Here is a 46718-nt window from a genome sequence, read left to right as displayed (position 1 = left end):
TTCTATATCTTTGGTTTGATCAAGAAACTTGTTTGACTTCCTTGATTTCAAAATCCTATCACCCGGTTTAATTAATAATAGTCAATCTGGTAACAAACACAGAAATAAATATTGGAAAAGTAGTGATGAATCAGTTATAAATAGACAGTTCTGTCTAGACTATAAGCAATAAAAGTTCTTAGATCTATAAGATATATAGCACTTTTAATAGACAGACTATTCTAACTATAAATAAACAGATAAATGATTGAGTTTCTGTCCTTATTCCGTCCGGATCATTTGGATAAATCAGCGAGATTTACTCAAATCAAAACAATAGCAAAAACGCAAGTAATTGTTTGTTTTAAGACTCTCTTGCTGATGAGTAATTGTAACCACGAATACTCTTTGTAAATTAATTGGTCAGCGCAAGTAATTTGGCCAGATGTATGATATTCTTGATTTATAGGGAATCTAAATCGCTAAAGCACAAAGGATCTCCAAGCACTTACGCTCTAGTGAAGATGCCAAATCCCATAAGTTAACCAATGATTTGATGAACTGATGGTCTTGCTCCACAAGTCTCTGGAGGATTGTGGAAGTACTTGATCGGTAGCAGTTCCGGAGTTCGGGGGGACTTTGGTCTGCTTGCAGTTCATCAATCACTTTTGGGATAAACTCTTTATTCTTTACAGATAGTTTTTTCTTAAGTCCTTAAAAAGAATCGAAGCTTTGGGGAATGAAAGAATAGAATAAGCAATTGATAAGAGTGTTTACGATCTAAGCAACTGGCTAAAACAAACTTAATTCAACATCTATATGGATGAAACACCCTGGTCTTTAAAATGAATCAAAGAATGGTTAAGGGTGTTTTCCAATTTTCAATTCTTGTTAATTTATCCTGGTGATAGACATTATTGTATAGAGTTGAAAACTAAGTTAAAAATTAAGGGATAACGGTGTAGTTATTTCTGATAATTACACTGTATATAATGGCTATGACATAAAAGCCTAACAGAAGTGTGAAATATTTGAGACGTTTACAGCCTAACTTCAAAAATCTAGTCAAGCTTCAGGTTTAAACAATCCTGAAATTGGAAAAATCTTTGTCAGTATTATTGATGAAGTATTTAAAAATTACACGTTATTCAAGGATGTGATCTAAATGACTAAACCAAAAACACCCCGTAAATCTGTTCACGATCGCATCCTAAATACAGCATCAGGCTTGTTTTATCGAGAGGGGATTCGCAACGTCGGTATTGACAGAATCATTGCGGAATCTGGCGTAGCTAAAATGTCGCTCTACAATCATTTCAAGTCAAAAGATGCATTGATTGAAGCGTGGCTGCAACAACAGGATGTAGAATGGTGCGAATGGCTCAAAACCACGATTGAGGAACAAGCTTCTAACCCATCTCAACAACTACTGGCAATATTTGATGCCCTGCGCGAATGGTTTGAGAGTCCAGATTTCCGAGGTTGTGCATTCATTAATGCTTCAGTGGAACTAGCCAATGCTGACCATCCTGGACATCGAGTAGCATTAGAGCATCAACAATCGATTTACCGCTACATCAAGAGCCTTGCTCAATCTGCAGAAGTTTCATCACCGGAACAGTTAGCTAGGCAACTGCTTCTTTTAGTGCAAGGTGCGATCGTGGTTGCGATGATGGAAGGAAGTTGGTCAACTGCTTCACAGGCGAAAAAAGTGGCGGCAGCACTAATCCAGACTGCATCCAAATCCGGCGCTATATACTGAATATCACCATTTTTCAGACACTTGCAATACTCTGTTCGTTTTAGTTATTTTCAAGGGTTCCTAACGCGAAGCCTGTCCTAAATCATGGGTGAGAGCGCCAGTACATTGAGTTGTAGTGTTGTCAATAGTTTAGGATAAATCGTAGTAAGATTATTAAAATTAATTGCCATTAACTTAACTTGCGATTGAAGACTACGAATACTATGCTACAAGCGGCATGACGGCTTTACTCTTTGCCTACGAGGTTGTACTGGTTTCCCGTCGCTTTCAATAAAGATGCAAATTATTCTTATCTATAGCTGACAATTAGCCGTTTAGATTGACCATTTACCTGACCTACCCCAAGACTCGCCATGACCATCACCGTTTCAAAGCAGGCATACAAAGAACTGTTTCAAGAAGCTAAAGAAACCACCACTTACCTGACTCCAAAGGATCAATCCAATCATTGGGATTCGATCTGTCAATATCCGCCGACTTTGGGGCAGGGATGGATACGGGGAATTCGGTTGCGTGAAGGAATATGGTTGTCGATCTATGACTATCAACTGCACGATGATCTCGTGGTCAGGGGTTCCGATTATTTTCAAGGGCTGGGATTCAGTTTTTTTCTGCAAGGGGAATACACCTATAATGACGTGCCGCATGAAGCTGGGCAGCATCTTGTTTGCGGTAGTGGAAACGAAGCCCCAGCCGTTCGTAAGGAATTTACCAAGCAGCGATTTTTGCAAATTGATCTAGGATTACAACCAGGGGTGCTGCGATCGTTTATGGGCAATGACTCAGGCGAACTTCCTCCTGAATTGCAACATCTGGTTCATTCCCCTGAGCAACCTTCTAACTGGCATCTGAGTACGACAACCCCTGTTATGCAAAGCATTGCACGGCAGATTTTGCAGTGTCCTTACCAGGGCATTTCTAGACGCATTGATCTGGAGAGCAAAGTATTGCAATTACTGGTGTTGCTAGTAGAACAGGAGATAAAACTTCACACTGAGCGCCGTACTATCCTTCCTATCCCTCCACTCAAGCCCGGAACGCTGGGGCGAATTTACTATGCTAGGGAAATTCTACTCCGACATCTGGATTGTCCACCGTCTCTGTCTGGGTTGGCACAACAGGTAAAGTTGAATGAATATACGCTCAAGCAGGGTTTTCGTAAAGTATTTGGCACTACTGTATTTGGTTATTTACATGAATATCGCCTGGAACAGGCACGACAATTGCTCGAAGCCCAGGACATGAAAACATCGGAAGTTGCCCAAGCCGTGGGCTTTGCCAATCGGGGCTATTTTGCAGCCCTATTCAGGCAGAAATTTGGACTCAACCCCAAGGAATACCGGAAACAGGGAACAAACGACTGCTAGTGATCAAAAAAAAACTCCGTCTGGTGATCAAATGCGCTTCAACTTTGCTCCACAAGTCGGTAAGCTTCTTAAAATAACGTGAGTTTGATGAGTCATATATAGCGGTTCTCGTTTACATGAAGTACATTTTCCAACCTCACCCCCAACCCCTCTCCTTACCAAGGAAAGGGGTTGGAGGTGAGGTGACGACTGTATTGCACCGAAGTCAGAACCGCTATAGTGTCCTAAATTAGCCGTAAAAAAGACCTCTAAGAGATTTTACTACGTAAAACCGTCCCTCTTGCCCGTCGGAGAGAGACAAACTTGAACTTGAGTTTAAGGCAAGGAGAGGTTTATCCGAACTCACGTTAAAAGAGAGTCCGGGATTAGCACCCACAAGGAAGGTTCTCCCGCCGCTTTCAATGCAAGGTATGTCTTGGGAGCAAAGTTTTGTGAAATGGTGTGTAGGGAGTTGTTATGAAGTGTTGGCATTTGTTTAGTAGTATTCATCTCTGGTTAGCAATATGTTTATGGGGATGCGGTAGTGCTTTTGCCATTGGGCCGAGAGGAGCACAAAATCGGGAAAATTTAGCGACAAATCTGGCTCAAAGGGTAGCCCCTCCAGCCGATGCCTACGGCGGGCTGCGCCTACGCCAACCTCTTAAAAAAGGAGTAAATCAGAATAAAGATCCCCTTGACAAAGCGCGATCGCTTGAGCAAAACGAAAGCAGGATTCGACAACTCAGCGAGATAGAACTTCCGAACACCAGCGCCCAAATGCTTGTACAGTCGCCAGCACAGCAAACAGTACCCGTGTCAGAAATTGTGCAAGTGACGCAAGTGAAAGCTAATCCTACAAATATTGGTGTAGAAGTAATTTTACAGACCTCGAAAGGTCAACAATTGCAATTAGTAAACCGCAGTGCTGGTAATAACTTTATCACTGATATTCCAAATGCTCAACTGCGCTTACCGTCTGGCGAGGCATTCGCATTCCGCTCCCAAAAACCGATTGCAGGTCTTCGTGAGATAACGGTAACGAATTTTGATGCCAATACTATTCGGGTGACTGTGACAGGGGAAGCAGGAGTACCACAGGTCGAATTATTTGACAGTCCAGATGAAGGTCTAATCTTCAATGTTGCAAGTATTGCACCTTCGGCACCACAGGCGCAACCTCAAACACAACAACCCCAAACACAACAGCCAGAAAGTCAGACACAACCAAGTCAACCATTAGCTAGTGGTGATCAGCCAATTGAGTTGGTGGTGACAGGGGAACAAGATACCTATCGCGTAACAGATGGATCAACTGCGACCAAAACTGATACGCCCCTGCGCGACATTCCCCAATCGATTCAAGTAGTGCCTCGGCAATTGCTAGAAGACCAGCAGGTAGCGACCCTGGCTGAAGCGTTAAGGAACGTACCAGGTGTGGCGCAGGGATCAGATTCAAGCCGCTCAGTCTATGAGGTACCTTTGATCCGAGGCTTTTTCGCTGGCTTTGATATCAAAAGAAACGGGTTGACAAACCAAAGTAATTTAAATCAAAGTTTTGATAGGGCTACTATCGACCAGGTTGAAGTGGTCAAAGGACCTGCCTCTGTTCTCTACGGTCAGGGTTCGTTGGGAGGGGTGATTAACTATATCACCAAACAACCCCTGCACGACCCTTACTACGCAGTGGAAGCCTCTCTTGGCAGCTTCAATTTCTATCGCGGTGCTATAGACCTTTCCGGTCCACTTAATCCCAGCAAAACGGTATTGTATCGTCTCAACCTCGCGGCTCAAACGACCGAAAGTTTTCTGGATTTCTACGATCAACAGAGATACATTGTAGCACCTGTTGTTTCCTGGCAACTGGGCGATCGCACCAAGATTACGTTCACAAGCGAATATCAGGTGCGACCCCAAAAGTTTAGTTCTACGGGTATTCCTATCTGGCGATGCTTTTACTCCGCGTGTCGGTCTTGTCTATCAACCGATTCCCGCGATTTCGCTGTATGCTAACTATAGTCGGTCATTTAATCCAAACACTGGAACCGCCTTTGACGGCAGTCAGTTTCAACCGGAACGCGGCACGTCCTATGAAGTGGGCATAAAAGGAGATATTAGCAATAGACTTTCTACGACCCTTGCCTTCTACGACGTGACACGCTCCAATGTTTTGACGAATGATCCAGTCAATACTGACTTCTCCATTCAAACAGGTGAGCAAGGCAGTAAGAGAGTTGAATTTAGCATTGGTGGTGAAATTTTACCAGGATGGAACATCATTGCAGGCTACGCTTACACAGATGCAGAAATTACCAAAGACAATACCTATACGGTTGGCAACTTGCTGGATAATGTTCCCAAACACAGCTTTAACTTATGGACAAGCTACGAAATTCAATCTAATCGCTTCAAAGGCTTGGGTTTTGGCATGGGGTTACTCTACGTTGGAAAACGCCAAGGAGACTTAGATAATACCTTCACTTTGCCTAGTTATTTCCTGACAGAGGCGGCTATCTTCTATAAGCAAGACAAATTCCGGGCATCACTTAATTTCAAGAATTTGTTTGACATTGACTATTTTGAATCTGCCGATGGCAGGCTAAAGGTTTATTATGGCGATCCGTTCACGGTGCAAGCAACGCTTCGGTGGGAGTTGTAGAGAGGTGAGGGGAATAGAGGGCGATCATCGGCTGAACAACTTGTCCGAATACAGTTTTAATTTGTGGACAACATTTAAAAATTCGTAATTATGATGAAATTCAACCTAGAAGTTTGAAACGATTAGGACAAGGCTAGGGGCTAGAAGATCATCGTGCTTCTAGCCAAGAGAGTAAATTAGCCACACTAGTAAAATCTAACAGTGCCTCACCAAGATTTTCTAATTATTCCAAAGCAGAGTTTGAATCCGCTCTAGCACATCTTGAGGTAATTCTCCCACCTGTCTAGTTAGTTGACGAAGAATAAGCGATCATTCTGTTTGTTATCCCTGTTCTCGTCTATATGATTTAATGTAAAAAATCACACTGCAACTAAGTTCGGAGCAGTCAGGGATGAGAATTCATTATTTGCAACATGTGCCATTTGAAGGACTTGCTAGCATTGAACAGTGGGCGACAACGAAAGATTATATTCTCTCTGTAACTAAGTTTTATAACGGCGACACTTTACCATCTGTTGATGATCTAGATTGGGTGATAGTAATGGGTGGCCCGATGAATATTTACGAGGATGATAAGCATCCTTGGTTGACGTTGGAAAAATATTTTCTTGAAGAAGCAATCAAGAAGAATAAAATAGTTATTGGTATTTGTCTTGGCTCGCAGTTAATCGCTGATGTTTTAGGTTCTAATACCAATTTAATATGAAGCTGCATAGAAAAGAGCTTCTAGGATAAAGTTATAAGAAGAGACAGAAATTACTTGCTCAAATGTAAGTTGGTCGAATATCTCTTGGATGCGTTCGCGTAAAGCTTGTAGAGAAGAGAAAAGTTGATTTTTGAGAGGTTTCTTGAGAGCTTGCCAAAGCCTTTCGATAGGATTGAGTTCAGGAGCCGATGGTGGTTGAAATAAAGGAATAATATTCTCTGGCCAGCTAATCGCTGAACTTGTATGAGCCGGTGCTTGGTCAATCTGTAAAATTGCATAATCCGAGCCTAATTGCACAGATAGCCATCGATTTTCCGCTTTGCTCCTGGTGCCTTTTTGATTTTTAATAAGCCTGATATCCCATCAGTTCTGTACTTCTGCAACCATCTCGTGACCGTTGAAGTATCTTTTGCCAAGCGTTTTCCGATTTCTTGCTGCTCCTTAACCTGCCCGCTTTTTATCCACCACAGCATAATAAGCTTTTCTTTCTGGTTTCCTAAATTCGCTGTTTGTAGACGTTTTTTAAGTTCTTCTTCGCTTTCTGCTATTTCAATCTTAAAAGGGCGGCTCATGGTTATTTTAATTTATCAAGTTTGTTTTCTCCATTATATGCAGCTTCATATAAAATTGGTATTAGGTTTACAAAGGTCAAGAAAAAGAAATAGGTTGGTATCCGATTGAAGTGACAACAGAAGCACAAAATTCTGCTGTTTTTGCTTCATTAACTGCATCTTTCACTGTGTTTCATTGGCATGGTGATACTTTTGACTTACCACCGGGTGCTGTACGACTAGCCTATAGTGAAGTATGCACAAATCAAGCTTTCATTTATGGAGATAGAGTATTAGGTTTACAATTTCATCTAGAATCAACTAAATACAGCGTTAGGCAAATTATTGAAAATTGCGCTTCGGAATTAGTTGTAGGTAAATATATTCAGAAACCTGAAGAAATGCTAGCACGGGATGATGATTTTAATAATATAAATACTACCATGTGTGGAATTTTAAATTATTTTGCTACTTTTACGAAATAAATTATTATTTATCACGCAATACAGATCAGTTAAGGCTCAAAACTAAAATTGATGTAGGTTGGGGAGCCACGCAATAGGGCATTAGATGTAAAAATTCTGTATAACTACGCCAAATCAGATACTTATAGGGAAGAATTCTGGATAGTACACGGATATGGGTATTGTATAGAAAAGTTATGCACAACATGAAAATAAATATCTGTAAGTGTTACATGTGGTTATCCACAAGATATTTAGACGGAGACTTTTGGTCTAATAAATAGTTAGGTGGCTTAAGTTCTAGGTTGGGGCATTAGTCACAGGTTATCTGCAATTGATGAGCCTGTGTAATATTGGCTACAAACAAGGTTGTCGAGACATTGTTGAACGTAGAAGCTAGAATTGCTTTAGGGCCTTGAATCGAAACATTTTCAGAACACTTACATGACTTTTCCGTCTGATATAAAAGGTTGTATGCGTGACTGCATCCTCCCAGTGATCTGGAAAAAAGATGATATCTACTCCTTTTTTAAGGATCACTGCACGCAATCTGACCTTAAGGCACTGGATAACTACAAAGAAGAACTCAACCGCGCTCTGATGGTTGATCGTATCTTTACTCGCCTTTCTAACAGAGATGATGGAGGACTGGGTGCTTTTAGAGCAATGCTTAAGTCTTTGATAGAGTGGTCGCACTTTGATCCCTACTACTTTGACAAACTCAAAAAATTAAATCGTGAAGAAGCAAAAAGGAATCTTGATCATCTCCGCCAATTGCAGGAAATTCGAGATGCCAAATTTCGGGTAGAAAGAGAAAAGCAAGAGGAGTTGAAATGTTCCCAACAGGAACCAAAGCATACTATTGAAGAACTTAAGAAAAATTTTTTAGACCTTCATAATGGTAAAACTTCTACACAGCAACGGGGATATGAGTTAGAAAGAATTTTGCTTGAACTAGGACGGTTATCTCAGTTAGAGGTGACTGAGCCTTTTCGTATTGTTGGCGAACAAATTGATGGTGCTGTCAAGTACGACGGTGAACACTATCTTATAGAAGCGAAATGGCAGGATAAATCTTCTAGTAATGAGCCTGTTTATCAATTTGTTGGTAAAGTTGAAGGCAAAATGTATGGGCGGGGAATTTTTGTTTCAGTTCATGGTTTCAGTGATAATGTTGTGAAAACTATTGTGCAAGGTAAGGCGCTCAAAACAGTTTTCATTGATGGTGAAGACTTGATTCATGTTTTGGAAGAACGTCTCAGCTTTCGTCAGCTAATAGATGCAAAGGTCAAAGCAGCACAAACTAGAGGGGAAATATATATCCATCCGTTGTCAGAAAAATCAAAAGTGCCTTGATCCCAATCCTCCAGTAGTATCGCCACCTAACATATTACGGCAGCGGACGCACGAAAGCCGTTGGTGCTCAATTCGAGGTTGCTTGCTGCCGCTGCGTTTTGCCCTTATGCTGCTTAGTCCTCGGTGAAGACAGTAGTCGGAAAGTTACCTGTCGGAGTTCAGGATTAGTTGCCCAGAGGTATTTGTGATAGCGATACTCCGTAGGAGTCACTTCGCGATCGCAATTTATTTGATATCAGGTAAAGTGTGGCGTAAAGCTATAATTTGAGGCAGCAACTTTAGGCTAGAAGTATGACTACAGTAGCAATTTTACCAACAAGAGACGCTAGCGGTGAGAAATCCTATCGGGCGATGTCTGACGACAAGCCGCTTTGCGTCTACGCACTCCGATAAACATTCTGTTGGCAAAACTGCAGGGCAAGCTTTGTTCATGCCGCTAGAGAATTGATGAATCTATACTATACTGCGATCGCTCAACGAGCCAATCATTGTTGTGAATACTGCCAAGCTCCTGAAGTCGTTTTCAATTTCCGTTTGAGGTGGAGCATATTATTCCAATTTCTCGGCAATGACTATCATCGTCCTACGCTAGTATTAGAGAATTCACTACACATCTGAATTCGTGTGATGTTTGTAACAAGCACGAGCGATCGCTTACAATAGCGATTTTGATATAGTGTGGGATCGCCCAACCCATTAGCGGAATTGACCGAGATATCACCCCAGATCCCCCTGCCTCTTCGTTGAGAATAGCTGATTTTTAAATTTTGTATCTAAATTCAGCAACGCCATTTTTTCTAAACAAAATGTGCATCCGCCGCATTGAATGCCAGCTTGATCATTTGATGGGGATATACATTGCCGGATATATGATTCCGAGGCACTCTGGCGATTAAAGTTTGTTCTCCCACCTTAACCCAAATACTACAAATCCCAATACCATTTAAAACCCGTTCTATTAGCCCTTCAATAATTACTGACCAAGGTTTATGCAATATTGAAGAACTTACATCGTAAAGATTGAAAGTATCGCCAGATAAACAACATGCAGTAATTGGCTTTGTGACTTCCCCAGGATATAAAAACTCTATCCCGTTTGCAAGTTTGATAAAACTTCCACGGCTATTCCGTTCTACCCGACACGGAATAATATTATCTATCCCTACTAATCTTGCAAGCTGCTCGTTAGCTGGTCGGCGAATGATAGTTTCCAATTTATCATCCTGTACAATACAGCCGTCAAATAAAGCGATCGCCCGATCAGCAAAATGCAGTATATCTGTAAAATTATGACTGACTAATATGACTGCTGATCCCCTAGCTTGGGCCCATTGTCTAATTTTTTCGATCATCTCGGCACGTATTCCGACATCTAAAGAGGCAGAAGGCTCATCCAAAAGCAGCAATTCGGAATCAGCAACTAACCCGCAGGCAATACAAACCCGTTTGGCTTCACCACCGGACAGAGAACGAGCTGAGCGATTTGCCAGGTGTTCACAGCCAAAAGTTGCAAGTGCAGTATATACCGTTTGCTTAATCTTATGTGTTGGTGTTCCCCGAAACTTTAATACCTTGGCAACATTATTAAAAACAGTATCATCTAGTAGTAATGTTTCTTGAAATACCAAAGCCGAACGACGACGCAACAATGTTTTATTAGCACTACGGATATCCTGTCCAAATAATTGCATCTCACCACGGTAAGGTTGCAAGAGATTGATCGTTCTTAACAAAGTGCTTTTGCCAGCGCCATTGGGGCCAAGCACAGCGACCAGTTCTCCTGGACAGACTGCAAAATTTTCAATTGACAGGATATTTTTACGTGTTTTGCTATCGACGTTCACCTGTCGCATATTTAGGACATACTCGTTAGTACTCATAGAATTTTCTTGTCATGCTGTAGGATAGTCAATAACACAATAACGGTGTATGTGATGATCAGGAGAATGTATGCGATCGCCATTGCAACATCATAATTTCCTTTCCCTACCTCCGTAACGATCGCTGTTGTCAGAACTCTTGTCTGTCCTTTGATATTGCCGCCCACCATCATAGATGCACCAACTTCCGAGATAACGCGACCAAAACCGGCAATCACAGCAGCCATTAATCCTAAACGTGCTTCCTTGATCAACAACAAGTTTGCTTGCCACTGTGTCGCTCCCATTGACAACAGTTGCCAACGTAGTTTCGGATTAATACTGACAATTGCTGTAAAACTGAAGCCAGCTACAATTGGAAAAGCAATGATTGCTTGGGCGACGATCATAGCTGTGGGTGTATAAATCAAATCAAGATTTCCTAACGGTCCAGACCGCCACAAAGACACACTGACCACCAAGCCGATTACGACGGGTGGCAATCCCATCCCGAAGTTAATCAAACTATTCAGAGTCTGCTTGCCGGCGAAATCCACTAATGCCAGCCACATTCCTAATGGTAGTCCCAGTAAAACACTAATGGCTGTAGCTGTTCCAGATACAAACAATGTCATTGTCATCACCTGGAAAACGTCACTATCGCCATCGGTTAATAGCTCAAGAGCTTTCAAAGCTCCCTCAATGATTGTATTCACAAATCTTTTGAGAAAATGGAAAAGAATACTGAAATATAGCGTTTCCTAAGCAACTGAGGTACACCAAAATCTTTTTTACCAAGGTTAGTCGCTTTGAAAACGTACCTCACCAGGTCGGGAACCGCTATATGCAGTAAAGCAACCCTTGATGATCTGATGCTCTTTCTCTAAAAGCCGTAATCTTTCTCTGTTTTACCGCTATCTGAATAAAATAGCTGTTGTCCGAACTGTTTTTCCCCGTGGGCTGCAATCACTGTCTGTCCTTCAGGAGATAAGAGATAATTAATAAACGCTATAGCTCCTGCACTATTCACTTTAGGGAATTTCTGAGGATTCACCTGCATGACATGGTACAAATTCAATAGTTTCTTGTCTCCTTGTACCAGTATTGGCAAAGACAGATTTTTCTGCTGAAATATATATGTCGCCCGATCTGCTAAGGTATATCCTCGTTTCTGATTAGCAACTTGCAAAGTTTCCGCCATTCCTAAACCTGTTTGCTGATACCAAGCACCAGATGGTTTAATCTTAGCCTGTTGCCATAAATCTTTTTCTAGTTTGTTAGTACCTGAGTCATCACCCCGCGATATAAACAACGTTTTGTTTTTAGCAATCAAGGAGAATGCTTCTACAGCATTCTTTTTCCCTCGGATATTTGCCTTATCCGTCTCTGGGCCGACAATCACAAAGTCATTGTGCATTACCAAGTGGCGATTACTCACTGCACCATCTGCCAAAACTTTGCGTTCGGCTTTCGGTGAGTTGACGAATAGGGCGTCAACTTCACCTTTTTCAGCCAGAGCCAAAGCCTGTCCGGTGCCGACAGAAATGCTTTTGAGCTTATATCCTGTTTTCTTTTCAATCGCCGGAACTAAATCATCTAGCAGCCCACTGTCCTGAATGCTGGTTGTCATCCCCACAATCAAATTTTTACTCGTTGGGGACTGTGCAATAGCTGGCTTTTGCTTGACCAGTAAATCACTAGCTTCAGCACTCAGAATCGCCAAGCAAAACGCTAAACATGCAATGAAAATTCTCCGAATCATAGAACCTCTAAAAATATATGATTTACGCATTAACAGAGTAATAAGCTGTTACACAAAAGCACATTGAAACAGCACCGGAGCAATCGCAATTTTTTCCTCAACGTTGAAAGCTATACCTGCGGCTTGTTCGCTATCTTGTAAGGTCGTGTGGTTAAATTTAATGACATTGTTGTTCATAATGATCTGACGATTCATGACTCTAAATATTTGCTACAACTTCCCCAGTCTTGCTGATGTCATAACCGCCGAAAATTTGTAATTGCGATCGCACTAGCTGATGTCCCAAGATATTGATAAACTGCTGTACTGGTTCTTCTTGCAAGTATTCCTTGAGAATCACCAAGTCGTATCGCGCACTATGAAGGGGAATAAATCCCAAACCAAAGGTAGCAGCTATAGATGCCGTACTGATCCCTGCATTAGCAACTCCTGAAACTATAGATAAAGCAACATCTTGATGGTTGTGAACGATATGGTCAAATCTATTCATAGCCTCCAATGGCACTCCTTCTTCTTGGAGTTTCCGTTCTAAAAGCATCCGATTGGCAGAACCCACTTCATGGGTGACAACAGTTGCTCCAAATTCTACTAAGTCGGAAACTGTTTTAACTCCCATTGGGTTTCCTGGTGGAACTAACAATCCCTCTTCCCAAACCCCAAGAGTAATCAAAACAGCATCTTTATCTGTTAAGGCTTCTCGGACAAAGGGAATGTTATGTTCCCCAGTTTGGGGATCATATAAGTGCATCCCTGCAATGTGAACTTCACCCCGGCATAGACTACGCAATGCAGCCTTGCTATGGGCGAAACGATAATGAACTCGCAGTTGCGGATGCCAGCGTTGAGTTGCTTTTGCCAACAGGGAAAGCACAGGTGTACAACCAGCAATCACAACTGTGTTGTGCAATTTGTCCATATCATCCAGAAGCCGAACCAGGACTTTATTTGTACCTGTCTGGCTCTGTGCTTCACCCTCCGGGTGACGCTCGTTCCTTGCTGACGCTAATGGCAGTGTACTTATACTGGGGAATCCCTCCACCCTTACAGGTGACGCTCTTCTGTTGGAAAGTTCTGATGCCTTCGGCAACCCCTTCGGGGAACGGAGGCTTCCTTTGCTCAGACTTTCCGCTACGTCGCTACCGCTTGCGCTAATGCCACTTTTTACAATGGGGTGGCTGACTGCAACTACCTCACCATCAGATGGAATCATTTCGATGCGAAAAGCATCTCTGCCTAATAGGGGATAAGCTATCCATCGATCCCCAATCCGCGCTAGAATAACTTGTGATTGCTCTAGGTTAGGGGCCGAATCGGCAAGAATCGCCTCAATTTTGGGTAAATCCTCCTCTGTTAGCCAGAATAAGTCCTCTACTTGGCAACCAAGTACTTTAGCTAAACGCAAGGAAATAGTAACAGAAGGCGCACATTGTCCCGTTTCAACAGCACCAATAGTCTGACGGGTTATGCCAGCTATATTAGCTAATTCTTGCTGACTTATGCCCAGACGATTCCTAATTGCCTTGAGGTTATTGCAAATATTCATATCCTGCTTTATGAGGCTGTATCTCTTTGTTACAAAAAGCGGTAGAGGACACATTTAATCTGACTTGAAAAAGGCTGTAGGGGAGCCAGTGCGCCCTTGCGGTTCCCCGACTTGTAGCAACTGGCGTGTGTAGGGGAAAGCCAAATTTTCATGATTGACTGCCTAAGTAATAGCAAGGTCTTCTATAGGACTCCTATTTAATTTTGAAAAAATTCACTACAGCTTTATTCTTTCTTGCTCGTTCCCTATCTCTATATAGTGATTCAGGAATCAAATCGGATTCCTATAGTGTGTGCCTTTTCTGCTGAGAGTTTTGTTAATATTTTGGTAATTTTTCATCCATATTGTCAAAATACTTGCATATTGTCAAAATACTTGCCAGATTTTTGTTTTTGCGGGAAGTGAAGTAATTTCAGACTTTTTGTTAGTTTATTACTGTTTTTTATCTCCTTGTAGCAAGCATACCATACACATGTCCAAAATAATTGCTAAAAATTAAAAAGTTTTTTCTGGAATTTTCTTATGAAAAGTGTATTTATAGCTACAGAATTTTTCCTGACTTTGTAGTGATGATGAGCGATTTTAAGCCTAAATATTTTCGTGCAACGTACCTGTGTCCACATGTTAACCATCAGATTTTTATTAGCGATGGCTCCGCCCACCGCAGGCATCCCATTAGAAAAATTGATTGCTGATGTGTTCCATCAGAATAAGAATTTGTAGTTATTATCTTAAATATGGTTATGTGCGGATGTCGGCGCACAACGCTTGCAACCTTGAGGCGATGTCTACGACATGCTACACCTACGCGTAATTCATACTTGGATTCAGCAACGCCCTGACAAAATTCTTATAGGAATGGTGAATTTAAGATGTCCTTATTTATGGTTTTCGGATAAACTAATTGGTACATGGTACAGACTAGCTACCTGGTTGTAGGGAGAGGACACATTGGTTTAGCGACATCTGTCTATTTGAGTAATCAAGGATATACTGTTTACCTTTATTCTCGTCGTTCTTCCATTGTTGCCCAGACAAGAACCATTCACTCAATTGGATCAGTTTCTCCCGGAAGTTATCCAGTTGCAGCTTGTTCCAATAACATTTATGAGTTGGCGGCCCTAAATGGTGGTAAACTACCACTCAATGTGGTGATCTGTTGTCGCGGTCAAGACATCGAATCCTATGCCAGGATTCTAGCTGAATATATCAATCCTCAAATGAACATTCTGGTTTTCTGTGCTAGTCGCTTTGCAGGTCGGGTTTTTTGTAAGGTGCTCCAAAGACTTGGAATAGCTAAGGAACAGTTGCCTGCTGTGGCTGATGTCAACAATACTCCGTTCGTCAGTCGCGGTAATATGGAGGATCAAATCAGGATTAGTACGCTTACCAACAAGTTCTTTGTGGCAGCTCAGAACCGAACCATGACAAATCGGATTGTGAGCGCTTACCAAGCTGTGTTTAGTAATTTATGGGCTGCTGCTTCGGTTTTAGAAATTAATCTCAATAAAGTTAATGACATTATCCACCTTCCTCTGCTTCTGGTTTCATTAGCTAGATGGGAATCTGGTGAGGATTACAACCCCTATCAGAACCTTGGTTCCCGTACTGTTGGACTCATTGACCACCTGGATGGCGATCGCATAGCAGTGGGTGAAGCACTGGGAGTCCTCAACTTAATTGATATCAAAAGCCACTATCAAATCGCATATGGAACCACCGGATCATCCCTTTATGAACATATGCAGCAGGTTAGAGCCTACTCCAATACGACGCTGTGTAACCCTCATCACCGCTATTTGGTTGAGGATCTGCCCTATGGCTGTTTTCCCCTACAAGTTTTAGCTCGCCTAGCTGGAGTAGAAACACCATTTCTGGATAGTTGCATCACAATAGCAAATAAGTTCCTTGACATACCTCTGGAGTGGAATGCTGAGTTTCTGGAATTGGATCGGCATCAGCTCAGTCAAGAACTTTAGTGGTAGTACCATCTTTGTCTTCTATTCCCCAAAGTTGAATTTGATTAAGATTTTATGGCGGTTTATTAAGTATGAATGGATTGATATAGATGCTTACTCTAGTTGGGAAACTTTTATCGCATCTATTGAAAAATTTCTCCGAAAATTTGAAAAAAATTCTGTAGTTAATTTTGTCTAACTACTTAACTAACCTGTGTCTGAACAATTCTCAAATAGCTCTCAGTCAGTGATTAGGGCAGGGAGAATATTGAGGAGATACAGCGACAAACTTATCAAATATTGCGCTTAGAAAACAAAATTTTTCTTTGCCACTCGCTATTTTGTCCAGTCCCTATTAACTTAATTTATTAATAAAATATTATCTTAATTAGATATACGCTAAGAAGTAGTTTATATTTATTATTAAAATGCTGTAATTTATTCATTAGAGAGTTAGCTCGTGACACAAACAACTCAACACGCACACTATATGCTGGCTGACAAACGTCCTAGTATCAAGGAGCCGATAGAAGTCTCACCTTTAGTGGGTAACTGGGTCAATACTAAATCGGATACTAATTATTTAGTGCGGGTGGTTCTGACTGAACAAGATGATCACCTTGTGTTTCAGGGTTATGGAGCCAACGAACCCTCACCAATTGACTGGGGTAAGGTTGAGGCGGTGCCTTACGCTGTAGGAACTTCACTTACAGCAGGAGGATTCCACGCTTTTTACAAGCTAGACGGGATTGAGACACATCTGGTGGCAAATCAAAAATTGGGAATCTTGGTCATTCAGTCCTATACCCGCTATGTAGATGGTAGTGGTCGAACTGATCATTTTGCCCGTGAGTTTTTTCATCGCTAGTAAGAAGAGGAAGATTTCAAGATGGAACGAAACGAAATTTACGGTAACCAGCCCAAGGACACCGTGATTGATTTCACGCCTTATTTAGGAACCTGGATAAACTCCAACACAGAGACTACATGGATCAAGAAATTTACTCTAACCAAGCATAATCAGCAAATTATTATGCACGCTTATGGTGCCCAGTCCCTCAAAGATTGGGGTGAGACTGAGGTGACACCGTTTGTAGATAATATCAATGAGAAAGCTTTCTCTGCAAGATACGATCACGATTCGGTGGAATCCTTGTTGGCAGCGAACATGAACAAAGATTTGTGGGTCATTGCTGCGTTTCACAAGTTCAAGGATGGCAGCCAACCTAATTTTCTGTGTCGGGAGTTTTACTATCGGCCGGACTAAGCTGAAGTTCCTGCTTGCATTTGTACTAAAAAAGCTCATAAGGCTTGCTGTACAAAAAGTATAGGGGTTAACATTTGATATCATGTCCGCTTGATTACTTATTTAACCCGAAGAACCCCAAACAGCCAAAGCTACCCTTTGTGTCCCCTAAGAGCTTGCCTACGGTGTACACACAAGTCGAAAAAAGCTTGATTTGCCATTGTTCTCTCGTCTCTCGTTAAGAGTCTCAGACTGGGAATGGCTAATTAGAGGCTCTGCCTCCAGTCATACATTAAGTCAGCAGCCCAGATGAATGCATTCCCATACGGAGCATGGGAACGAGGAACGAGGAAAGCCTGATCAAGCTAGGTTTTTAGGACTTGTGTGTACACGCCCGGCTTGCTCTTAGGGAATTAAGGGGAGCCAGTGCGGTCTTCTTTCTTGGAAACCGAACTGCTAAACAGGCGATCGCTTATCCCTCTTCTGTCACTCTCCGAAAACTTTTGCAATTTCTGAATTCTAGAGCTTTTGTATAGCAGGCGATCGCGCGATTCTTTTCTAATAACAAATACAAGACCAATTTTTTCTAATAGTATAGCTTGTATTGGTTGCCTCATGAGGCTTCTAGCGATCGCCCTTGCGGAAAGTGACAGAAGAGGGTTATAGCAGTCCTAAATCATTCATGAAAAATTAGATCCCCAACTTTTTAAGAAAGTCGGGGATCTGGACACGACGAATTTTCAAAAATCAGCCAGTAGGGTGTATTATCCCGTAGGGTAACGCACCTTGAATTATTGACGATCGCGCTCCCCGGTTCCACTGTATGTCGGTTCAATTACGCCTGCGATGCGAACTGTATTGCATCAGATTTTACCGTTAAGGTGGCCTACAGCAAAGCGCCAGAACTCAAAGTTGAACGTATCTACACACTAAAAGAACCAGATGCTCCTGAGCAACTCAGACTAAAATCCCCAACTGGCGATTAATCGCCTTGGGGATCTGGCTAACGACTTTTGCTAGATTCTATACAGTATGAGCGTGGTTTTTTCGCATAGATCAATAAATTGCCAGTAATCTCACTTGTGTGGGGTCAATAAAATAGTAATAATTAATATCAAGAACTTTTAGTTAGATTAATCATTATTACTTAGCATGACCATTACCTTAACACAGAAAGAGTCGAACGAATTATAGGCAGAAGCTGAAATAAACACTCTACAAAACTCAGAACCTAATGAACTTCTTTATCAAGTACCTAAGCAACTTGGCAAAGGCTATGTGCGAGAAATAGAGGTGCATCCCAATCTCTGGTTGGCGGTTGTGAACTACGAACACAACGATAATTTGCTCATAAAAGTCCCTGATGGAGATCATCCCCTGGAATTTAGTGTCTTCTTTGAAATGGAATGAAACAGCCCTGCTTTTCAAGGGGGATTTAGGGAAATATCAATCTTTGCTAACAAGTTGAGAACTTTGCCCTTTCCTGCCTAACCCTCCTTCAAAAGAATTATCATTATTTTTAATCTGCGATCGCCAGGGAAACTTGGCAAATTCCTTTGAGTTGCCAAGCTACTTCCGCACAGACGCATCCATTTTTTACAATCGTGATCAACTCCGCATTGGACTTAATATTCGGAACCTGTTTGATATCAGGTATTTTGATATGGCCCTAAGCAATCTAAGTGTTTTTCCAGGAGAACCAGTGACGGTTTACGGCTCGATTTCCTATGAGTTTTAGTGTCTGTGATGGCGAGTAGCGGAGTGGAAGGGCCGATCGCTCCCTCTGTTACAAGCAACGCGATTACTCTACTCAACGTTTTTAGAGAAGCGATCGCTTCTAGTAGGTGAACACCCACTTACGCTTTTTTGGTGATCCGTTCGTCGTACAGGGAACAATTTCATGGCATGCCTGCAAAGCCTGAAGGGGTGTTTGGGGTAGGCAAAAAACTGCCCCAAGAAGCCGAAGAGTATGGTCGCAGCGCGTGTATTTAGACCAATACACAGGCGAGGTGGTGCAACTACAAAATGGGCTAAAACCATCCAGAGCCGATCGCCTGTTTAACGCCTTCGGTCCTTTGCACTTTGGTACGTTCTGGGGATTACCATCACGCCTTCTCTACCTGTTTGTGGGACTGGCACCGCTGATTCTATCGATCACGGGTTTTGTGATGTGGTGGTATCGCTACCGCAAAAAGCAGCCTAACTCTCAAGGAACGGGAGCAAGCAACCACAAAGCCTTTTTGAAGCAGAATCACTAACCTTCGATCGCTATTCCAGATTTCGATTCAATTTTTAAAATTTTTCAATCGTGTGAGGTGGCAATTAAATCAACGTCATTCCCAAACATAGCTTCATAATGCTCTAAAATTGCTGTTGGACGCGACGTTCGCATGCTCAACTTTTTTTCTACACTCGGTACTTTTTGAGGGCTGACAATATCGTTATCAAGCAAAATTTAGGAATAGCGAATGCCAATTACAACACTGCTAAAATAAACCCAGAACTACTTGATGCCCGATCCATTCTATGACCATAGCTCAAGAATTAGAATCTCAACAAGGCATCCCTGGTGATGTGATCTTTCCTCCTGGTGATTTATATAGTGACGAGCCTCCATTGGAAACCGAACTGCATTTGCGACAAATAATTTTATTTTTAAAATGTCTAGAATGGCTGTGGCGAGACAGAAATGATTTCTATGCGGCTGGAAGCCTGACTATCTACTATAGTCCACGCCAACTCAAATCAGAATATTTCCGAGGCCCAGACTTTTTTGTAGTATTGGGAACCCAACGCAAAACCCGTAAAAGTTGGGTAGTCTGGGAAGAAGATGGTAAATACCCCCATGTAATTCTAGAAATTTTGTCTGACTCAACAGCGAAGACAGACAAAGGTTTAAAAAAAGAAATTTATCAAGAGACTTTCCGCACTTTTGATTATTTTTGGTTTGATCCATACACATTAGAATTTGCCGGATTTCATTTTTGCAACACATCATATCAAGGAATTGCCCAGCGGATATTTTTGGAAAGTAAGGCGCTAGAACTGCTGGCGTTGCAACTTGATCAACTCGCAGCAGCTGAAGGCAATAATTTGCTGATACCACGACTCAAACCTAGAGATGTTGAGCAAATTTATCAAGCCAGGGAAATTTTACTTACTCAGTGGCTTGAGCCACCATCGGTATGTGAACTGGCGCAGCAGGTGAAGTGCGATCGCAATTATAAATAGACATAGGAGTGAAAATTAATTCTGCGTAGACATCTAAGGGCATTTTGCACATTTGGAATGCTCCCGTTTTAGAAAGGGCGAGAAATTAGCAATCAATTATTTTCCGTGAATTCTTGGTGGTTGCCCGAATTTAATAAACGACTGCACGAATTTAATAAACAGCGGCAATAATGTTGGTTTCACCACGTTCAGCACTAGTTCAGTCTTTTTGTCAAATTCTGCATCTTGTTTTCCTTTACAAAGTCAGAAGCTAGATGTTTAACGCTACCGTTGCCATTGCTCACTTCCACGGCAGATATAGCCTCAAGGCGATGTTTACGGCGAGCGGAGCTATCGCACTTTACCAAAGCTTGCTCTGAATTTTTATTGGACAATTCTTCTAGCAGTTTTTCAACTTGATTGAAGTATGAATTAGGCGATCGCATTACGTCAACATAGCGATACTCATAGGTTTTTTGAAATCGCCTACCTACTCCACTATGCTCTTTTAGGCGGTGACATTGCCTATAAGTTTGTGGGCATTATTGGTTTACTAATGTCTTTCATGAGCATTACAGGTATGATCCTGTGGTCAGGTTGGCGTCGGTTGATATCCGGCTTCAAAATCAAGTGGAATGCTCATCCCAAGCGGGTTAACTTTGATAACAAGATTTTAGATAAAACCCTGAAAAAACGGGCTTTTCAGTCTCAGGATATTTTACAAAATTAAATCGGAGTCCTATACTAAAAAAAATGAAGCTTGAAGAAGATGCTGTAATTTACTCGTATGTAAACTTTATAGTTATTAGCTAAAGAGTCTAAAAAGCTCATGACTGTGCTTTTTCTGTTGTCTTTAGTTGAGCAATTATCGACGATTTATCCAAAACAAACATCCATAATCAACTCATATATAGTTAGAATAGTCTGTCTATTTTAATTAATAAATATTTTATTTATCTTAGAATAAATTTAGACAATACTGTCTATTTTTAACTGGTTATATTCCTGATATTTCAATGTTAATTCATCCGACTGTTATCAATTTTACTATTATTAATTACAATTATTGTTAGGATTTTGAAATCAAGGAATTTAAAGAATTTTTATTCTCAGAATACAAAGTCTCGAAGAATATTTTTTGTGTCGCTTGACAAATTAAATGATCATTTACCAAATTAGTGTCAATCTAGAGCCAAAAAACGATTTTCATTCATCTTTGTATTCGTGCTGTTAGTAGCAAGAACTGTACTTATAGAGATCCGTACTACTCGGATTAAAGATTTTGGCTATTGCTTACCTAGAGGATATTTTAGGCTAATAAATAGAACTAACAAATAATTCGCCAAGCAATACCGCGCCTTCTAACTCCTAAATCTTGACCCTTTTGTATTAATCTTCAGTACGAGGAAAGGCATGAAAAATACTCAAGTAAGAATCAACGAACCACTTAACGAAACAGCTTGCAAACATAACCCAAAAAAATTGGGTGATAATAAAAAACTAACTTGCACAAAATCACCACAACCAGGTGCAAACCAAGGAAATTGTCCTTTAGATGGAGCGATGGTTTCTGTCGGAGCTATTACTGATGTTGTTCATTTAGTACATGGTGCTGTTGCTTGTACTCATAATCCTTGGGCGACTCATGGTAGCCTCTCATCAGGCTCTCAATTATACCAAACTGCTTTTACTACTGACTTTGGTGAGAATAATGTCATTTTCGGTGGTGAAAAGAAACTGTACAAAGCTATTCTCGATGTTGCTCAACGCTATAATCCTGCGGCTGTTTTTGTCTACGCTACTTGTATTACCGCTTTGATTGGTGATGATATCGATAGTGTCTGTAAAATGGCTGCACAGAAAATTGATATTCCGGTTGTGTATGTAAATTCGCCTGGATTTCTTGGTAGTAAAAACTTAGGTAATCGCATCGGCAATGAGACTTTATTGAAATATGTAATCGGAACGGCAGAACCAGAATTTACCACCCCTTTCGATATCAATATTGTTGGTGAGTACAACGTTGCTGGTGATTTGTGGAATGTTTTACCACTATTCAAGAGATTGGGAATACGTGTTCTCTCCAAAATTACGGGTGATGCTCACTATAAAGAAGTTTGCTATGCTCATCGTGCCAAGTTGAATGTAGTCATTTGCTCAAATGTAGTGCTGCCAATGGCGCAAATAATGAAAGAACTTTATGAAATTCCTTATATTGAAGAATCTTTCTTCGGTGTGGAAAACTTAAACCATTGCTTGCGAAATATTGCAGCAACATTAGGGGAGAAATATCTTCAAGAACGTACAGAATGGTTGATAAAAGAAGAAAACGCAGCCTTAAATATTGCCCTAGCTCCCTACCGTGCCCAGTTGAAAGGCAAACGGATTATTCTTTCTACTGGTGGTGTAAAAATTTGGTCGATTATTTTAGCTGCCAAAGATTTGGGAATGGAAGTGATTGCTACCACTAACGCAAAGACTACAGAAGAGGAGAAAGCCAAAATTAAACAATATCTTGGTCAAGATGGCATTATTTTGGCTGAAGCAACCCCGGAAGTATTACTACAAGTTATAAAGGATATAAAAGCTGATGTGTTGATTACTGGGACTGGCAATAAATATACAGCACTCAAAGCACAAATTCCTTTTTTGGATGTTAACCATGAACGCCATCATGCTTACGCTGGTTATATGGGGCTGGTGGAACTGGCACGAGAATTGTATGAAGCCTTGTATAGTCCTGTGTGGGAGCAAGTTAGGAAACCTGCTCCTTGGGATGAAAAAATCAACCATGATGTCGCTTGACAAATTATTTGTCAAGCAACAGAATCGCACGATCAATCTTTTCCACCACAAGTTGCCTCAATCTCTCTAATGTAATTTTTATTGCAAATTTTTACTCAATAAGGTCTTCTTGGCGATTTGGGTGGGTGTTGAAATAGGCCTGATCAAAGGATTGCCCTAGAATCTCCTGACCAATTGAGGACAAAACGCGATCGCAATTATCGTGCAATACGTAAAAGGATAAATCTCGCAATATTCGCTCCACAGGACTCGGTTTAATCAAAGAGCGAGATCCACAAGCGTGTATGCAGTCGTTCACCGTTTCCAAAGCCAGTTGTTCAGTTATGTAACGGGCGCGATTGCCTGCTTGTTTTGCTCCTAATACCTGGCCTGTTTCCCAAAGAGTGGCTACCTGCCGCAGCCAGAAATGCATAGTATCTATATTAATTGCTGCCTTAGCAATTCGGTGTTGTACGTAGGGGTCGTGTCCTTTTTCCTGTTTGTTGATGTATGCTAAAGCATAATCATAGGCTCCTTCAGCAGCTCCGAGAAAAGCAGCGCCATACAGAGGGGTAAACCGCGTCTGCCACTCCTGTTGGATGTACTGTCCTGGATAGCCAATCAAGTTTTCTTTAGGGATGAAAGTGCGTTCAAAGCGAACTAAATAACTCACTGTACCTCTCATCCCAATTGGCTGCCACCAACTATCATCAAAGCTAATACTGGGGTCGGATAGGTTGCAGGCTAGTAACAATACTGATGTCGGTGAGCCATTGCTATGACGCGCTCCCCCAGGCCCTGCTGTGTTGACCAAGAGAATTGCCCACTGTGCTTCTGGGGCACTGGTGGCGAATACCTTTGTACCATCTATGATGTATCCCTCATCTACCACTTGAACATTTGTGCCAAGGCTGGCTTTTTGACCTGGAATCTGAGATTGGGGTTCTCCACTCCAAGCCGCCCATTTCTCGCCACGCTGGACAATACCCTCAAACCAGCGCTTTTTCTGAGACTCATTAGCCATAGCCGCTAGTAAAACTTGGGCATTTGCGTGTCCTTCCCAGCAACGAGCTAGGGATAAATCTACTTTTGCCAGTTCCTTAGTCATCATCCACAGGGTAAAGATATCGCTATCATGTCCTAACCCTAGACCACCATATTCAGTTGGCACAACAGGTGCATTGAGACCTGCTTGAAAAAGGTCTTCAAAATCTTCTCTTGGGAAGCTAGCATTGTGGTCATAACCAGCTGCGCGAGAGGCGAACTTATCGCGTGCAAGTTGGCTGATGCGTTCAATCAGAGTTTGCTTGTTGAGAGTTAAATTGAATATCATTTAATAGAGTTTTCTAGACTTGTTTTTAGTTGCTAATTTTATATCTTGTACCAGTAGCTTGATTGCAATTTGTGTAAGCAGCTTATTTTAATCCGATATGAATAATAATTATATTGATAAATAAAAGTAGCATATTGATATGTACGCTCAGAACATATTGTTTGTCTTTTTCGATATAGACTTGAGACTGACAACTCGAAAATTAACCACTAATAAAAATGATGTTACGCCTTTGCACACTTTATTCATTTACTCCTGGTTTTTTCAAGTGGATGCAAGATATAAGTAAATAAATCATTAATAACTCGATTAGCTGATATGTAGCTACCTGTGAGCCAATAATAATCATCAACTACATAAACTTTACCCTGCCTAACAACATTAAGCTTAGACCACAGTGGCTCTGCCATGAGTTGATTGACAGCTATCTTTGACTGTGCAGGGTCTTTGAAACCGTAGCGCACTACAAATAGGATATCACCATCTATCTGAGTAAGGCTCTCTGGAGAGATATTGTAGCCAACGGGGTTGCCCGCTTTCTTTTGAGTTGCTTTAGCATCCAGATTTTGCGAAGGAGGACGGATTAGACCAGCATCCTCTATAATCACTCCAGAGAATGCGCCCTTGGTCAACGGGTTAATCGTCTTTGGGATGAGGCGCACGACGGAAACCAAAGTTTTTTTGAGTCTCGAACCCATCTTTTGTTTGAATTCGGCTAAACGTACGTTGTAATCATCTATTAAGCGTTTTGCCGTCTCGGTTTTTCCCAGAGCTTTTGCTGCTGGCATAAACGGTTTTTTCCAGTCTCCATTGCTTTGCACCTTTAGCAGAACGGTGGGTGCAATGTGAGACCATAAACTGTAAGTATCCCGGTTCCGCATCGTACCTAAGATCAAGTCCGGCTTGAGAGTTATAACCTTCTCCATGTTCGGTGGTGTCAGAACCGCACCAATGTTTTCAACGCCTGGATGCTTATCCTGTAAGCCTAGCCCTTGGAGAGTTTTAACTGGATCTGGAGCACCTACCAGATTGGCTCCTAGAGCTAGAGGTATTTCCACTAGCCACGGATCTATAACAACGACTCGTTGAGGATGGACGGGAACTAGAGTCTGACCCATTGCGTGTTGGACTACGTGGACGGGCACAGGTGATGTCTGGCTTGAGGGAGCGATGGCTATATCGCGGATCGGTAATTGACGACTAAAGGAGTTGCAAGCAGAAATTGCCAAGAGCGTGAGCAGCATAAAAAAGCAGAACTTAGGCATATTAACAAAGTGAAAAATATAGAAGTGATGGTAGAGCGATCGCGTCTTGGTTATGCAAGAAGAAGGGATATATACGTCTTAAAAGAATACTTGTTAATTTGTCAAACTTTGAGAAACTAGTTGAAATGTCAGCATTGATTGTAGATGATATGGTTGCCAAAAGCTCAACATTTTTTGGCCTATTTGTTGAGGATAAAAGTAGTGAAAAAAATGATAACCTTTGGGATATTCCCACAGATTATCTTCAGGCTTAAACTCTTTTAACCAGCCTTTTAATGCAGGTGAATCAACAATGGGATCGTTCTTGCTCCCACATACCATCATGGGCATAGAAACCCCGCCTTGAGGTAACTCAATTAATTTGACAAGAGAGTGTGAAAGAGGGGATTGTTCTAAATCTCTACATAACACAGCCATTAACATTTTACTAGTATTATGGGGTTGCTCACCAAAGAGATGACGAACACAGCTTGTTAAAACTTGCTCACGACTCATAGTAAATAATTTCCTTTGCAAATAATAGTGGACATGCCAATTATTAGCAGGTTGAGAAGCTACAGCCAATAAGACCAACGAGCGCACTTTTTGGGGATAGCGACGAGCAAAAGTTAAGGCGATCGCACCACCTGCACCATGACCTGCTAAATGTACTGGATGAGAAGATGATGCTAAGAATTCATCCATTAAATCTACAGCTTCATCTATGGAACTACCTTCATCTTTGTTGTGGTGATATTCCCACTGATTCACATTCATATACTGCGATATGTATTGTAGTAATGGGTGATCAAAACGTTGCAATACATGACTAGAACTGATCCAAACAACATCGGTATTATCAGACATAAATACTCTCAAACGTCAAAATTTGGAAATAATTAATTTTTCAAGCGTGCCATTCCCCTATTGCCCGATCAAAACTCCCAACTTACTGTTCCCTCCACAATAAATGGGTCTTCAGGATAAACAAGGTTGATATTTCGAGCGGTGTAGTACCGAACATCGGACAGATTCTTGAAGTTAAGTGCAAAGCGAAGGCGATCTAATCGATAGTAGACAGCAGCATCAAGCCGTAAATAACTCGGTACACTGAACGAGTTACTCAGATCCCCCTGCCGATCGCCGACGTAGAATAAACCCAGTCCAAACCCTAACCCTTGCAAATTCCCTTTACCAAAAGTGTAAGTCGTCCACAAACTCGCGCTATTCTCAGGAACATTCACTAGTTGGTTGCCAATAATTGATAGGTTGCTATCTTTTGTCACCTGTGCATCCGTATAAGCATAGGAAGCAATCACATTCCAGCCTGGCAATATCTCGCCTGTAACGTTGAGTTCAACACCTCGACTGTGTTGTTCCCCTGTTGCGATAGAGTAGGTGAGATGATTAGGGTCAGTTGTCAAAATATTAGATAAAGTCAATTGATACAAAGCCAAGGTTGAAGACAGCTTGCCACCGAAGAAATCAGTTTTAACTCCTACTTCATATTGAGTACCACGACTAGGTTCAAATAAACTACCCTCAAACGTAGTTCCAACATTTTGGGAGAATGATTGACTGTAGCTGGCATAGAGTGAAACGGGTGGGATAGGCTTATAAACAAGACCGACACGAGGACTAAACGCAAAGTCTGATTGACTTTGATTGCCACTTGCCCTTAAAAAATTGGTAACTTTATTATCGACAAAATCTCCGCGTCCGCCCAAAACCAAGTTCAGGTTATTAGTAAGTGAGACTATATCTTGAACATAAAAACCGAGTTGATCGTTTTTAGTTTTTTGATTAATTCTAGAAACAATACCACCAGGAAGTTGACCATAGACAGGATTAAATAAATCTAGAGGTGCAAGAGTCCGCATCGTCTGATCGAACTGAACAATATCTCTGTACAAGTCAAAGCCAGCAACTAATTCATGCCCAAGGCTACCAGTTTTAAATTTACCTACCACATGATTATCTAAAGCATACTCATCATCGGCAGCAGGTCCTAGATAGTCTTGCCGTGTACGGTTTATACTCCGTTGGTCGGCTCGTAGAGAGCCAGGATTAGCAGTATCTGTTGTATATCTTAAAGACCTAATATTAAAAGCATTTACCAAAGACCAATTATCACTAAAACGATGTTCAAAGTTATAGCCCAATAACATAGAACGACGATCATTTGTGGCACCTTCATCTAATGTGTTAACATTGAGCGGAATTTTTCCGTTTCGGTTAGGCAAGACAGTTCCGAAAGCAGGTAGTCCCGTTCTATGAGCCTGCTGTTGATCTCGAAACTCACCTTCAAAAGTCAGCTTCGTATTCTTACTTATTTGCCAACTCAGAACAGGTGCAATTAGATAACGTTGATTATAAAAGAAGTCAATAAAACTTTCTGTGCTGATGTAGGAAGCATTTAAACGATAAAGCAGCGTTTTGTCAGAATTGAGAGGGCCAGAAATATCTAAGGTTGGTTGATAGAAACTATAACTGCCAAAAGTCATACTGGTGGCGAAGTAAGGCTCACTCAGCGGCTGCTTGGTAACAAAGTTAATCGTACCACCCGGATTACCTTGACCGTAAAGGACAGAAGCTGGCCCCCTCAGAACATCCAGCCTTTCAATGTTGGCGAGTTGAGATTGTCCTGAGACTGCTCCTGCTGTATAGTCCTTAAGACCGTTGCGAAGGATGTTGCTCGTCTGAAAACCTCTAATTGTAAACACATCACCATTAGTCGGCGAATTAGAGGCTTGGACAACACCGACACTTCTTAGGGCATCAATGGTATTAACGGCTGCTTGATCCTGCCAACTCTGTCGAGGAACCACCTGAATCGACTGAGGAATGTCCTGTACCCGCCTATTAGTCCGAGTTCCCACAGTCGTATCGGGAACCTGATATCTAGACTCTGTGTCTGGAGTACCAGTTACTACTAGTTCTATTGGCTCTTGGTTTTGCTCAGGCGTAGTTGTTGGTTGTTGTGCAGTTGTTGGCGTAGCCTGTCGTAGAGAAGTTGTCGTATTTACCTTAAATACTAAACCCTCAGTATCACTATCAAACAACTCCACCTGTGGCGCACCCTGGTTTCCCACAATTGTCAATCGCAGGGTGTTATTACCGATATTTACAACTGTTACCTCAGTAATCCCTGCGACTGGCTTTGATTGTCGGAAACTCTCCCCACCAGCAAGCTGTAACTTGGCATTGGGAATATCTACAATGTAAGAATTACCCTCTGTCTTCGGTGAAACTTGCAATTTCTTGGAGTTAGCCGTGACTAGAATTAATTCTATCCCCTTATTAGTGGTATTCACCTTTACATCTGTAATTAACACTACATCTGTTGTGGCTTGACTTAGTTGAGCGATCAAGTTCTTTACTTTGTTGATGCTCAATAAATATGATGTGCTGCTAAGGGAACGTTTTATAGAATTGGGTTGGCCAACTTCTGATATGGGTGTTTGCTCTTGCTTCGCTTTTAACTTGGTGACTAAAGCAGATTGAACAGAGGTTTTTGTAACTATCGATGCGTAAGCGTAGCCCGCCGCAGGCATCGCTTCTTTTTTCACTGGGGACTGTCCAAAAGTTGGCTCTTGCCTGACTAGGCTACTACCGAAACCAACGCAAACACTTGCTACCAAACTTAGCAAATACCTATTATACACACCCTGATAATTGATCATTCCACTTTCCTACCAATCTTTATGCCAATATTTTTTACTTTCGCAAGAAAAACTTACATTGCGAAGTATAAGCAAGATTGAATAGGAAATCAAGCATTTATGTTGTTTTCCAGACAATTATCATGATAAGAAAGATTCTTAACAAGATGCTGACATCTGAGTTTTTATCCAGCGTGGCGTTACTTTAAAGGAACTTGACGTAATAGAACAAATGTCCTGGTATGGCTTTAGACCGCTTCGTTTGAGTAGTAGTAACGTAGTTTAGAGATGTTTACTGGAATGCGATCGCAGTTCATTAAAGACTGCGATCGCAACAGGTTCGTGTGTCCACGATGGATTTAAGAATAGCAACGGTCGGCATCCAGGCAGCCTTAGATATTAAAGGACGCTATTCCCCTGGCATCAGTAAACGGTAAAGGAAGTTTTTACTTACTTGGTTTTGTCTAGCCATTTCCAGAAGGAGTATATCTCTATTTTTGAGGAGGACGAAAAAGCATTGAGCATCGAGGTAATCATCGTTGTGTAATCCTTCATCAGCTACCTTTGTTTCCTCTATCTCTTCATAGTTCAAGTAATGCTCTTTGTCCTCAACATCTACTACATTAAATACGATCGGCATTGGCTTTTAAGGTATAAGAGTACATTGTCGAGCATAAATCGTATAGTTGCTTCATGTCTGTTGGTTTAGTTGCAAAATACAACCCTCCTGGAATGTCCTGAAATGGTTCAGGATTTCAGTATTCCAAGGTCATCTAATGAGCCTTTGGTATTTTAATTAAGTCATTAATTAGGCAACTTGGAACAAATTAAGGCAACTGATTTCTCTGGTAATTGGCACTCATCGCTTCACCATTGGCTTACAGTAACGTGTGTTTTTATCGACACGAGTTAGCGTTTGAAGTTTGTCTAAAAGCAAAATGAAGGGTGTTGCACAACCAGCAACCGTCTTACAATAGACAGTAAACCTTAAAGTTGCAAAGTAAGCGATGAGTACTACGGATAATTCGCCGATCGAGGATAGGTCATCAGCAGATTTAGTAGCTGTGACAGAGTTACAGCGCCAGGTTAATGACTTACTCAAGCAACTGTCGCCAGAGCAATTACAGGTGCTTACTGATTTTGCGGCTTATTTAGCAAATGCTGAAAGCGAAGGTGCAACCCAAGAACTTTTGGCAATTCCAGGATTGCTAAAGCGAGTTAAGCACTCATCAGCAACTCTTAAAACCCTTTACACACCCTGGAGAAACCTTCGCTCTGATGTATGAATTTGTTCTCCATCCCGATGCCCAAAAGGTTTATATCAATGCTGACAAAGCCCTAGCGAAGAAAATTGCCCGATGTTTGCAGCAGCTAGAGCAAACTCCCCAGTCACATCTTAACATCAATGCCTATAAGGGAGATTATGCAGGGCACTATCGCTACAGAATCGGCGACTATAGGTCATTTATTCCATAGACGATGAAGTGGTGCAGGTGTTTGTTATAGCGATCGCCCATCACAGTGAGCCGTATGAACCGTGAAAGTGAAAGGTTGGTCGGCTCTACATTCCCTAGTAGGCTGCGATCGCAAAAGGAAATAGCCAAATTAGGAAATTTTAAAGTGAAGCAGAACAGATATTCACAGCAAAAGTTTGGCAATCTCATCAATTACGGCTAACGAGTTTTTAATAGCCCAGCCCAAAGACTCAGAAGAACCTGAGTACTACATTATTCATCCAGCTAGATACTCACATTTACTATACGCTGAAGGGGGCGGGTTTAGTATTCCTGATTACTTTAAAAACCCTAAATGGGCAAGAATGGGTGCTCGTCGAACAGACTAGGTAATTATTGATTTTGGTAATCAGTTCTCAGCCTATCGAGAATTTGGAAATGAGGCGATTTCCCAAATCATCAATGAAAATAAACTTGAGATATATAAACTTAGCATTGCCCATTTGCCTAAACAAAACAGAAATATCTTCTAAAACGTTTAAAGTATATTTTGGACAATGGTTACTATTGCTACTCTTTAACTAAATCATCAGTAAAACAGGCTTTGAGCTTATTTTCAGAGTTTACATCTGAGCATAACTGTAAAGATAATGTTCGCAATACTGTTAATGATATTTTGATATTAGCTACAGCTATTGATAAAGAAAAGAAGTTTTTAACAGATGACAATTTGCTGAATCGTTTTGCTGCTGAGTATTACGAAGCACCCATCCATGAAGATAAAGATAAATTATTAATTGATTTTTCAGAAAAGGTAGTTGAGAAAAGGAAAAACCAAGAAAGTAAAGGATACATCAATAGGGGTTGGAGTTATGCTGTGCGTAAGAACCGAGCAGCACGAGAAACCTAACAATCCGGTTAGAGCGGACTTCCGAAAGCTTTTTGTGTGGATGCAAAGTTTGCTAGCAGCCGCTCAACCGGAACGTTGTGTAAGTCCTAATAGCTATTTTCTGCACAAAACCTCAGAGCACGGAGTTTCATTGCCAGAGATAAATTAGCACAAACAAAACAATCCAGATAACATCAACAAAGTGCCAGAAAATAGAGGTGGCATTTACACCAAAATGACCTGTGTCGTAGTTACCAGGGATGAAAGAGCGACCCAAAACAATTATCTGCAACAAAATACCAGTGAGAACGTGCAAACCGTGGAAGCCTGTTAACAAGTAGAATGTGCCACCGAATGTCCCGGAGGTGAAGCCAAACTCCAGATGGCTCCATTCAATCGCTTGTCCGACTAAAAAGTAACTTCCCATTGCGATCGTTGCCAAGAGATACAGGCGAAACCCTTTCAAGTCATGACGTTGGAGGGCTTTTTCTGCTAAATAGATGACAAAGCTACTGGCAACTAGAATGACTGTGTTGATTGCCGGATCTTTGACTTCTAATCCTGAAACACCAGTTGGTAGCCAGTTAGGAGTCGTTGTTTTGTAGATGATATATCCGGCGAAAAAACTTAAAAAGATGACGCTTTCAGACATCAGAAACACAATGAAGCCAAACATCTTGTTGCCTTCTTCGTCGTGGCTATGTTCTGCGCTTGTCTGATGCAACTCATTTGAATTGATATAACTGTCCATTGGTGGAATTCTCCTTTACCTTGCAGACTGCGATGTGTAATTGTCTGATTCCCTTGTTAAGAGCCAGAGGCTCTTAATGCCGCTCATTGAGGCTTTGCCTTTCTTACTCGCGGCAGCAGCCCAATAAAGATCATTTCCAGGTATAACCTGGAAACGAGATTTTAAAATGGTTTTAGTTCCCAAATAAAAGTCAGTCTGCGCTTGTCAATGTTGAATGACTGTTTTCGCGTAGGTTAGCTGTTAATGGTTTGGACTTGCCGTAACCGTAGGGTTCAGAGATGATGATCGGAATTTCTTCAAAGTTCTCTACTGGGGGCGGTGAAGAAACTAACCACTCTAATCCAATTGCCCGCCAAGGATTGTCAGGTGCTTTCTCGCCTTGCATCCAAGAAATCACCATGTTGAAAATGAAAGGCAAAGTAGATATTCCCAACAAAAATCCGCCGAGGCTAGCAATAACATTCCAGAATTGATATTCCGGGGCGTAGGAGGCAACTCGGCGTAACATCCCTTGTAATCCCAAAGGGTGCATGGGCAAAAAGTTGAGGTTGGTGCCGATGAATGCCAGCCAGAAGTGCAATTTACCCCAGCTTTCGGAGTACATCCGCCCAGTCATCTTCGGGAACCAGTGGTAGATGGCAGCAAATAAGCCCATCGTCACTGTGCCGTAAAGAACGTAGTGGAAGTGTCCCACTACAAAGTAGGTATTGTTAACGTGGACATCCACAGGCACAGAGGAAAGCATAATGCCTGTGATACCTGCGAATACAAACATTACCAACGCACCCAAGGCGAATAGCATCGGTGTGTGCAGTCGCAGCTTACCGCCCCAGATGGTCGCCACCCAAGCAAATACTTTAATGCCCGTAGGTACAGACACGCACATTGTTGTCATCATGAAAATCAACCGCATCAAGCCTGAAGTACCGCTGACGTACATATGGTGTACCCAAACAATACCGCTGACTAGTGCAATCAAGATGGATGAAACGGCAACTACTTTGTAACCAAATAGGGGTTTACGTGAATAAACTGGGAAGATTTCCGAGAAAATCGCAAAGACAGGCAAAATAATCACGTAAACGGCGGGGTGAGAGTAGAACCAGAAGTAGTGCTGGAACATTACTGGATTCCCACCTTTGGCGGGGTCAAAAAAGCTAGTACCAACTGTGAGGTCGAGCAGCAACATCACCGCACCTGCTGTCAGTGCAGGTAGTCCGAATAGTTGGATAATCTGGGCGCTAAACACTCCCCAGACAAACAACGGCATTCTGAAAAAGCCCATGCCTGGGGCCCGCATCTTGACGATGGTGGTGACAAAGTTAACTGCCCCCATAATCGAGGACACACCGGAAATTGCCACCGCCAACAACCAGACAACTTGCCCATTAATCAAGTTACCTGTGGGATTTTGGAGGCTGACTGGTGGATAAGACCACCAACCCGCTTGGGCTGGGCCACCAGGAACCAAAAAGCTACCCATCAAAAGAATTCCCACCACTGGCACCATCCAAAAGGCAACAGCATTGAGGCGGGGAAATGCCATGTCTCGCGCCCCAATCATTAAAGGCACGAGATAGTTAGCAAAACCAACTAGGGAGGGAAATGTCCACAAAAACAGCATTATAGTGCCGTGCATAGTGAACATCCCGTTATAGACGGTGCGATCAACTAAATCAGATTCGGGTGTAATCAGTTCTCCCCGAATCACCATCGCAAAAATACCGCCGATGAGAAGGAAGAAGAAAGAAGTAACGAGGTACTGAATACCAATAACCTTGTGGTCGGTGCTAAAGCTGAAGTATTTCTTCCAGCCGTTGGTCGTTTCGTGGTGCGGCTTCTCACTAGGGAAAATGCCTTCAATTGGGATATTTGTCATCGATTCGTTTCCTTTCAACCGGGATAATTGACCAAAGGAGGTGCCGCAGGTGCAACTCTGACCCAACCAGTTTTTACTGACTTACTGGCTGCTTGGGCATACTCAGAATTTGCTTGATTGTTGGCGGGAGATGGTTTTTGGGTTGCGGCTTTGGCTAACCACTGGTGGTAATCCTCTGGTGATTCGACAACTACATTCGCCTGCATGGTGGCAAAGTATGTGCCGCTATATTGGGAATCGGTAAGCCGATATTTACCCGCACGGATGGGGGTAAATTCAAAGTCGATGGTGTGGTTAGGAATAATATCTTGCTTGAGGCGGAATGCTGGAATGTAGAAGCCGTGGAGAACGTCTTGTGATTGCAGTGCCAAACGCACGCGGCGATCGCTAGGTAAATGCAATTCGCTACTGGTAATATCTTTCTCAGGGTAGTGGAACACCCAAGCCCATTGTTTAGCTAGAACATCAATCTTTTCAACAGGTTTTGCTAAGTCCTTTTGTGGTGCTGCATAGGCCGATTCCATCCCCATCGGGTTATGCAGATGGACAAGTTCCATCGGTCCTTGAATCCCCATTTGCTCATAGACTTGGTAGCTATAACCTGCAATCCAAAACACCAAGAGAATTGGAATGGCTGTCCAGACGACTTCCACTGCCACATTACCATCAATTGGGGGGCCGTCAGTGAAGTCATCTTTGACTGCCCGATGGAAGATCACAGAATACATCAGAGTACTTGTTACTCCCAAGAAGATGAAGGCACCGAGGGTTACTAAGAAGCTAATCAAATCATCAATTAGTTGGGATTCGGCTGCTGCTTGTGGAGGAAGCCAAAAATAAGCCTGTTTACCAATCCAGAGACTAAGAGTAGTCACGGCGATGCCTGCGGCGGGCAATGCCAACGCGCCTGTAAGCAGCGTCAAAATATTTAAAATCTTCTGGATTTTCATGGTCTTTGGTTATTGGGCATGGGGCATGGGCAAATGACTAATGACTCATTTGAGTGTTGTGTTCAGGTCTTGGCCCAATCGCAGCAAATTATCTGCTGTATTGTGTACGCCAAATTCGGTGGCTAGTTGCGCTCCTAGTGTGCCGTGGATGAACATAATGAACATGATTGCTATGCCTGCGAACAGATAGATCCACTGCACTTCTCTATCTGTCTGTTTATATGCTTGTTTATCCCAGATGTAGCGCTGCCACCCTCTCCAAATAGTCATGCCAACAATCAGTGCTAATAAAAAGACGCCACCTATACCATGCCAAATCATGGTTTGCATTGCCTGTAATCCCCAGGCACTCTTGACATCAGTAGGTGGTGCAGCTAAAAGCATTTCGTAAAAGCCTGTCCCCACGGTGAAAAAAGTGATGATGCTGGAAGCGATCATGTTGTACCAGCCAACATCAAAGAAGTTGGCACGTTTTACAGTAATCGCAAAATATTTGAAGACCCATATTTCCAAAGGAAACAGCACACCAACGATATCAAAGGTAATCCCAATGATGAACAAACCCAGGGTGAAATGGACTAAGTTAGGATGAATAGGAATGGTGTAAGGCAGTCCGTTGGCACCTAGTTGTCTACTTAATTGGTCAATTAGTTCCGATCTCATCGCAAAATTCCATTTTTTAGTGCTTCAACAACTGGCACTGTGTGCAGTCCATATACCCAAACAAGTTCATCTCCAAGATATACTTGCAAGCCAACTATTAGGGTTAAAAACAGCCCCGCTATCATATAATGAATCGGTAATTTGTCAGGATTGCGTGTACGAAGTACATAACGCCAAGCTGTAATCGCTGCAATAATTCCAGACAGCGACCAGCCAAGCAGTGTATGCATGTTCAGTACTGCCTTAACAGCATCGTAAGGTTTTGCCAAGCCAGCTTCAAACTGACCAAAGATGACGGCAATAAAGATGGCGATCGTGGCGACACACATATTCCACCAACTCACCTCAAAAAGATGAGCATTACCAGTGAAATAACCAACTACATCGCAGGCAAAGGCAAACATCACCATCGCAATTACGAAGTGGACAACGATGGGATGAATTGTATCTGGGTAGGGTAAATTGTGGTCGTTGAAAGATGTAATAAAGTCAAGCATTATCTTCTAGTCAATCTATTAGTTAGAAGTTGATATTTGGTGTCATAAAAATGACTTCTAACCCTTAAGACTCACAACCTTTTGACTTATATAACGACTCAGGTTGGACTTAAAAACTGTCAAAATAACAGCAGTAGTTCTCATTATGAGAATTATTTTTATAGGGCAGCTTCATTTCGATAGGTAAAAGCCTTGGAATCTGATGCACTCCACCAAATAGGCTTTGGGCATTATTACGCCCAATGTTGCAGTGCCATTGAAGGTTAATAGGCAAGAAACGAGGGACTTGAGTGAAAAATACTCAGAAGGCGCTTAACGCTGCATAGCTGAACTGAGAACGTTTATTATTGGCTGAACGCTAATCAAAGATGTTTGACTGAATCAACCTCACTTCTTGGCTTATGAGCTAACAAGATGCAAAAACTATACCCTTAAGAGAAAATTTTGCATAGTTCAAGCTCATAATACTAGTGATTCTTATGTCTACCTTATTTTTTTTTGAAGAACTTTTGCGTTTTTAATTCTTCATATATAAAGAATATCATACATCTGGCAAATTTACTTGCGATCGCCAACTAATTTTCAAACAGTATTTGTGGTTACAATTAATCAGAAGTTAGATGATTTTCAGCCAGAAATTGGTTTTTTTCTGTTGTTTCGGGGTGAGGAATTTTCACATGCTCAAGAAAACGAGATATCCAAGGTAAAGCAACCATAATTCCTGTTAACACTAGTAAAAATATCGCTATCCCAAAAATTTGGTCACGGGGAATTTCGAGAACACCGCGTAAAATTACCTCTCTTAAAGCAGAAACAATAGTAATTTCCACTGCTGCGGTCACGGACGTTCTCTGTTGTTGTAGATGATCAATTAACAGGCGGAACAACTCTACTAAAATCAAAATGAACAGGATATCAGATGTTACTTGCCGCAAATCCAAGGGATGCAAAAAGGAGAAGAACATATCTCCGAGTCGGATCAACATCACACAGAATAAACCCAGGCAGAGAGAAATGATAATAAAATCTTGAAAAAACTCCAAGTTCCGGACAATTCTATTTCTTTGCAACCAATTATTTAAATTTGAAGTTAGCCCTTTTAGCATAGTATTTCTTAACAGTCTAGATTCATTTATCTCCCTAACCAAAATAGTGCTGAGTATCTAGCGTCGATTACTCAGCACTCATAACTCGGTACTGTATTCAATCCCCATTATTTAGCTATGGGGTTCCACTCAGCCCGATTAAACTATTTTGAACCGTTCAAGTCACCACTCACCGTTTCTACGGTTTTAATTTTGGATACTGCGGTTGTTAAGTTATTCGCAGCCTTGATGATCTCTTGTAAGGTTTCGTTTATCATCTTCTCATCAAGAGAGGTTTCTAATAAGTAAGTTTCTACGAAAATCTCTACTCGATTAACAATTATTTTGGCTTGAGAGCGTAGTTTGTTGAGGTCTTTGGTAGACAACTCTTTCATATTCATTGTTTGAAGCTCCTTTGGTTTCACGGGGTAAATTCTACATTTTTGGTCAGCAATTCTCATGACAAGAGCGATTCTTACAGTTCAGCCCTTTTTGGAGAGATAAAGCTTGCTGGAATACCCATTAAATCGTTCGCCTGTTGACTGCTTAAATGCCTTCAGATTCCCTAAATTATTATAAAGGTTTCAAGCAGGAGAATTGCTGGGGCTGGCGATTTAGCGAGTCTATTTATTCCTTAGGACTTACGCACTGAAATTATCTTTGAAGACTGGAATGCACCCTTTGAGTCTTTAGTGAAGCGGTAACAAATCTTTAAGCGTCATAAGTTTTGGTGCAGACATCAGAAGTTATTCTTTAGTCCCGACTGCGCGTAGCTTATTCTCTACTAGTATGCCACGGCGTAAATAGAGCAACCATTTAAAATCCCTAAAAAGCCCACTCCATAATACTTTTGACTTTTGACTTTTGACTTTTGACTTCCGCCTTGCGGTGTCTTCTGGCTGCTGACTCCTTTTATAGCAACTTTAAGCCGAAGTTGTTGAGAGTTTCACGTAAGTTCTTGCATCCTTTTAAATAGTCTAAAGTTGCGATCCGCTCGGCTGAGTTTTGTGACCAATCAACAGCAGCATTCATCTTTTGTTCAGTATAGAATTCCTTCATGATATCGTTGTAGTGAGCGATCGCTTCATCTTGTTCTGCCAATTTGTAGGTTTCCCGGTGCAGTACAGCTGACTGCGGTAAACGTGGCTTAATAGCAGGTTGTACCTCAGGATTGGGATAACCCACACACAATCCAAATACGGGGAACACAAAAGGTGGCAAATTTAGTAGTGTTGCTACCTCTTGGGTGTTATTGCGGATTGCGCCAATATATACCGTTCCCAAACCAACAGATTCAGCGGCTAGAGTGGCATTTTGCGCTGCCACCGAGGCATCGACTATTGCTTTAAACAACAGTTCTATGTAATCCAGAGCCACATGAGGTAGTCCGCGACTGTCAGCAATATGAGCCATCCGACCTAAATCTGCTAACCAAACCAAAAATACAGGAGCCTGGTTAACCCATACTTGGTTATTAGACAGCTTGCATAATTCTGCTTTACGCTCTTGGTCTTCAACCGCTACCACACTCCAGGTTTGCAAATTAGCTGAACTAGCAGCAGATTGAGCAGCTGCAACTAGCCATTCCAGGGTTCCTGGTGGTAAAGGGTCAGATAGATAAGACCGAACTGAACGGTGAGATAGTAGTGTTTCTAGAGAGTCATTCCAGTCAATTTCGTAATTGAAGGGAATCTCACCGTAGCGCGATCGCAGTAATTCTGTAGGATTAGTCATAGTCAGCTTTTGAACTCCAACACTTTTTTACGATTTCAGAGGGATTATCAACCACGAGAAATAAGGAGGACAAGGAAGAACCAGAAAATCAGGAGGCTGATTTTCTGACAAAAGTAGAAAGAAAAGACTTGACCGTGCCAATTTTAGATTTTGGATTTTAGATTTTGGATTGAAGAATTAAAAATTATTTCAGTTCATGCCCCGTCCCTAGTGGAGTGAGTGCGGTCTTCTCCCTTGGCGCTAGGGTTTCCACAAGTAGAGCAACTCGCATGGCGGAACAGGTCCAAAATCCAAAATCCTCAGCAGCCGTACTACCCTTGTGGTCGGGGTCAATCCAAAAGACGGTCGCGGACTCTCTAAGAGTTGCCATGCCGCAGGCTTTACGCTGCGCTATCGGCAATCTAAAATCTAAAATTGTTTGACTGCTACACAGCTAGCTGGGTTTCTCCGAAATCTGAAGTTAGACGACTATTCCGAAAAAAAGCAACTCGTAAAGCTAGCCGAGACTCCGATACAGGAGAAGTAAGCGGAGTTACCATATGCCAAGAATTATCAGAACGCACGATCGCAACTGAGGAATCGCTCAGAGGTAGAATATCTTGGAAGGCAGATTCCGGCTGGGAGTCTTTGAGAATTCGCAAACAGCCTCCCCACTCTTCAGACCATTGTTGATTGAAAAATAGCAGATGAGTTAAAACTTTGTTCGGCTCGTCTGTATGGGGGTGATGCAGATGTCCTAAGTTATACCGACGAAATCCAACATCCATTACACAGTTATCTAGTTCCAACCCAGACATTTCGGCTATTGCTGAGCGGTAAGAATCTGTCCACAGTTCTTCTATCAACTCTTGCCAGACATTACTGAGGTGTCCCAAGTCACAAGTAAGTCTGCCTTGTGCCATCCGCTGTCGCCAGCGATTATCGTTAGATTTGAGCATCAAGGAAATATCTTCGCTAGTGGCAAGCATCTTTCCCCAGGAGTATCCGTATCCCTCTCCCTCCGACAGGCGAAACTCTTCGTGGGGAAAACTCGCAGTTAGTTCTAAACTTGCTTCTGTTGAAAGCAGGTTTTTGATCAAAGCCCAATTATATGGGACTTTTTGCATTGCTGTGGCACGAATCGACTGAAAATTAAGCATGGTAGAAAAAAAATGCTTTAGTAGAATTAACCAATCCTGACTACCCTGGACATCAAGTGGCATTAGAACATCAACAATCAATTTACCGCTACATCAAGAAGCTCTGCTCAACCGCAGAAGTTTCATCACTGGAACGGTTAGAGAGTTGTTCCAATCAATTTCTCAATTGAAGGGAATCTCAGTCCCTGCGCGATGGCTTTCTTTGCCCACACTTCTCTACGAGACGCTACGCGAACGGCAAAGCTCAGTGACCACGGCAGGCATCGCAATATTTGTGTAGGATTTCTCATAGTCAACTTTTGAACCTGAACCCTTTTTTACGATTTCAGAGGGACTATCAACTTCCCTGTTACGAGTTTGTTTGGACGCAAGACAACTCGCTTTAGCGATAGAGATTCTTCACCACTTTTCAAAGTAGGTCAAGATCAACCTCGCCATAATCAAACTGCTTCGCCTGCTGTTTGAGTAATTTTGGCTGAAGATTACGCAACAGGGAGCGCAACACATCAGTCTTAGTGCGTTGAAACTCTTGACAGTATTGCTCCAGAAGTTGTCGTTCTTCTGTAGACAATTGAAAAGTGATCCATCCTTGCTTTTTTCTCGGCATAGCCAATACCAACATAATTGGTAATATCTTAGCAGTTAGTACAATAATTGCGATGCCTGCGGCGGAATTGTTATGCGTTCTTAACCAACTTCACTTTTGATTCAAATCTTCTGTTGTCAAACTGATGAAAGTTTAGAAGCTGATGTACTTACGTTTTAATAGGTAAAAGCACAATGCAACTTAATGTTTTGCTCGATGTGTGCGTTTACCCTTGGGGAACCAAACTCAGGAGTTCTTCAACCGTGAGACTGCGCTTAACTTTTACTGACTGATGCTTTACAGCATCTAGCACTGATTGAATTTCTGGCTGACTGAGCGTGATTCCATGTTCTTGTAGCACACTGAATATCAAATGCCGACCAGAATGTTTGCCTACAACAAGGCGACGTTCCCAACCAACATCTTCCGGCGCAAACGGTTCGTAAGTACCCGGATTTTGCAGCACACCGTGAGCATGAATGCCCGATTCGTGTGCGAAGGTATTTTCACCCACGATCGCTTTCCAGGGAGGAACCGGCCAGTTGGCAGCTTTAGCAACTAACCGTGACAGTTCCAACAGCCGTTTTGTATCAATGCCCGTTTGGATACCGTAGATGTGTTTCAGTGCCATCACGATTTCTTCCAGCGCCGCATTGCCTGCCCGTTCGCCGATCCCGTTTACCGTGGTGTTAACCGATAACGCCCCTGCTTCAAGACCAGCCAGCGAGTTCGCCATTGCCAGTCCAAAGTCATTGTGCGTGTGCATTTCTATGGGAATGAATAGATGATGCACAAGAGAGCGAACTTTGCTGTAAGTAGTCAGAGGATCGAGAACTCCTACAGTGTCACAGAAGCGAAACCGAAAAGCTCCCAACTCTTGAGCATAAAAGGCCACATCCAGCAAAAAAGATTCATCGGCTCTAGAGGAATCTTCTCCACCAACAGATACAGATAAACCGCGATCGCAAGCGAAATTTATCGCATCCCGCAAAAGATCTAGCATTTTCTGCTGCTTGCCCCCAAACTTGGCGGCAATCTGAATTTCTGAGACAGGAACGGAAATATGCACTCGCTCCAAACCACAATCTATCGATGCCTGAATATCAGACAAATTAGCCCGGTTCCAGCCCAGTAATTTGGCGTTTAATCCCAGACTGGCAATGGCTCGGATCGACTCTGCTTCTTCTTGCCCCATTGCCGGAACGCCAATCTCCAGTTCTGGAACACCAATGGCATCAAGAAAGGTGGCGATCGCAATTTTTTCTTCAACGTTAAAGGCTACACCTGCTGCTTGTTCGCCATCTCTTAAGGTTGTATCGTTAATTTGAATCGGATGTTTGTTCATAGTGAAGTGATGATTCATGAGCGGCTAACTTGTTGTGTGATTTTTATTTGCTTGAGTAATTCGTAATTGAAAGACAGAGCAACTAACTTGAGTTGTGGAAATTAAAACACATATTCCTTAGGAGTGGGCTAATAATTACGAATTATGTTAGCGTAGCGGGGTGTAGCCCATTACGAATTACGAATTATGTTGACACTCCAGTTTAAATATTTGCTACAATTTCCCCTATATTGCTAATGTCATAGCCGCCGAGAATCTCTAATTGCGATTGGACTAGCCGATGTCCCAAGCTACTAAGCAATTGCTGTATTGGTGTTTCTTCCAAGTATTCTTTGAGAATCACCAAGTCGTATCGCGATCGATGTAGGGGGATAAATCCCAACCCAAAGGCAGCAGCTACAGATGCCGTACTGACACCTGCATCAGCAATTCCTGACACTACAGATAGAGCGATATCTTGATGGTTGTGGACGATATGGTCAAATCCTTTAACTGTATGCAATGGTATCTGTTCTTCTTGGAGTTTGCGTTCCAAAAGCATACGACTACCACAACCTAATTCACGGTTGACAATAGTTATTCCTAATTCCACTAAGTCGCTGACTGTTTTGATTCCCTTTGGGTTTCCTGGTGGAACCAAGAGTCCTTCTTCCCAAACTCCAAGAGTGATTAAAACTGCACTCCTACCAGCTAAAGTTTCCCGTACATAGGGAATGTTATGTTCTCCAGTTTCCGGATCGTACAGGTGCATCCCAGCAATGTGAATTTCACCTCGGCACAGACTACGCAATGCTGTCATACTGTTGGCGAAAATATGATGAACTCGCAGTTGCGGATGCCAACGTTCAGCTGCTCTAGCCCAGAGGGAAATCATCGGCGTACAACCAGCAATCACAACTGTATTTTGGAATTTATCGATATCATCAAGCAGCCGAACCAGAACTTTATTTGTACCTGTTTGGTTCTGTAATTCACCCTCCCGATATGCCTTAACCCCATCGGAGAACGGCAGTGTGATTATACCTCTTAACCCTTTCGCCAGTTCCTCAACAGGGGAAACACTCGAAAGTTCTGAATTGAAGTTTCCTTTGCTCAGACTTCTCTTTGCAACGGGGTGGCTCACCGCAACTGCTTCACCCTCCGGGTTCAGCAGTTTGCTTATGCCGGGGAACCCGTCCACCCTTACGGGTGACGCTCCTACGTCACTACCGCTTGCGCTAACGCCACTCCCTACAACGGGGGGAACCCCCGCAACGGGGTGGCTCACCGCAACTGCTTCACCATCAGCCGGAATCATTTCGATGTGAAAAGCATCGTTCCCAACCAGGGGATAAGCTATCCATTGACCACCAACCCGCGCTAGACTAACTCGCAATTGCTGTCCGCTCTTAACTGATTTGGCAAGAACTGCTTCAACTTCTGATAAATCTTCCTTAAAGCAGAATAAGTCCTTGACTGGGCAGCCAAGCGCCTTGGCTAAACGCAGTGAGATAGCAACTGAAGGAGCATATTGTCCCGATTCCACACCACCAATACTCTGACGGGTTACGCCAGCCATATTAGCTAAATCTTGCTGACTCATGCCCAAGCGAGTTCTAATTGACTTCAGGTTGTTGCAAAGATGCACGTCCAGTTTCATGAGACTGTATCTCTCCGTTAGAAAAAGCCACAGCTGACAAACTTAATATGTTGGGGCAATAGCAAGGTTTGCTAGTTTTTGGCGTTTTTATTGGAAGACATATTGATGTTTTGACAATTTCACTTCTTTGCTGCAAGCATAGCATACGTCTTGCCAAAATACTTGCATTTGTGGATACAATTTGGCGATCGCCTTTTGCTCATCTGCTAACCAAGCCGGTCGTCATCAAGAGAAAATGCTCAAACCCCAAGGCATCGGGTATTCAAAAACTCTCAGTTTTCGCGTGATATTTAGTTACGGCAACACAACTTTTAGTCCGACTGCGGTAAGTCCTGATCTAGATACCCATTGCCTTTTTTTATTGGTACTGCCACCCACTGGAGTTCCAACCATAGGATCGGGTTCTTTTCCTTCAACCTTGAGGCGCGATCGCGAATAATGCGTGTGGCGTTTATGCAAACAGCGTCCGCTATCCCCAAATCTTGGGCAACGCCTCTGAAAATGTCTTTGTAGGCATTGACTGAGGCAAACAGCATGTTAGGATAATATACAACAAAATGTTGTATAAGTTTCGGGGGGCAGCCCCAGTAAGAGTTTACGAGTTCGACGTGGCAGTACTGGAGCAACTCGCCGACTTTGGGACAGCGACCCTCAGCTACGGTGATAAATTTTTGGACTAAAACCTCTTCAGTCAACATAATAAGTTCTACTCCTTCAATGAGGTAGACAAATTTTGACGTGGTTCACAACGTCGATTTCTCAAATGGTGGTAAGAAGCTTACGCAGTTTTTCTGCTTTTTCGAGTCAGAGGTTGCCAATTGCTCCAGACACTTTGGATGAGGGATAATCCCTACTGCATTGTCCTAGCCAAACAACCCAAACTTTACTAGCAGTTCCTCAAGCTGATCGTTAGACATAGATTTCGGAGCCACAAAATCTGTGTTCTGGTCAATTGCCGTTGCCAGGTTGCGATAATGCTGCGCCTGTTCAGACTCAGGAGCATACTCAATCACCGTCTTACGGTGGAACTCTGCCCGTTGCACCATGTTGTCTCTGGGTATGGAGTAAATCATTTGAGTGCCCAGTTTCTCTGCCAGAGCTTTGATCAAATCATCTTCCTGATCGACTTCGCGAGAGTTGCAGATTAATCCTCCTAAACGTATACCGCTTATAGGAGCATACTTCTGAATGCTTCGGCAGATGTTGTTGGCGGTATACATTGCCATAATTTCCCCAGAAGTGACGATGTAAATTTCTTGAGCTTTGCGTTCACGAATGGGCATAACAAATCCACCGCATACTATCTCACCCAGACCATCATAAAATGTATAATCAAGTCTAACTGCTTCATCATAGGCACCAAGTTGTTCCAGCAACCCAATTGATGTCAGGATACCTCGACCTGTACATCCTACACCAGGTTCTGGCCCACCCGATTCCACACAAAGGGTCTTCCCCCATCCCTCCTGGCGGAAGTCTTCTAGATTCACATCATCTTCTTCTTTACGCAACGTATCGAGTACAATCTTCTGATGGAATCCCCCCAACAGGAGCCGGGTAGAGTCTGCTTTCGAGTCACACCCAACAACCATCACCTTACGATCCATATCGGTCAGTCCAACCACTACGTTTTGAGTCGTTGTAGACTTGCCAATTCCCCCTCTCCCATAAATAGCAATCTTCCGCATAAAAACCTCGGTAATGGCGCAGACTTGTTGATTTGGCTCCAGGATTATGGTGTAATCAAGCAGAGTGTTGAATCAAAATGGAGTTGTAGTTTTTGAAAGAGTTTACTGTCGAGGTTGTGATAGCATCAACGTAGTCAGACAGTGGACATTAGCCGTCTATCCAGCACTGTAAATATTGCAGCTATCTGCTAGAAGTCAAACAGCTTATTACAGATATAGCAGTAAATATGAGTGGGATACGAGATACAACAAGGGTGCTAAAAATTAGTCGCAATACTGTAAACAAAAATTCAAAAAACTTCCACAGCGACGGCAGGTGAATGAGAAATTTTTGCTTCATCACAGCAAGAAAAACATTATTTTCCCTTGAAGGAAGATACATAAAAAAATCAGTCCAGCCTACCCTATGGCAACGGCTTCGCCAAACGAAAAACCGAATTTTTAACGGCTTTGCTCCACTTCGATTAACGTTATGCCGTCACCAATAAATGATGAGGCTGGTCTGATACTCACTTCAAAGGAACCTAAGGAGTTTTCGTCCTTTTATTAGATTCCCTATAAATAAAGAATATCATACATTGGGCCAATTTACTTGCGCTGACCAATTAATTTACAAAGAGTATTCGTAGTTACAATTAGTTATCAGCTAAAGAGTCCGAAAGCCTATAATTGCGTTATTCTGTTGTTTAGAGTGAAGAAAATATCGCCGATTTCTCCAAGATAGATATCTATAATCAGGACATAAATTCAATCATTCATCTCTTCTTTTCTAGTTAGAATAGTCTGTCTATTGCAAGTGAGTAATTTATGATATATCTAAAAATAAATATTGCTTTTAATTTAGACAGAACTGTTTATTCATAACTGAAGATGTCATACATTATTCATATTGACTCACCTGAGTGTTACCAGATTGACTATTATTAATTAAACCGGGTGATAGGATTTTGAAATCAAGGAAGTCAAACAAGTTTCTTGATCAAACCAAAGATATAGAA

General features: G+C 42.1%; 49 protein-coding genes and 2 pseudogenes. 22 read left to right on the top strand and 29 right to left on the bottom strand.

What is annotated here, in order from left to right:
- Positions 1 to 1144: 1144 nt before the first annotated feature.
- From V7K85_RS08380 to V7K85_RS08365, 4 genes are all read left to right on the top strand, one after another.
- Positions 1145 to 1741: a TetR/AcrR family transcriptional regulator gene (locus V7K85_RS08380; RefSeq protein ID WP_334812632.1), complete on the top strand. Its 597-nt coding sequence runs from the start codon at positions 1145 to 1147 to the stop codon at positions 1739 to 1741.
- A gap of 353 nt (positions 1742 to 2094) precedes the next feature.
- Positions 2095 to 3108, top strand: a complete 1014-nt coding sequence (locus V7K85_RS08375) for a helix-turn-helix transcriptional regulator (protein WP_334812630.1) — start codon at positions 2095 to 2097, stop codon at positions 3106 to 3108.
- Positions 3109 to 3564: 456 nt separating this feature from the next.
- Positions 3565 to 5097 (top strand): TonB-dependent receptor plug domain-containing protein, encoded by a 1533-nt coding sequence (locus V7K85_RS08370; RefSeq protein ID WP_334812628.1) that lies wholly within the window; start codon positions 3565 to 3567, stop codon positions 5095 to 5097.
- Positions 4985 to 5743 carry a TonB-dependent siderophore receptor gene (locus V7K85_RS08365; RefSeq protein ID WP_334812640.1) on the top strand — a complete coding sequence of 253 codons (759 nt, stop codon included), beginning with the start codon at positions 4985 to 4987 and terminating at the stop codon, positions 5741 to 5743. Before V7K85_RS08370 ends, V7K85_RS08365 begins: the two co-directional genes overlap by 113 nt.
- Positions 5744 to 5891: 148 nt before the next feature.
- Here the strand turns inward: V7K85_RS08365 and V7K85_RS08360 are convergent.
- Positions 5892 to 6052, bottom strand: a pseudogene (locus tag V7K85_RS08360) (DUF4351 domain-containing protein); the annotation flags it as partial.
- Between the two features lie 106 nt (positions 6053 to 6158).
- Here V7K85_RS08360 and V7K85_RS08355 point away from each other — a divergent pair.
- Positions 6159 to 6449, top strand: coding sequence for a glutamine amidotransferase-related protein (locus V7K85_RS08355; RefSeq protein ID WP_334812638.1), 291 nt, complete (start codon positions 6159 to 6161; stop codon positions 6447 to 6449).
- Here V7K85_RS08355 and V7K85_RS08350 read toward each other — a convergent pair.
- Both V7K85_RS08350 and V7K85_RS08345 read right to left on the bottom strand, forming a co-directional pair.
- On the bottom strand, positions 6441 to 6746 hold the full coding sequence (locus tag V7K85_RS08350) for a transposase (protein ID WP_334812626.1): 306 nt from the start codon (positions 6744 to 6746) through the stop codon (positions 6441 to 6443). The two genes, V7K85_RS08355 and V7K85_RS08350, sit on opposite strands and share 9 nt — an antisense overlap.
- Entirely contained in the window at positions 6737 to 7021 is a 285-nt protein-coding gene (locus V7K85_RS08345; protein WP_334812625.1) for a helix-turn-helix domain-containing protein, read from the bottom strand. Before V7K85_RS08345 ends, V7K85_RS08350 begins: the two co-directional genes overlap by 10 nt.
- A 110-nt stretch (positions 7022 to 7131) precedes the next feature.
- Here V7K85_RS08345 and V7K85_RS08340 point away from each other — a divergent pair, with 110 nt between their 5' ends.
- The 3 genes from V7K85_RS08340 (at position 7132) to V7K85_RS08330 (ending at position 9438) form a co-directional block, all read left to right on the top strand.
- Positions 7132 to 7485: a type 1 glutamine amidotransferase gene (locus V7K85_RS08340; RefSeq protein ID WP_334812623.1), complete on the top strand. Its 354-nt coding sequence runs from the start codon at positions 7132 to 7134 to the stop codon at positions 7483 to 7485.
- 423 nt (positions 7486 to 7908) lie between these two features.
- Positions 7909 to 8820 carry a restriction endonuclease gene (locus V7K85_RS08335; protein WP_334812621.1) on the top strand — a complete coding sequence of 304 codons (912 nt, stop codon included), beginning with the start codon at positions 7909 to 7911 and terminating at the stop codon, positions 8818 to 8820.
- A 447-nt stretch (positions 8821 to 9267) separates the two neighbouring features.
- A complete protein-coding gene (locus V7K85_RS08330; protein WP_334812619.1) occupies positions 9268 to 9438 on the top strand; it encodes a hypothetical protein in 171 nt (56 codons plus the stop codon).
- A 179-nt stretch (positions 9439 to 9617) separates the two neighbouring features.
- Here the strand turns inward: V7K85_RS08330 and V7K85_RS08325 are convergent, their stop codons facing one another.
- The 5 genes from V7K85_RS08325 to V7K85_RS08305 all read right to left on the bottom strand — a co-directional run bounded on the left by V7K85_RS08325 (position 9618) and on the right by V7K85_RS08305 (position 13984).
- Positions 9618 to 10700: an energy-coupling factor ABC transporter ATP-binding protein gene (locus tag V7K85_RS08325; protein ID WP_334812617.1), complete on the bottom strand. Its 1083-nt coding sequence runs from the start codon at positions 10698 to 10700 to the stop codon at positions 9618 to 9620.
- Positions 10697 to 11395, bottom strand: a complete 699-nt coding sequence (locus V7K85_RS08320) for an ABC transporter permease (protein ID WP_334812615.1) — start codon at positions 11393 to 11395, stop codon at positions 10697 to 10699. The genes V7K85_RS08325 and V7K85_RS08320 overlap by 4 nt, the downstream gene beginning before the upstream one ends.
- 167 nt (positions 11396 to 11562) lie before the next feature.
- Positions 11563 to 12441, bottom strand: a complete 879-nt coding sequence (locus V7K85_RS08315; protein ID WP_334812613.1) for a substrate-binding domain-containing protein — start codon at positions 12439 to 12441, stop codon at positions 11563 to 11565.
- Positions 12442 to 12489: 48 nt separating this feature from the next.
- A complete protein-coding gene (locus V7K85_RS08310) occupies positions 12490 to 12636 on the bottom strand; it encodes a hypothetical protein (protein WP_334812611.1) in 147 nt (48 codons plus the stop codon).
- A gap of 4 nt (positions 12637 to 12640) precedes the next feature.
- Positions 12641 to 13984 carry a substrate-binding domain-containing protein gene (locus tag V7K85_RS08305; protein WP_442940555.1) on the bottom strand — a complete coding sequence of 448 codons (1344 nt, stop codon included), beginning with the start codon at positions 13982 to 13984 and terminating at the stop codon, positions 12641 to 12643.
- Positions 13985 to 14895: 911 nt separating this feature from the next.
- Here V7K85_RS08305 and V7K85_RS08300 point away from each other — a divergent pair.
- The 3 genes from V7K85_RS08300 (at position 14896) to V7K85_RS08290 (ending at position 17209) form a co-directional block, all read left to right on the top strand.
- Complete coding sequence (locus tag V7K85_RS08300; protein ID WP_334812610.1) at positions 14896 to 15963, top strand: NAD/NADP octopine/nopaline dehydrogenase family protein; 1068 nt, start codon at positions 14896 to 14898, stop codon at positions 15961 to 15963.
- A 439-nt stretch (positions 15964 to 16402) separates the two neighbouring features.
- Entirely contained in the window at positions 16403 to 16810 is a 408-nt protein-coding gene (locus V7K85_RS08295) for a hypothetical protein (RefSeq protein WP_334812608.1), read from the top strand.
- A gap of 21 nt (positions 16811 to 16831) precedes the next feature.
- Positions 16832 to 17209 carry a hypothetical protein gene (locus V7K85_RS08290; RefSeq protein ID WP_334812606.1) on the top strand — a complete coding sequence of 126 codons (378 nt, stop codon included), beginning with the start codon at positions 16832 to 16834 and terminating at the stop codon, positions 17207 to 17209.
- A 392-nt stretch (positions 17210 to 17601) separates the two neighbouring features.
- Here the strand turns inward: V7K85_RS08290 and V7K85_RS08285 are convergent, their stop codons facing one another.
- A complete protein-coding gene (locus V7K85_RS08285) occupies positions 17602 to 17805 on the bottom strand; it encodes a hypothetical protein (protein ID WP_334812604.1) in 204 nt (67 codons plus the stop codon).
- 177 nt (positions 17806 to 17982) lie between these two features.
- On the opposite strand from V7K85_RS08285, the gene V7K85_RS08280 reads away from it, so the two are divergent.
- From V7K85_RS08280 to V7K85_RS08265, 4 genes are all read left to right on the top strand, one after another.
- The gene (locus V7K85_RS08280) at positions 17983 to 18174 is read left to right on the top strand and encodes a hypothetical protein (RefSeq protein ID WP_334812602.1); all 192 of its coding nucleotides are present in this window, start codon (positions 17983 to 17985) and stop codon (positions 18172 to 18174) included.
- Positions 18175 to 18466: 292 nt separating this feature from the next.
- Positions 18467 to 18598, top strand: a complete 132-nt coding sequence (locus tag V7K85_RS08275) for a hypothetical protein (protein WP_334812601.1) — start codon at positions 18467 to 18469, stop codon at positions 18596 to 18598.
- 572 nt (positions 18599 to 19170) lie between these two features.
- Complete coding sequence (locus tag V7K85_RS08270; RefSeq protein ID WP_334812599.1) at positions 19171 to 19446, top strand: PepSY-associated TM helix domain-containing protein; 276 nt, start codon at positions 19171 to 19173, stop codon at positions 19444 to 19446.
- 268 nt (positions 19447 to 19714) lie between these two features.
- Positions 19715 to 20419, top strand: a complete 705-nt coding sequence (locus V7K85_RS08265) for a Uma2 family endonuclease (RefSeq protein WP_334812597.1) — start codon at positions 19715 to 19717, stop codon at positions 20417 to 20419.
- A gap of 194 nt (positions 20420 to 20613) precedes the next feature.
- On the opposite strand, the gene V7K85_RS08260 is transcribed toward V7K85_RS08265, so the two are convergent.
- Entirely contained in the window at positions 20614 to 20844 is a 231-nt protein-coding gene (locus tag V7K85_RS08260; RefSeq protein WP_334812595.1) for a hypothetical protein, read from the bottom strand.
- Between V7K85_RS08260 and V7K85_RS08255 the strand changes: the two genes are divergently transcribed.
- Together V7K85_RS08255 and nifE are read left to right on the top strand one after the other, a co-directional pair.
- The gene (locus V7K85_RS08255) at positions 20838 to 21128 is read left to right on the top strand and encodes a PepSY-associated TM helix domain-containing protein (protein ID WP_334812634.1); all 291 of its coding nucleotides are present in this window, start codon (positions 20838 to 20840) and stop codon (positions 21126 to 21128) included. The genes V7K85_RS08260 and V7K85_RS08255 overlap by 7 nt on opposite strands.
- A gap of 683 nt (positions 21129 to 21811) precedes the next feature.
- Positions 21812 to 23203, top strand: a complete 1392-nt coding sequence (gene nifE, locus V7K85_RS08250; protein ID WP_334812593.1) for a nitrogenase iron-molybdenum cofactor biosynthesis protein NifE — start codon at positions 21812 to 21814, stop codon at positions 23201 to 23203.
- A 91-nt stretch (positions 23204 to 23294) separates the two neighbouring features.
- On the opposite strand, the gene V7K85_RS08245 is transcribed toward nifE, so the two are convergent.
- The 5 genes from V7K85_RS08245 to V7K85_RS08225 all read right to left on the bottom strand — a co-directional run bounded on the left by V7K85_RS08245 (position 23295) and on the right by V7K85_RS08225 (position 30061).
- Positions 23295 to 24515 (bottom strand): acyl-CoA dehydrogenase family protein, encoded by a 1221-nt coding sequence (locus tag V7K85_RS08245; RefSeq protein WP_334812591.1) that lies wholly within the window; start codon positions 24513 to 24515, stop codon positions 23295 to 23297.
- A gap of 245 nt (positions 24516 to 24760) precedes the next feature.
- Positions 24761 to 25759, bottom strand: coding sequence for an iron-siderophore ABC transporter substrate-binding protein (locus V7K85_RS08240; RefSeq protein WP_334812590.1), 999 nt, complete (start codon positions 25757 to 25759; stop codon positions 24761 to 24763).
- Between the two features lie 114 nt (positions 25760 to 25873).
- Positions 25874 to 26626, bottom strand: coding sequence for an alpha/beta fold hydrolase (locus tag V7K85_RS08235; RefSeq protein WP_334812589.1), 753 nt, complete (start codon positions 26624 to 26626; stop codon positions 25874 to 25876).
- A gap of 68 nt (positions 26627 to 26694) precedes the next feature.
- Positions 26695 to 29442, bottom strand: a complete 2748-nt coding sequence (locus V7K85_RS08230; protein ID WP_334812587.1) for a TonB-dependent siderophore receptor — start codon at positions 29440 to 29442, stop codon at positions 26695 to 26697.
- A gap of 388 nt (positions 29443 to 29830) precedes the next feature.
- Positions 29831 to 30061 (bottom strand): hypothetical protein, encoded by a 231-nt coding sequence (locus tag V7K85_RS08225; protein ID WP_334812585.1) that lies wholly within the window; start codon positions 30059 to 30061, stop codon positions 29831 to 29833.
- 367 nt (positions 30062 to 30428) lie between these two features.
- Here V7K85_RS08225 and V7K85_RS08220 point away from each other — a divergent pair, with 367 nt between their 5' ends.
- The 4 genes from V7K85_RS08220 (at position 30429) to V7K85_RS08205 (ending at position 31785) form a co-directional block, all read left to right on the top strand.
- A complete protein-coding gene (locus tag V7K85_RS08220) occupies positions 30429 to 30707 on the top strand; it encodes a hypothetical protein (RefSeq protein WP_334812584.1) in 279 nt (92 codons plus the stop codon).
- The gene (locus V7K85_RS08215) at positions 30700 to 30897 is read left to right on the top strand and encodes a type II toxin-antitoxin system RelE family toxin (RefSeq protein ID WP_334812582.1); all 198 of its coding nucleotides are present in this window, start codon (positions 30700 to 30702) and stop codon (positions 30895 to 30897) included. Before V7K85_RS08220 ends, V7K85_RS08215 begins: the two co-directional genes overlap by 8 nt.
- A gap of 54 nt (positions 30898 to 30951) precedes the next feature.
- The gene (locus V7K85_RS08210) at positions 30952 to 31098 is read left to right on the top strand and encodes a hypothetical protein (protein ID WP_334812580.1); all 147 of its coding nucleotides are present in this window, start codon (positions 30952 to 30954) and stop codon (positions 31096 to 31098) included.
- A 327-nt stretch (positions 31099 to 31425) separates the two neighbouring features.
- Complete coding sequence (locus tag V7K85_RS08205) at positions 31426 to 31785, top strand: hypothetical protein (protein ID WP_334812578.1); 360 nt, start codon at positions 31426 to 31428, stop codon at positions 31783 to 31785.
- A 127-nt stretch (positions 31786 to 31912) separates the two neighbouring features.
- Here the strand turns inward: V7K85_RS08205 and V7K85_RS08200 are convergent, their stop codons facing one another.
- The 14 genes and pseudogenes from V7K85_RS08200 to nifH all read right to left on the bottom strand — a co-directional run bounded on the left by V7K85_RS08200 (position 31913) and on the right by nifH (position 45720).
- Positions 31913 to 32515 carry a cytochrome c oxidase subunit 3 gene (locus V7K85_RS08200; protein WP_334812576.1) on the bottom strand — a complete coding sequence of 201 codons (603 nt, stop codon included), beginning with the start codon at positions 32513 to 32515 and terminating at the stop codon, positions 31913 to 31915.
- Between the two features lie 190 nt (positions 32516 to 32705).
- Complete coding sequence (ctaD, locus tag V7K85_RS08195; protein ID WP_334812574.1) at positions 32706 to 34394, bottom strand: cytochrome c oxidase subunit I; 1689 nt, start codon at positions 34392 to 34394, stop codon at positions 32706 to 32708.
- Between the two features lie 14 nt (positions 34395 to 34408).
- Positions 34409 to 35344 (bottom strand): cytochrome c oxidase subunit II, encoded by a 936-nt coding sequence (locus tag V7K85_RS08190; RefSeq protein ID WP_334812572.1) that lies wholly within the window; start codon positions 35342 to 35344, stop codon positions 34409 to 34411.
- A gap of 45 nt (positions 35345 to 35389) precedes the next feature.
- Positions 35390 to 36007, bottom strand: coding sequence for a DUF2231 domain-containing protein (locus tag V7K85_RS08185; protein ID WP_334812570.1), 618 nt, complete (start codon positions 36005 to 36007; stop codon positions 35390 to 35392).
- The gene (locus V7K85_RS08180; RefSeq protein ID WP_334812568.1) at positions 36004 to 36504 is read right to left on the bottom strand and encodes a DUF2231 domain-containing protein; all 501 of its coding nucleotides are present in this window, start codon (positions 36502 to 36504) and stop codon (positions 36004 to 36006) included. Before V7K85_RS08180 ends, V7K85_RS08185 begins: the two co-directional genes overlap by 4 nt.
- Before the next feature lie 605 nt (positions 36505 to 37109).
- On the bottom strand, positions 37110 to 37610 hold the full coding sequence (locus V7K85_RS08175; protein ID WP_334812566.1) for a phosphate-starvation-inducible PsiE family protein: 501 nt from the start codon (positions 37608 to 37610) through the stop codon (positions 37110 to 37112).
- Between the two features lie 143 nt (positions 37611 to 37753).
- Positions 37754 to 37990 (bottom strand): hypothetical protein, encoded by a 237-nt coding sequence (locus V7K85_RS08170; RefSeq protein ID WP_334812564.1) that lies wholly within the window; start codon positions 37988 to 37990, stop codon positions 37754 to 37756.
- Between the two features lie 511 nt (positions 37991 to 38501).
- The gene (locus V7K85_RS08165; RefSeq protein ID WP_334812562.1) at positions 38502 to 39323 is read right to left on the bottom strand and encodes an NADPH-dependent oxidoreductase; all 822 of its coding nucleotides are present in this window, start codon (positions 39321 to 39323) and stop codon (positions 38502 to 38504) included.
- A gap of 425 nt (positions 39324 to 39748) precedes the next feature.
- Positions 39749 to 40525, bottom strand: a complete 777-nt coding sequence (locus tag V7K85_RS08160; RefSeq protein ID WP_334812560.1) for a 2OG-Fe(II) oxygenase — start codon at positions 40523 to 40525, stop codon at positions 39749 to 39751.
- 415 nt (positions 40526 to 40940) lie between these two features.
- Positions 40941 to 41069 (bottom strand): annotated as a pseudogene (locus tag V7K85_RS08155) (TOBE domain-containing protein); the annotation flags it as partial.
- 205 nt (positions 41070 to 41274) lie between these two features.
- Complete coding sequence (nifV, locus tag V7K85_RS08150; RefSeq protein WP_334812558.1) at positions 41275 to 42393, bottom strand: homocitrate synthase; 1119 nt, start codon at positions 42391 to 42393, stop codon at positions 41275 to 41277.
- 202 nt (positions 42394 to 42595) lie between these two features.
- A complete protein-coding gene (locus tag V7K85_RS08145) occupies positions 42596 to 44032 on the bottom strand; it encodes a substrate-binding domain-containing protein (protein WP_334812556.1) in 1437 nt (478 codons plus the stop codon).
- A gap of 311 nt (positions 44033 to 44343) precedes the next feature.
- Entirely contained in the window at positions 44344 to 44730 is a 387-nt protein-coding gene (locus V7K85_RS08140) for a hypothetical protein (protein ID WP_334812554.1), read from the bottom strand.
- A 165-nt stretch (positions 44731 to 44895) separates the two neighbouring features.
- Complete coding sequence (gene nifH, locus V7K85_RS08135) at positions 44896 to 45720, bottom strand: nitrogenase iron protein (protein ID WP_334812552.1); 825 nt, start codon at positions 45718 to 45720, stop codon at positions 44896 to 44898.
- Between the two features lie 158 nt (positions 45721 to 45878).
- Between nifH and V7K85_RS36415 the strand changes: the two genes are divergently transcribed.
- Positions 45879 to 46040 carry an IS1-like element transposase gene (locus V7K85_RS36415; RefSeq protein ID WP_442940556.1) on the top strand — a complete coding sequence of 54 codons (162 nt, stop codon included), beginning with the start codon at positions 45879 to 45881 and terminating at the stop codon, positions 46038 to 46040.
- The last annotated feature ends 678 nt before the right edge of the window (positions 46041 to 46718 follow it).

It is taken from the genome of Nostoc sp. (genome assembly GCF_036917615.1).
Lineage (GTDB): Bacteria > Cyanobacteriota > Cyanobacteriia > Cyanobacteriales > Nostocaceae > Nostoc.
The sequence above is the reverse complement of the archived record's forward strand: the minus strand, read 5'-3'. Positions and strand labels throughout refer to the sequence as shown.

Bases quoted from the DNA above. Each gene is read 5' to 3' on its own strand.
- V7K85_RS08380 (WP_334812632.1), top strand. From the start codon at position 1,145: ATGACTAAACCAAAAACACCCCGTAAATCTGTTCACGATCGCATCCTA.
- V7K85_RS08375 (WP_334812630.1), top strand. From the start codon at position 2,095: ATGACCATCACCGTTTCAAAGCAGGCATACAAAGAACTGTTTCAAGAA.
- V7K85_RS08370 (WP_334812628.1), top strand. From the start codon at position 3,565: ATGAAGTGTTGGCATTTGTTTAGTAGTATTCATCTCTGGTTAGCAATA.
- V7K85_RS08345 (WP_334812625.1), bottom strand. From the start codon at position 7,021: ATGAGCCGCCCTTTTAAGATTGAAATAGCAGAAAGCGAAGAAGAACTT.
- V7K85_RS08335 (WP_334812621.1), top strand. From the start codon at position 7,909: ATGACTTTTCCGTCTGATATAAAAGGTTGTATGCGTGACTGCATCCTC.
- V7K85_RS08330 (WP_334812619.1), top strand. From the start codon at position 9,268: ATGAATCTATACTATACTGCGATCGCTCAACGAGCCAATCATTGTTGT.
- V7K85_RS08325 (WP_334812617.1), bottom strand. From the start codon at position 10,700: ATGAGTACTAACGAGTATGTCCTAAATATGCGACAGGTGAACGTCGAT.
- V7K85_RS08315 (WP_334812613.1), bottom strand. From the start codon at position 12,441: ATGATTCGGAGAATTTTCATTGCATGTTTAGCGTTTTGCTTGGCGATT.
- V7K85_RS08310 (WP_334812611.1), bottom strand. From the start codon at position 12,636: ATGAATCGTCAGATCATTATGAACAACAATGTCATTAAATTTAACCAC.
- V7K85_RS08305 (WP_442940555.1), bottom strand. From the start codon at position 13,984: ATGAATATTTGCAATAACCTCAAGGCAATTAGGAATCGTCTGGGCATA.
- V7K85_RS08300 (WP_334812610.1), top strand. From the start codon at position 14,896: ATGGTACAGACTAGCTACCTGGTTGTAGGGAGAGGACACATTGGTTTA.
- V7K85_RS08290 (WP_334812606.1), top strand. From the start codon at position 16,832: ATGGAACGAAACGAAATTTACGGTAACCAGCCCAAGGACACCGTGATT.
- V7K85_RS08285 (WP_334812604.1), bottom strand. From the start codon at position 17,805: ATGAGGCAACCAATACAAGCTATACTATTAGAAAAAATTGGTCTTGTA.
- V7K85_RS08265 (WP_334812597.1), top strand. From the start codon at position 19,715: ATGACCATAGCTCAAGAATTAGAATCTCAACAAGGCATCCCTGGTGAT.
- V7K85_RS08260 (WP_334812595.1), bottom strand. From the start codon at position 20,844: ATGCGATCGCCTAATTCATACTTCAATCAAGTTGAAAAACTGCTAGAA.
- nifE (WP_334812593.1), top strand. From the start codon at position 21,812: ATGAAAAATACTCAAGTAAGAATCAACGAACCACTTAACGAAACAGCT.
- V7K85_RS08245 (WP_334812591.1), bottom strand. From the start codon at position 24,515: ATGATATTCAATTTAACTCTCAACAAGCAAACTCTGATTGAACGCATC.
- V7K85_RS08240 (WP_334812590.1), bottom strand. From the start codon at position 25,759: ATGCTGCTCACGCTCTTGGCAATTTCTGCTTGCAACTCCTTTAGTCGT.
- V7K85_RS08235 (WP_334812589.1), bottom strand. From the start codon at position 26,626: ATGTCTGATAATACCGATGTTGTTTGGATCAGTTCTAGTCATGTATTG.
- V7K85_RS08230 (WP_334812587.1), bottom strand. From the start codon at position 29,442: ATGATCAATTATCAGGGTGTGTATAATAGGTATTTGCTAAGTTTGGTA.
- V7K85_RS08225 (WP_334812585.1), bottom strand. From the start codon at position 30,061: ATGCCGATCGTATTTAATGTAGTAGATGTTGAGGACAAAGAGCATTAC.
- V7K85_RS08220 (WP_334812584.1), top strand. From the start codon at position 30,429: ATGAGTACTACGGATAATTCGCCGATCGAGGATAGGTCATCAGCAGAT.
- V7K85_RS08215 (WP_334812582.1), top strand. From the start codon at position 30,700: ATGTATGAATTTGTTCTCCATCCCGATGCCCAAAAGGTTTATATCAAT.
- V7K85_RS08210 (WP_334812580.1), top strand. From the start codon at position 30,952: ATGAACCGTGAAAGTGAAAGGTTGGTCGGCTCTACATTCCCTAGTAGG.
- V7K85_RS08200 (WP_334812576.1), bottom strand. From the start codon at position 32,515: ATGGACAGTTATATCAATTCAAATGAGTTGCATCAGACAAGCGCAGAA.
- ctaD (WP_334812574.1), bottom strand. From the start codon at position 34,394: ATGACAAATATCCCAATTGAAGGCATTTTCCCTAGTGAGAAGCCGCAC.
- V7K85_RS08190 (WP_334812572.1), bottom strand. From the start codon at position 35,344: ATGAAAATCCAGAAGATTTTAAATATTTTGACGCTGCTTACAGGCGCG.
- V7K85_RS08185 (WP_334812570.1), bottom strand. From the start codon at position 36,007: ATGAGATCGGAACTAATTGACCAATTAAGTAGACAACTAGGTGCCAAC.
- V7K85_RS08180 (WP_334812568.1), bottom strand. From the start codon at position 36,504: ATGCTTGACTTTATTACATCTTTCAACGACCACAATTTACCCTACCCA.
- V7K85_RS08175 (WP_334812566.1), bottom strand. From the start codon at position 37,610: ATGCTAAAAGGGCTAACTTCAAATTTAAATAATTGGTTGCAAAGAAAT.
- V7K85_RS08170 (WP_334812564.1), bottom strand. From the start codon at position 37,990: ATGAATATGAAAGAGTTGTCTACCAAAGACCTCAACAAACTACGCTCT.
- V7K85_RS08165 (WP_334812562.1), bottom strand. From the start codon at position 39,323: ATGACTAATCCTACAGAATTACTGCGATCGCGCTACGGTGAGATTCCC.
- V7K85_RS08160 (WP_334812560.1), bottom strand. From the start codon at position 40,525: ATGCCACTTGATGTCCAGGGTAGTCAGGATTGGTTAATTCTACTAAAG.
- nifV (WP_334812558.1), bottom strand. From the start codon at position 42,393: ATGAACAAACATCCGATTCAAATTAACGATACAACCTTAAGAGATGGC.
- V7K85_RS08145 (WP_334812556.1), bottom strand. From the start codon at position 44,032: ATGAAACTGGACGTGCATCTTTGCAACAACCTGAAGTCAATTAGAACT.
- V7K85_RS08140 (WP_334812554.1), bottom strand. From the start codon at position 44,730: ATGTTGACTGAAGAGGTTTTAGTCCAAAAATTTATCACCGTAGCTGAG.
- nifH (WP_334812552.1), bottom strand. From the start codon at position 45,720: ATGCGGAAGATTGCTATTTATGGGAGAGGGGGAATTGGCAAGTCTACA.